Origin of the sequence: Microbacterium trichothecenolyticum (assembly GCF_000956465.1) — a bacterium.
Taxonomy (GTDB): domain Bacteria; phylum Actinomycetota; class Actinomycetes; order Actinomycetales; family Microbacteriaceae; genus Microbacterium; species Microbacterium trichothecenolyticum.
The window spans coordinates 57,090-114,760 of the sequence record NZ_JYJA01000036.1 but is presented as its reverse complement, the minus strand read 5'-3'; the positions used below and the strand labels follow the sequence as shown (position 1 = coordinate 114,760).

Below are 57,671 nucleotides of genomic sequence, written 5' to 3'. Positions count from 1 at the left end.
ACCGGCGCACGGCCGCCGGCGGCGGGGCCCTGCAGGGCGTCGTCGACGCGGCGGTACACGTGGGGGACCGCCGTGTAGAGCGTGTCGTCGAACACGGCCATGACCGCGCGCACCTCGTCGGTGGGGGCCGGCTTCTCGGGCCGCAGCGGCGCGGTGCGCCACAGCGTGTCGATCTCCTCGAGCATGCGGCGCTCGGCACGGCGCTCGTCCGCGCCGCCGCGCAGCGACGCGTCGTGCTCCTCGAGGAGGGTCGCGAGGCGGCGGATGCTGGTCGACACCGCGCGGCGACGAGCCTCGGTCGGGTGGGCGGTGAACACCGGGTGGAACCGCATGCCCTGGAGGCGTTTCAGGGCCGTGTCGTCGCCGACCTCGGCAGCGAGGCGCACGAACGCCGCGGCGACCGAGTCGGTCGCCTGCTCGCGGTCGGGGCGCCCGTCGCGCTCGCGCAGCACGCGAACGCGCTGGTGCTCCTCGGCGAGGTTCACGAGGTGGAAGTACGCGGTGAACGCCCGGGCGACCTCGTCGGCGCGGGCGATCGTGAACGAGTCGGCGATGGCGGCTGCGCGGGCGAAGGCCTCCGGTGTCTCGTCGGTGTACGCCTGGATCGTCGCCGTGCGCAGACGCTCCACGTCCTCGTACAGTCCCGGCGAACCGCTCTCGCGCAGCACCTGACCGAGAAGTGTCCCGAGCATGCGGACGTCGCCGCGCATCTGCTCGGGGATCGCCTGCTCCGCCTCGTACCGCCCGACGAGGTCGATCGCTTCGGTGTGGGTGAGTTCACGCATCTCTCCAGGCTAACGGCGCGGTGTTTCCCCGAAGTGACGGTCGACGCTGTGTGACGATCGGTCGGGGCGCCCCGCTCGGCGATGCCGCAAGTCGGCTCGCTACACTGACCGTGGAGCGCCGGGAAGTCTGGTCGGCACGTCCTCGTCGACCCGCGATCCCCTCCCGGAGGCCAGATGTCGCTTCTCCGCTCCGCTCGTTTCCCCGCGATCATCCTGCTCGTCGCGGCAGGTCTCGGCCTGTTCGTCGCCAACTCGGCGTGTGGCCCTGCCGTCGATGACGCGATGCACGCCCACCTCGGCATCCCGGGCGTGTTCGAGCTCAGCCTCTCCCACTGGATCAAGGACGGACTGCTCGCGGTCTTCTTCTTCGTCGTCGCGGTCGAGCTGCAGTACGAGCTCACCGCCGGCCAGCTCAACTCGGCGCGAAAGGCTCTGCAGCCCGCGATCGCGGCCGCCGGGGGCGTGCTGATCCCGATCGCGATCTATGCCGCGATGGCGTGGGGATCGGGCGCCACGGCGGGCTGGCCGATCCCGACCGCGACCGATATCGCGTTCGCGCTCGGAGTGCTTGCGGTGTTCGGCCGGGGGCTGCCGTCGGCGCTGCGGGTGTTCCTCCTCGCGCTCGCGATCCTCGACGACATCGTCGGGATCGTGTTCATCGCGGTGCTCTTCACGACCGGGGTGAACGTCGCCGCGCTCGTCGGAGCCGCGGTCGCGGTCGTCGCGTTCGGCATCCTGAGCAGACAGCTCGACACGCGCGCCCGCATGCCGCTCGCCGTCCTGCTCACCCTGCTCGCGATCGCCACCTGGGTGCTGGTGTACCTCTCGGGCGTGCACGCCACCATCGCGGGCGTGGCGCTCGGACTCGCGATGGCGCAGCGTCCGGCGCTGCGCGTGCGGCACGAGCTCGAGCCGTGGGTCAACGTCATCGTGCTCCCGGTGTTCGCGTTCTCGGCGGCGCTCGTGCCGATCCCGTCGGTGCCGCTGTCCGAGCTGTCGCCGGCGTTCTGGGGCGTGCTCGTCGCGCTGCCGGTCGGCAAGGTCGTCGGCATCTCGCTGTTCGGGTGGATCTCGCTGCGCATCGGGGGCCGGGGGAGCGCGCCGCCGCTCGCCTTCTCGGACCTGTTGGCTGCCGGCGCCCTCGGCGGCATCGGGTTCACGGTGTCGCTCCTGCTCTCCGAGCTCGCGTTCTCCGACGATGAGGCGTACCGCGACCAGGCGACGCTGGGTGTGCTCGCGGGTTCCGTGATTTCGCTCCTCCTGGCCGCAGGGCTCGTATCGTGGCGGGCATGGCACCATCGACGCCGGACGGCGGCAGCATCCGTGACGACGTGACCGAACCCCGCTCGCCGGGTGCGCCCGATCCGCTCCGCGAGGCGGCCGACGTCATGCGCGCGGTGCGCGACCGCTGCGTCTGGACGCAGCAGATCGACCACCGCGCCCTGGTGCCGTACCTCGTCGAGGAGAGCGCCGAGCTGATCGACGCGGTCGAGGACGGCTCACGTGAGGAGCTGCGCGAAGAGCTCGGCGACCTCCTGTGGCAGGTGCTGTTCCACTCCGAGATCGCCTCACGCGACGACGACGACCCCTTCGACATCGACGACGTCGCGCGGGGACTCACCGACAAGATGGTGCGGCGGCATCCGCATGTCTTCGGCGACGCCGTCGCGACGACGCCGGAGGAGGTGCTCATCCACTGGAACGCCGCGAAGGCCGCCGAGAAGCACCAGCGCCGCTCGGTCCTCGACGGCGTGAGCGAACGGATGCCGAGCCTCGCGCTCGCCCAGAAGCTCCTGTCGAAGGCGGCCCTCACCCCCGCAGCCTCGAGCGCGGCGGCCAGGTCAGCGGGAACCTCGACCTCGCGCTCGGCGGTGTCGAGATCGATGGTGGCGTCGACCTCGTCGCCGATCTCGACACCGAGCTCAGCACGCACGGCCTTCGAGAACCCGATGAGGTTGCGCCCGCCCATCACGCCGAGACGCACCCGCGCGGTGCGCCCGCCGATCCCGACGACGACAGCGGCGCGTTTGCCGCCGCCGAGCTCGGCGACCTGCTCGTCGGTCAGTTCGATGGCGGTGGCCGGGCCCATCGGCGCGAGCACGGTGTGGATCTGCAGCGTCATGGCCCCATCCTCGCGGGCGCGGGCGCCGCACGGGAACCCCGGACCGGCGGTTCTCCCCCGCGGGCTAGAGTTCGCCCGTGACCTCCCCCGCGCTCCAGCGCCGCCTCGGGCTCGGCGATGCCGTGTTCATCGGCCTCGGCTCGATGGTCGGCGCAGGCGTCTTCGCCGTGTGGGCGCCGGCAGCGGATGCCGCAGGCACCGGTCTGCTCATCGGCCTCGCAATCGCCGCCATCGTCGCGTTCGGCAACGCGACGTCGTCGGCGCAGCTGGCCGCCGCGTACCCGACGTCGGGGGGAACGTATGCGTACGGACGCGCGGAGCTCGGCCCCTGGTGGGGGTTCGTCGCGGGCTGGGGCTTCGTCATCGGCAAGATCGCGAGTTGCGCGGCGATGGCGCTCACCTTCGCCGCGTACGCCGCTCCCGCGGGGTGGGAGCGGCCCGTCGCCGTCGCTGCCGTGGGCCTGCTGACCGCCGTCAACTGGTTCGGCGTCACGCGCACCGCCGGCGCCGCGCGCGTGATCGTCGTGATCTCGCTCGGCGCGCTGGCCGCGGCCGTCACCGCCGGCTTCTCGGCGGGCTCCCCCCCGGACTGGTTCACGGCCGAGACGGTAGGGGCGGGCGGCGGCTACGGCATCCTGCAGTCCGCCGGTCTGCTGTTCTTCGCGTTCGCCGGATACGCGCGCATCGCCACGATGGGCGAGGAGGTGCGCGATCCGCGCCGTGTGATCCCGCGGGCGATCGTGATCGCGTTCCTCATCGCGCTCGCCGTGTACGCCGTCGTCGCCGTCGCAGTGCTGAGCACGCTCGGGCCGGACGCCGTCGCCTCGTCCACCGCACCGGTCGCCGACGCCGCTGCGCAGTCGGGCTGGGCGTGGATCGACGTCGTGGTGCGCATCGGCGCCGCGGCTGCCTCGCTCGGCGCGCTGCTCGCCCTCATCGCGGGAGTCAGCCGCACCGCGTTCGCGATGGCGCGCGAGCGGGATCTCCCGGGCTTCCTCGACGCGGTGCACCCGCGATGGCATGTGCCGCATCGCGCCGAACTCGCCGCGGCGGCGGCCGTCGTGCTGCTCGTGGCGCTCGTCGACCTCCGCGGCGCGATCGGCTTCTCCTCGTTCGGAGTGCTGCTGTACTACTTCGTCGCCAACGTCGCCGCCTTCCGCCAGCGCGGCGACGCGCGGCGCTACGCGGTCGCGCTGCAGATCATCGGCGGGATCGGCTGCCTCGTCCTCGCGGTCACGCTGCCGTGGCAGTCCGTCGTTGCGGGCGTCGTCGTCGTCGCGATCGGCGTCCTGTATCGGGCGCTCCGCCTCCGCGGGCTCAGGCGAGCGGCTTGACCTCGAGCGACGCCGGCGTGGTTCCCTGCGCCACCGTGGCGAACGCGGTGTAGCCGTCGGATGCCGCGCGCTCGAGAAGCGCCTTCAGGTTCTTGGTCCGCTGCTCCAGTCGCACGCGCGAGCCCTCGCGCACGAGCGCGGCCTTGAGCGCGAGGAGCTCCCCCTCGGGCACGTCGCGGTCGTGGACGAGGACGACGGCCGGGGCCGCAGCATCCGTCCGCTCCGACACCAGGTCGACGATGCGCTCGAAGCCGATCGAGAATCCGACGGCGGGGACGTCCTGCCCGAGGAAGCGGCCGATCATGCCGTCGTAGCGGCCACCGCCGCCGAGGGAGTAGTCGACCGAGGGGTGCGCAAGCTCGAAGATCGTGCCGGTGTAGTAGCCCATTCCACGCACCAGGAACGGATCGAAGACGAGCGGGATGTCGCCCTCGAGCTCGGTCGCCGAGCCGCGCGACGCGGCCACCGCCGCACCGATGCCGACCAGGTGCGCGACGATGTCGTCAGGCGCGCCGTCGGGCAGTGCCTTGCGGATCTGCCGCTCGCCGTACGGGTTGTACTCGAGGGTCGTCGGGCGGCGCAGGAACGCCGCGAACGCGTCGACCGCGCCGGCGGTCGCGCCGCGCTCGCGCAGCTCGGCGACGATGCCGTCGGGACCGAGCTTGTCGAGCTTGTCGATCGTGATGAGCACGCCGGGGCGCTCGTCGGACGTGAAGCCGAAGCTGTCGAGCATCCAGTCGAGGACGCGCCGGTCGTTGATGCGGATGCTGCCGCCCTCGAGCCCGAGCGCGTCAAGGGTGTCGAGCGTGGCCACCGCGAGCTCGGCCTCCGCGCGCGCGGACGCGTCGCCGATGATGTCGATGTCGCACTGCACGAACTGGCGGTAGCGGCCCTTCTGCGGGCGCTCGGCGCGCCAGACGGGCGCGATCTGGATGGAGCGGAACACCGACGGCAGCTGGCCGCGGTTGGTCGCGTAGAACCGGGCGAGCGGCACCGTGAGGTCGTACCGCAGGCCGAGGTCGGTGAGGGCCGCCGGGTCGCCGGCCGCGCCGCGGATCGCGTCGGCGTCGAGACCGCGCTTGAGCACGTTGTAGGCGAGCTTCTCGTTGTCGCCGCCGATGCCCGCGTGCAGCCGCGAGTACTCCTCCATGACGGGCGTCTCGATCTCGTCGAACCCGTGCGCGCGGTAGCGCTCGCGGATGACGGCGAGCACGCTCTCGCGACGGGCCTTTTCAGCGGGGAGGAAGTCGCGCATGCCGCGCGGCGGATTGACGGATGCCACGCACCTATCTTTCCAGGTCCTCCGGGGTGCCTTCGGCGGCACGGATGTCACGAGCGAGCCCGCGCAGGCGCTCGCGCAGCGCGCGCTCCGCATCCCACCCGTTGGCTCGGGCGATCTCGACGAGCGCGAGGAGCGCGTCCCCGAGCTCCGTCTCCGTCGCGGGTTCCCAGCGCCGACCACCGCGAGAATCCATCGGGGCGACGAGACCGCGGGGATCACCCAAGGTCTCAGCCTCCAGACGGATTCTCGCGGAGACCACGGGGAGGTCGACGCATGATCGGGCTCGGAACCTACGCCTACTTCTGGCAGCACTCCGACCGCGTGCCCGAGCCGCTCTCGCTCATCGGCGCGTTCGAGGCCACCAAGGAGCTCGGCGTCGACCTTTTCCAGATCTGCGACTACGCGCCGCTCGAGACCATGACCGGCGCAGAGCTCACCGATGCCGCGGCAGCCGCGCGCGACCTCGAGCTCACGATCGAGCTGGGCACCAAGGGCATCGAGCCGCACCGGCTGACCCGGTTCCTCGATCTCGCGAGCGCCTTCGACACCACGCTGGTGCGCAGCATGCTCTACTCCGCCGAGACCCGTCCCACCCTGGAGCAGGCCGAGGAGTGGCTCCGTGCCGTGCTCCCCTCGTTCGAAGCGGCCGGCGTCGACCTCGCGCTCGAGACGTACGAGCAGGTTGCCACGGCAGACCTGGTCAGCCTGGTCGCCCGCATCGACAGCGACCGCCTGGGCATCTGCCTCGACCCGGCGAACGTCGTCGCCCGCCTCGAGCGTCCGCGCGACTGCGTCGAGCAGACCGCCGCGCTCGTCAAGAACGTGCACGTCAAGGACTTCGCCTTCGCCCGCCAGCCGGGCTGGGTCGGCTTCACCTACGGGGGCGCGCCCATGGGCGAGGGCCTCCACGACTACCCCCACCTCCTCGAGACCGTCCGCCCGCGCGAGCGCGGGATCAACGAGATCGTCGAGCACTGGCTCTCGTGGCAGGGGGACGCCGAGACCACCGTCCGCACCGAGCGGGAATGGACCCGCCGAACCATCGAATATCTGAGGAGCACGACATGAGCACGACCACCACTGAGACGTACAAGATCGCCGTCGTCGGCGCCGGCGGGAAGATGGGCATGCGCGTGTCCAACAACCTCGTCAAGACCGACCACACGGTCTGGTACGTCGAGAACTCGCCCGCCGGCCGGCAGCGCACGATCGACGCGGGTCGTGAGCTGACGGATGCCGCCACCGCCGTCGCCGACGCCGACATCGTCGTCCTGGCCGTGCCCGACCTGGCCCTCGGTCCCGTCACCGCCGAGCTGGTGCCGCAACTGAAGTCGGGCGCGATCGTGCTGACGCTCGACCCGGCCGCCGCCTACGCCGGCCTGCTCACCACGCGCGAGGACGTCGTCCAGGCCGTGGCTCACCCGTGCCACCCGTCGGTGTTCCTCGAGCGCACCACCAAGGAGGAGTGGGCCGACACGTTCGGCGGCATCGCCGCGCCGCAGGACGCGATCGCCGCCGTCGAGAGCGACGACCCGGCCCACAAGGCCATCGTCGAGGCGACCGTCCGCGCGATCTACGCCCCCGTCATCGACGTGCACTTCGTGACCGTCAAGCAACTCGCCCAGCTCGAGCCGACCCTCGTCGAGACCGTCGCCTGCATGATCGGCGCGCTCCTGAACGAGGCCCTCGACGAGGCGATCAACACCATGGGCGTTCCCGAGGCGGCGGCACGCAGCATCCTCTACGGCCACACCCAGGTGGCGCTCGCCAACGGTCTGCGCGGCGACAACCCGTTCTCGGACGCGTGCCTCATCGCCATGGACTACGGCCGCGAGTCGATCATCAAGGACGACTGGAAGAAGATCTTCCGCGACGACGAGCTCGACAAGAACCTCGCGCGCATGCTGCACCTCGACCACATCGAGCGCTGATCCATGGGACAGCTCGAGGGCAAGACCGCGCTCGTCACGGGCGGGGCACTCGGCATCGGCCTGGCGGTCGCGACGCGATTCGCCCGTGAGGGCGCGCGGGTGATCCTCGCCGACCGCAACGGCGAGGGCGCGGCCGCGGCCGCCGCCGGGATCGGTGAGAACGCCCGCGCCGTCACGATGGACATCTCGAACGAGGACGCGGTCGCCGCGGCCTTCGCCGAGCTCGAGGCGGCCGGCTGGGCGCCCGACGTCGTGGTGGCCAACGCCGGCGTGCAGCTGTTCGGGCAGGACGCCCCGGCGGCCGACCTCGACCTGGACGTCTGGCGACGGACGATCGACATCAACCTGACCGGGACGTTCCTGACGGTCAAGCACGCGCTGCGCTCGATGGTGCCGCGCGGGGGCGGGTCGATCATCCTCACCGGCAGCCCGACGGCGGTCAACGGCGAGGGCAAGGACTTCACCGCCTACAGCGCGTCCAAGGCCGGCATGCACGGCCTCGGCCGCACGGTCGCCGCCGCGTACGCCGACAAGGGCATCCGCGTGAACACGGTGCAGCCGGCGTACACCGAGACGCCGCTGGTGGCCGCGATCAGCGAGGACCCCGAGTCCCGCGCCGCGATCATCAGCCGCATCCCGATCGGTCGCGCCGGCACCCCCGACGACGTCGCGGGCATCATGGTGTACCTCGCCAGTGACGACGGCGCCTTCGCGACCGGCGCGACCTTCCAGGTCGACGGCGGCATGACCTCGCTCTGACCTGAGTCCCCTCGGGTTCGGGGCGCATTTCGTCCGTTGGGGCGCATCCTCTGCGCCCCAACGGAGATTCTGCGCCCCAACCACGGGGGACGAGGGTCGAGGACCACGAACGTTGCGCAGGACTCACTGCGGAGGACGAGGATGGGACGATGACGCACCTGTGGAACGGCGAGCCGGCACGCGAGTGGCGCAGCGGCCCGTGGTCGCTCGAACTCCGTGACGACGAGCTCGCCGACATCGCGTACCACGGCCGCGTCGTGCTCCGCTCGGTGCGCGCGGTCGTGCGCGATCGCAACTGGGACACCGCCGGTCTCGTGGTCGACCGCATCGACTCGTCCGGCATCGCGCTGACGCTGCACGTGCGCTCCACCGGGCTCGGTTCCGACCTCCGCGGCATCGTCCGCGCCGAAGTGCGCGGCGCCGGGCGTCTGCGTGTGCTCGCCGACCTCGAGTCCGCCTCGGAGTTCGAGACCAACCGCACCGGCCTCGTCGTGCTCCACCCACCGGTGCTCGCAGGCTCCACGATGCACGTCCGCCATTCCGACGGCGAGGTGGTGCGCTCCCGGTTCCCGGCCGGCATCAGCCCTCATCAGCCGGCGTTCGACATCGCGGGCCTGTCCTGGACGCACGACGGCCTCGACGTCGACGTGCGCTTCGCGGGCGACGTCTTCGAGATGGAGGACCAGCGCAACTGGACGGATGCCTCGTACAAGACGTACAGCCGTCCCCTCGCGCTCCCCTTCCCGTACCGGCTCGCCGCCGGTGAGCGCGTCGTCCAGTCGGTCGACATCGCGGTGTCGGGAACGCCCGCCGCCGTGGTCGCCGACCCGGTGACCCGCATCCGGCTCGAGGAGGGGACCGCGCTGCCCTCGATCGGGGTGTCGGCGTCGACGGCCCCGGACCCCGCGCCGGACTTCGCCGCCATCGGCGAGACGGTGCTCGTCGAGCTCGACCTCGCGACCCGCAACTGGCGCGCCGCGTTGGACCGGGCCGCGGCATCCGGACTCCCTCTGGACGTGAGATTCGTCCTCGCGGACGCCGACCCGGCCGCCATCGACCGCGCGGTCCGCGCACTTCGGGGCCTGTCGGTCGCGCGCATCACCGCGTTCCCGCCGACGGGTCCCGCGCGGCATGTCTCGGACCTCGACGCGATCGGCGCACTGCGCCACGCCCTCGCCGAGGCCGGGATCGAGGCCGAGCTGGTCGGCGGCGCCCGCTCGCACTTCACCGAGCTCAACCGCGAGCACCATCGCCTTCCGCGTGGCCTCGATGGGATCGTGTTCAGCAGCACGCCGCTGTTCCACAGCCTGAGCACCGCCCAGCTGGTCGAGGCCCTCGGCATGCAGCGGGTCGCCGCAGGGCAGGCCGTGCGCCTCGCCGGCGGGCTGCCGGTGCACATCGGGCCGATCTCGCTGCGCCCCCACTTCAACGACGTGGCGACGACCTCGCCGCCGATGCCCGACCACGACGACCTGCGCGACGGCTACGGCTCGGCCCTGACGGACGCCGTCGACGCGCGCCAGGCGGCCCCGGAACTGGCCGCGTGGACCGTCGCCAGCGCCGCCGCCTTCGCGGTCCCCGGCGTCGCGACCCTCGCGTACTTCGAGGAGTGGGGCCCGCGCGGGCTGCGCACGGTCGACGGCACCACCCTCCCCGTCTTCGACGCCGTCGCTGCTCTCGCGGCGCTCGCGGGCGAGCCCGGCCTCCGCGGCGACTCCCCCGACGGCCTGGTGTGGGCGCTCGGCGCCCGCACCGCCGGCGGCGACGTGGCGCTGGTCGCCAACCTCGACCGCCGCTCGCGCACGGTCGAGGTCGAGCTCCCGGGCGGCGAGTCCCGCACCGCCGACGTCGCACCCGGCACCTTCACCCGCCTCTGACTTCCGCATCTGCCCACCCCGCCGGCGCCGAGTCGGCCGCACGTGCCGCTTCCGGCGTACGGTCCCCCGCATCGGGCCGGCCCGGCCTGAGCGCTGGTCAGGCCTCGCGCCAGACGCGGACGTCCCACGGCGCGAGCGTCACCTCGGCGGCCGCCGCGAACACTGCGTCGTCGAGGACGGATGCTGCGGCCCGGTCGAGCACGACGGCACGGGGCTCGGGCGACCAGTTGTGCACGACCCAGACGCGCCCGCGCCCTCCCGTCAGGGAGTGCGCCGTGACGGAGCTCGGCCGCGCCGCCAGGATCCCGCCAGGAGAACCCGCTGCAGCGGCGATCACCTCGGCGAGCGTCGCGCGGTCCAGGAGCGAGCCCACCACGGTGATCGAGCCCGCGCCGACGTCCCGCCGCGTCACTGCCGCCCAACGCCCGAACAGCTCGTGCCGGTACCCGAGCACGACCTCGGCGCCGTCGGGCTCGAGCCCGTCGATCCAGCCGTGGGCGCTTCCGACGACCTCGCCGTCGCGGACGACGTCTACCGGCGCGGCGAGCGCAGCGAACTCCCGGTAGCCCGCTCCCGCCACGGCACCCACGATGGCCGGCGCGAGCGCCGCGCGCATGCGGCCCTCATCGTCGCCGTACCCCGTCCGCGGCCCCAGCACGAGTCGGCCGCCGAGACGCGCGTACTCCGCGAGGGTCTCCAGGGTCGGATCGGATGCCGCGACCAGGCCCGCGACCACGAGCACCGGGTGGCGCCGCACGAGCTCGTCGGCTTCGGGCAGCTGACGCTCGTCCACGTACCCGACCTGCAGCCCGGCATCGATCGCGGCGCGGCCGAAGGCGCCCACGATCCGCGCGTACGACCCGCGGTCCCCTTCGGACCCGGCCGCGAGGGGCGGCTCGAACCCCATCATCCACTCGCTGTCGTGCGCGTACACGAGACCGAGATCGGCGTCGGGCGCAGCATCCGTCAGCCATTCCGCTGCCGCGGCGAACTGCCGGCCGATCACCGAGACCTCCGCGTGGATGCGGCCAGGTTCGAGATCGTGCCCGAGGATGCCGCCCCAGTGCACCTCGGCGCCCGAGTGCAGCGTGTGCCAGTGCCAGTACGACACGAGGCGCGCACCGCGCGCGACCAGGAGCCAGGCCGCCTGGGCGAGCTGCCCGTCGTACGGCGGGCGCGTCAGCCACGCCGGACCGATGGACGCGGCACCCGTCTCGGTGACGAGGAACGGCCCCTGTTTCGTGGCGCGCATGCGGTCGGCCATGAGCACGAACTGCGGGACGTCGTCGGCGTACCACTGGCCGCCGGCGCCCTCTCGGTCGAGGTCGAGCGCGTCCTGCGCGAGGTAGTAGGCGTTGCCGCTGGCGATGTCGAGCTGCGCGCCGACCGCGACGTCGTCCATCGCGGGGCGCTGGTACGCGACGCAGGTCGTCAGGAAGGTGTCTTCGTGGACGAGCTCGCGGACGATGCCGGCCTGCCACCCGATGAAGTCCGCCGTGAGCTCCGCCTGGAACCGGCGCCAGGCGAGATCGTAGGCCGGGGTGGTGTTGCCGGCCGGCGCCCACAGCTCGTCCCAGTCGGCGATGCGGTGCGACCAGTACGTCAGTCCCCACTCCCGGTTGAGGGTCTCGACGTCGCCGTAGCGCTCCGCGACCCACTCGCGGAAGCGCTGCACGACGTCGTCGTTGTGGATGAGGTGGAGGCCCGCCTCATTGTCGAGCTGCACGCCGGTCACTGCGGGATGCCGCCCGTGGCGGCCGATCACGGCGCGGATCACCCGCTCGGCGTAGCCGCGGAAGAGCTCCGACGTGTAGTCGACCTCCTGCCGCCCGCCCCACGGCACCGGCGAACCGTCGCGGCGCACGACCGCGAGCTCCGGATGTGCGCGCGCCAGCCACGGCGGCACCGCGTAGGTCGGGGTGCCGAGGATGACCCCGATCCCGTGCCGCGTCGCGGCGTCGAGGATCGGCGTCATCCACTCCAGGTCGAATTCGCCGTCGCGCGGCTCCCACGTGGACCAGACCGACTCGCCGACGCGGATGCACGTGATCCCGGCATCCGCCATCAGCCGGAGGTCGGTCTCGAGCCGGTCCGGATCGGGCAGGTACTCGTTGTAGTACGCCGTGCCGAGCCGCGGGCCGCCCCGCCACGCGCGGAGGCGATCGACGGGTGCCACGGCTCAGCCCCCGATCCGCGTGATGCGCAGCGCGAGCGCCTCGCCTTCGGGCAGCTCGACGGGAGCGGATGCGCGGTCGTACGCGTCGTTGCGCTGCACGTCGTCCAGCGTGAAGGTCCGGCCGACCGGGGTCACCGTCATGTTCCACGTGTCGATGACGTCGACCTGGAACCGGTCGCCGGGCTCCGGCCGCTCGCCGGGCACGCCGATCGGCAGGCGGAAGTCCCACGTCGCCGGTGCCGAGGCACCGAGGTACTGCACGTAGAGGCACCGGGGGATGCCGGCGACGTACGCCGGGTCGTCCCACTTGTCGATCGGGTCGAGGCCCGCGCCATCGATCTCCTCGAGGACCGTGCGCAGGAAGCCGAGCCGAGCCGGCGACTCGCCGCGGAGCGGGCCGCCCTCGACCATGTGGAGGCTTCCCGACTCGGTCGCGAAGCTCTCGCCGTGCGAGGCGTAGGTGCCGGCGACCGTGGCGATCCAGAACTGGTGCACGAGCTGCTCGGCGTCGAGGTGGCCCCAGCGGTCGGGGATGTCGCCCTCGTACTTGATCTCGTCGAGGACGACCGGCTTGCCGTACACGTCGCGGTACAGGTTCGCGCGGCCGAACTCGGTGGTGACCGACCCGTTCTGGATCGAGGCGTGCGTGACCCACGGCTGGTTGTTGTCGTAGAGCTCGATCCAGTTGTGGATGGAGCGGAGGTGGTCGTGAGGATCGATCTCGGCGAGGAGGGCGCCGGTGCGATCCCAGCGGTCGTCCGGGCGCTCGAGCTGGTCGAACTCGTTGCACAGCGACCACCACACGTGGGGATGGGCGGCGAGCCGCGCGACCAGGTACCGCAGGTAGATCGCATCCTCCTGCTCGGTCAGCTCGTTCAGCCCGAACTGGCCGCGGTCGTACGCGTTGTAGATGAGCACGTCGGCCTGGATGCCGCGCTCCCCGAGCACCTCGACGGCGCGGTCGAGGCGCTGGAAGAACTCCGGCACGGGCTTCGTGACATCCCAGCGTCCGTCGGTCTTCTCGAACGGCATCAGGGTCGGGACGTGCTCGATGTACCCGCCGCCCTGCGGGAACACCATGAAGCGGAACTTGTTGAAGCCCGCCTCGGCGATCGCGTCGACGGTCGACGAGAACAGCGGCTCGTCCTGGTGGAGCCAGTTGTACGCGGTCGCGCCGACCGGCCGGAACGGCGTGCCGTCGGCGTGCGCGAAGTGGAAGCGATGCGCCACCCGCACCGGCCCGTGATCGCCGCCGCGCACCACCTCGAACGTGCCCGACCGGCCGGAGAGCGCAGCATCCGTGCTCTCGCTCGTCCACGACCACTCCCCCTCGAGGTCGGGGGCGAACCGTGCGCGGTAAGCGGTGCCGCCATCCCAGAAGCCGGGGACCACGCGCTCGGCTCCGGATGCCCCGTGCCGCGCGTACACGGTGACGGGCGTGCGGTCCGCGGGGATCACGCCGGTGCCGGTGAAGGTCAGCTCGATGGGGCGGTACAGCTCAGACTGGGGAGCGCGCAGCGCTGGGGACACGGGGATTCTCCTTCGATGTCGTATCCGTGTGAGGTGCAGGGGTTCAGTGCGCGCGGCGTGAGCTCTCGCGCACGATCAGCTCGGGCTCGTAGACGCGCTGCGCCGCGGTGCCGTCGGCGCGCGGGCTCGCCCCGTGCTCGATCGACTCGAACAGCAGGTCGACCGCGGCCGCACCGAAGTCGTCGTGGCGCGCGCGGACGCTGGTGAGCGGGATGAGGGATGCCTCGGCGAACTCGTTGTCGTCGTAGCCGACGAGTGCCACCTCACCGGGCACCGCGACCCCTCCGGCGACGAGCGCCTGCAGCAGTCCGAGGGCGAGGACGTCGTTGGCGGCGAACACGCCGTCCGGGCGCTCGGCCGCGGAGCGCGCCGCCAGGGCCGCCCCGACCGCGCGTCCGACGGCGATCGACCGCTCGGCGACCTCGATGACCTCGGGAGCGTCGACGGATGCTGCCGCCGCCGCACTGCGCACACCCTCGAGGCGGTCTGCCACCTGCTGCACGGGCAGCGGGCCGCCGACGAAGGCGAGGCGGCGGCATCCGTTCGCGATGAGGTGCTCGCCCGCCTGCCGGCCGCCCGAGACGTCGTCGATCGACACCGACGGCTGCAGCTCGTCGCGCGCTCGTCGGCCGACGAGGACCGAGGGCGTGCCGCGATCGCGCATCGCTGCGAGCCGCGCCTCGATCGGCTGGAACGACGACACCAGGATGCCGCGGACCTGCCGCTGCTCGAAGGCCTCGAGGTACGCGTCCTCGCGCTCGCGGTCGCCGTGGGAGTGGGCGAAGAACACCGTCATGCCGAGCCGCTCGGCGCGGTACTCGACCTCCTGGGCGATCTCGCTGAAGTGGGGGTTGCTCACGTCGGGTGAGAGGTAGCCGATGAGGCTGCTCACCCCCAGCCGCAGCTGGCGGCCTGCGCTGGAAGGCACGAAGCCGAGCTCGTCGATCGCCTCGGCGATGCGGCGCGCCCGCTCGGCCGACACGCGGTCGGGGTGGTTGAGATAGGCCGAGACCGTCCCCACCGCGACGCCGGCGCGGGCGGCCACCTGGCGGATACCGGGGCGCGACATGTCAGCGCCAGTCGTGCTCGGCGACGAATCCGAGGCGATCGCGGATCTTGCGGGTCGACATGAGCGATTCGAACTCGCCGAGGTCGGAGGCGACAGGGGTGCCGGGGAACCAGCGGGCGGCGACCTCGCGGGACGGCTGCGCGTTGCCGGACTCCGGTGCCGCGACGTTGTACACCTCGAACCCGGGCTCGGCGGCCTCCAGCGCGAGGGCGACCGCGAGCGCCCCGTCGCGCGCATCGACCCACGAGCCGACGAGGTCGCGGCGGTAGCCGGGCTCGGCGGCCCGCTCGAACGTCGCGTACTCGTCGGACCCGACCACATTGGTGAAGCGCAGGGCGGTGATCGAGGTCCCGGGCGTCCACCCCACGAGCTGGGCGGCGATCGCCTCCTCCGCCACCTTGCCGAGGCCGTAGGTGTTGTTGGCGCTCGTGTAGGTCTCGTCGACGGGGAGCGACGGCGGCGCCTCGTCGAAGGGGAAGCCCATCGCCGTGATGCTCGAGGCCAGCACGATCGTGCGGATGCCGGCGCGATGCGCGGCGAAGAGCGCGTTGAACGACACGGTGACGTTGTTGTGGAAGGTCGCGGCATCGGGTACTACCCCGTTCACCGGGATCGCGGCGAGATGCACGAGGGCGTCGAGCCCGTCGTGGCGCGCGGTCACCGAGAGGAACGCGTCGAGCGTCTGCCCGAAGTCGGTGAGGTCGACGCGCGTGAAGCCGGGGCCCGGCGTCCCCGCGAGATCGAAGCCCGACACGACGTGGCCGTCGGCGCGCAGCCGCTCCACCGTGGCCCGCCCGAGCTTTCCTCCGCTGCCGGTGACGCCGATCCGCATGTCGTACCTCCGTGTACTCGCACCGCGACCGCAGCTTGAAACGTTTCGAATTCGGTGCGACACTCACTGTACACGTTGAAACCGAAACGTTTCAGTTCTCTCGGAAGGGACCCCGATGTCCGTCATCGTCGACGCACCCCGCATCGAACACCATCGCGAACCGCTCGGCATCGGAGAGCGGATGCCGCGCCTCTCGTGGCGCGTCGCCTCAGCCCCGTCGGGCTGGCGCCAGGCGTCGTACTCGGTCGAGGTCGATCGTGGCGGCGAGGTCACGACCTACGTCATCGACTCCGGTGAGCAGGTGCTCGTGGCGTGGCCCGCCGAACCGCTGCGCTCGCGGGAGATCGTCTCGGTGCGGATCTCCGTTCGAGGTGAGGACGGCGCGTGGTCTGCAGCATCCGCCCCCACCTCGCTCGAGGCCGGGCTCCTCGAGCACTCGGACTGGGTCGCGCGGCCCGTGGGGGCGACCCGCAACGAGAACCCGATGTCGGACCAGCGGCGCCCCTCGCTCGTGCGCCGCGGCTTCGACGTGCGGGAGGGACTGGTGCGCGCCCGCCTCTACGCGACGGCGCACGGCGTGTACGAGGCCGAGCTCAACGGCCGACGCGTCGGCGACGACACGCTCTCCCCGGGCTGGACGGTGTACGGCAAGCGCCTGCGCTACTACACGTACGACGTGACGGACCTCGTGGGGCGAGGCGCCAATGCGATCGGCGCGTGGCTCGGCGACGGCTGGTACCGGGGGCGCCTCGGCTGGCGTGGCGGCTTCCGCAACCTGTACGGCGACGACCAGTCGTTCCTCGGCCAGCTCGAGCTCACGTACGCCGACGGATCCCGCGAGATCGTCGCGACCGACCACTCCTGGCGTTCGGCGCCGAGCCCGATCCTCTCCAGCGGCATCTACGACGGCGAGGACTACGACGCCCGCGAGGAGCTGACCGGCTGGTCGGCCCCCGGCTACGACGACTCGGCGTGGGAGGGCGTGCAGGAGCGCCACCGCGACCCCGCGACCCTCGTCGCCCCGACCGCTCCCCCGGTGCGCTCCACCGAGGAGGTCCACCCGATCGCGGTGCTCACCGGGCCCAGTGGCTCGCGCATCCTCGACTTCGGCCAGAACCTCGTCGGCCGCGTGCGGATCCGCGTCTCGGGCGAGGCCGGCACCACGGTGAGCCTGCGCACCGCGGAGGTCATGCAGGACGGCGAGATCTACACGCGACCGCTCCGCGCCGCGCGATCGACCGACAACTACACGCTCGCAGGCGGCGAGGTCGAGCAGTGGGAGCCCCGCTTCACCTTCCACGGCTTCCGCTACGTCGAGGTCACCGGCTGGCCCGGCGACCTCGACGCCGATGCCGCGTCCGGCGCCCTCGTCGCCCGCGTCTACCACACGGACCTCGAGCGCACCGGCTGGTTCGAGTCCTCGGATCCGGCGCTGAACCGCCTCCATGAGAATGTGCGCTGGGGCATGCGCGGGAACTTCGTCGACATCCCCACCGACTGCCCGCAGCGCGACGAGCGGATCGGCTGGACCGGCGACATCCAGGTGTTCGGGCCGACGGCATCCACGCTCTACGACGTGTCGGGCATGCTGTCGGGGTGGCTGCAGGACCTCGCGATCGAGCAGCTGCCCGACGGCACCGTGCCCTGGTACGTGCCGGTGATCCCCGCCGACAAGGCGTGGACGCCGATGCGTCCGGGAGCCGCGTGGGGCGACGTGGCGACGCTTCTCCCGTGGACCCTCTACGACCGGTTCGGCGACGTGGGCGTGCTCGAGGCGCAATGGGACAGCGCCCACCGCTGGGTGGACCTGCTCGAGCGACTCGCGGGGCCCTCGCGGCTGTGGGACACGGGCTTCCAGCTCGGCGACTGGCTCGACCCGGCCGCTCCGCCGGACGACCCCGCCGACGCCCTCACCGACCGCTACCTCGTCGCGACCGCGTACTTCGCGAAGTCGGCGCGCACGGTGGCGCGCATGGCCGAGGTACTCGGCCTCGCCGACGAGCGGGCGCACTACGACGCGCTCGCCGACGAAGTGGTCGCCGCCTTCGAGGCCGCGTACGTGAACGCCGACGGCACCATGACCAGCGACGCGCAGACGGCCTACGCGCTCGGCCTGCAGTTCGACCTGATCACCGATCCGGTCAAGCGGGATGCCGCGGCCACACGCCTCGCCGACCTCGTGCACGCCGCGGGCAACCGCATCGCGACAGGCTTCGTCGGCACGCCGCTCGTCTCCGACGCCCTGAGCTCGGGCGGTCAGGTGCCGGCCGCCTACGACCTCCTGCTCGAGCGCGAGTGCCCGTCGTGGCTCTACCAAGTGGAGCAGGGCGCGACCACGGTGTGGGAGCGGTGGGACTCGCTGCTGCCGGACGGCACGGTCAACCCGGGGCAGATGACGTCGTTCAACCACTACGCGCTCGGCGCCGTCGCCGACTGGATGCACCGCGTCATCGGCGGGCTCGCACCCGACGCCCCCGGCTACCGCCGCATCCGCTTCGCGCCGCGCCCCGGCGGCGGGCTGACGTCGGCCTCGGCGCGCCAGCTCACGGCGTACGGCGAAGCGGCGATCTCGTGGCGCATCGAGGACGGGGAACTGCACGTCGAGGCGACGGTCCCCGTCGGCACCGAGGCGGTGCTCGACCTCGTCGGCGCCGACGAGGAGACGCTCGCTCCGGGCTCGCACACCCGCGTGGTGCCCCTGCCGGCGGGCGTCGCTCCGGTGAGCGCCGCGCTCCCCGCCTGACCCTCGCCGCCCCGCCCCTGGGGCACTCGGGCAGCCAAGTCACGCCGGTGCGCCGCACCCACGCCCGGCGTCTTGGCGATTCGCGCGCGGCGAGCGGACGAACGGGGCGCGATTTCGGATGCTGCGGCCCGCGGCATCCGAAATCCCCGGTCGCTGTGTGAATCAGCATGCCGCTCGCACTGGCGTTCTGCCCGGAGAGTGAATATCCTTTCGTTAGCGAATCCGAATACACACCTGGATCGCCACGATCGGAGACGCCGTGCCCCTGACGCCCTACACCCGGCCCGCGGACGGGCAGGTGCGCCTGCTCACGAAGGTCGCCCGCATGTACCACGAGCGCGGGGTGCGCCAGGCCGACATCGCGGCCGCGCTCAATATCTCACAGGCGAAGGTCTCGCGTCTGCTCAAGCGGGCCGAATCCGTGGGCATCGTGCGCACCATCGTCACCGTCGCCCCCGGCGTCTACGCCGAGCTCGAAGAGCAGCTCGAGGAGAAGTACGGCCTCGCCGAAGCCGTCATCGTCGACGTCGACCCCGAGGCCGACGAGGGCGAGCTCCTGGCCTCCCTCGGGGCAGGGGCCGCCGCGTACCTCGAAGCCACCCTCTCGGGCGCCGACCGGATCGGCGTCTCGTCGTGGAGCCAGACGATCCTCGCGATGGTCGACCGCATGCGCCCGTTCACGGTGCGCGGCGCGACCGAGGTGGTGCAGCTGCTCGGCGGCGTCGGCGCCCCCGAGGCCCAGAGCCACTCGAACCGGCTGCTCGGCGAACTGGCACGCACGCTCGGCGCGGAGCCCGTCTACGTGCAGGCTCCGGGGGTCGTCGGCGACCCGGCGATCCGCGACAGCCTGCTGCAGGACCCCTCGATGCAGGAGGTCGCGCGCCACTGGAACGAGCTCACGATGGCGATCATGGGCATCGGCAGCATCGAGCCGTCCGACGCCCTCGCCGCCAGCGGCAACGCCTTCGCCGCCGAAGAGCGCCAGGCGCTGCTCGATCAGGGCGCCGTCGGCGACATCTGCCACCGCATCTTCCGCGCGGACGGCTCGCTCGTGCGCGGCGCGCTCGACGACCGCATCATCGCGATCACCGTCGACGGCCTCCGGCGCATCCCGCGCCGCGTCGGCATCGCCGGCGGCGAGCGCAAGCTCGAGGCGATCCACGGCGCCCTGGCCGGGGACTGGGTCACGACGCTCGTGACCGACCTGCGCTCGGCCGAGGCCCTCGCGGAGCGCTGACCGACCGGGCTCCGCTCGCTGCGCCACCCATTCCTCGCGCGGTGTCGCTCCCGGGCCTTCCTCCCGCGCGACGCCCCGCTCAGCGACTGCGGCGACGCGGGTCAGCGCACCTGGAGCGACTCCGCCAGGCGCTCGACGCCCAGGCGCGGGCTCGTGAGCACCGGAACAGCGACAGAGACGGCCTCGGCGGCGGAGGCCATGGATGCCTGGGCCAGCACGATCACGTCGGCCTCAGCGGCGCCCCGCTCGATGGCGGCGGCGACGAGGCGATCGTGGGTCGGGCGGTCGCCGCCCGCCACGGCCGCGAACGCGCCTTCGATGACCTCGCTCGTGAACTCCGGGTCGACGCCGGCGAGCGCCGCGCGCTCCTCGAGCAGTCCCAGGGTCGGGCGGCACGTGGTCGCCAGGGTCGCGAGGACGCGGATGCGGCGACCGCTCCGGACCGCAGCATCCGCCATCGCCTCATCCACGCGGAGGACGGGCACGCCTGCCGCCGCGGCGGCGGGCGCGGCGAGCTCGGAGATCGACGAGCACGTGAACATCACGGCATCCGCTCCCCCGGCCACCGCTGCGCGCACGAGGTCGTCGATCCGCTCGGGCACCGAGTCCACGCGCGCCTCATCTGCGAGATCAGCCACGATGCGGTCGTCGAGATAGTTCACGACGGTCGCGCCGGGGAGGAACTCCGCCGCCAGCGCGCCGAACGGCGCGATGTTGACGGCTCCGGTGTGGAGGAACGCGATGCGCGGCGCGGAGGAGCTCATGCACCCAGCCTTTCAGCTTCTCAGCCCTTGAGGGCGCCGCCGGACATGCCGGCCATGATCTTCTTGTTGAGCGTGAGGAACAGGATCAGCAGCACCACGATGTTGATGCTGACGGCAGCGAACAGCGGGCCGTACTGCGTCGACCCGTACTCGTCGCTCAGGCTCAACAGGCCCACCTGGATCGTCGCGAGTTCGGGACGGGTGGTGAAGGTCAGGGCGATCAGCAGATCGTTCCACACGCTGAAGAACTGCACGAGGCCGATCGTGAGGATCGCGTTCTTCATCATCGGGACGCCGATCACGAAGAACGATCGCAGCGGGCCCGAGCCGTCGACGGTCGCGGCCTCGAAGATCTCGCGCGGCACCGACCGGAAGTACGTCGCCATGAGGAACGTCGTCAGCGGGAGCCCCATCACGGTGTACGTGATGATCAGCGGCCACAGCGTGTCGGTGATGCCGATGCGGAAGTACGTGATGAACAGCGGCACCAGGATCATCTGACCGGGCACCATGATGCCCGCGAGGATGTAGAGCAGGACGCCGTTGCGGCCCTTCCAGATCATCACCTCGAGCGCGTACCCGGCGGCGACGCCGATGAAGACGATGAAGATGACCGACGGGATCGTCACCAGCACGCTGTTGAGCCAGTTGCGCGCGACGTTGCCGTTGGTGAGGGCGGTGACGTAGTTGTCGAAGTTCCACGTCTCGGGAAGCGACAGCGCGGGGTTCGAGAGGAACTCGGACTGCGTCTTGAACGAGCCGAGCACCATCCAGACCTGCGGGTACAGCACCACGACCATCAGGACTGCGACGAGGATCCAGACGGGCAGGCGGCGGATCGCCTTCACCGCGGTGCGCTTGGCGCGGCCCGGACCGGGCCGCCGGACCGTCGGGGTCGCGACGGTCAACGCGGGCTTCTCGGTGTGCGTCAGAGTCATCTCAGACCTCCGCCTTGCGGCGCGACGATCGGAAGATCGCCAGGGTGAACACCAGGCAGAGCGCGGTGAGGAGGACGGCGATCGTCGAGCCGTAGCCGTACTCGGCGTACTCGAACGCGGTGCGGTACATGTACAGCGTCATCGGCGCGGTCGACGTGCCGGGTCCGCCGCCGTTGAGGGCGAGCAGGCTGTCGAAGACCTTGAGCGTCGCGTTGAGGCTGAAGATGATCGACGACAGGAGGATCGGCAGCGACAGCGGGACGACGATGTGGCGAACGAGCTTCAGGCCGTTGGCGCCGTCGAGACGGGCGGACTCGATGACCTCCTCGGGGATGTCGAGGAGTCCCGCGTAGAGGAGGACGGCGTAGAAGCCCATCGAGCTCCACAGCGTCATGATGATCGCCAGGGTCATCGTCCCCACGGTGGAGGCCAGCACCTCGACGCTCTCGCCGCCGAAGAAGTTGATGATGTCGTTGACCGGTCCCTGGTTCTCGCCGACGGCGACGAAGCTGCGGAACAGCAGCGCCACGGCGACCGTCGGGAGCACGGTCGGGAAGAACACGAACGTCCGCACGAGGGTCGATCCCTTGCGCAGGACGAAGACGTAGAGGAGGGCCAGGCCATAGCCGAGCGCGACCTGGCCGATCGTGGCGACGATCGCGAAGAACACGCTCACCCACATCGACTGCAGCGCGTTCGGATCGGTGAAGAAGGTGGCGAAGTTCTGAAGGCCCACCCACTCGAACCCGCGCAGCGAGTTGCCCTCGAAGAACGAGAGGCCGAGGGACCAGCCGACCGGCACCACCTTGAGCAGGGTATAGAGCACCAGGGCCGGTGCCAGCAGGATGAAGATCGTCTTCCGATCTCCGAAGATCGAGTTCATCTGCGAACTGCTTTCTCTGTCGAAGAGCCGGCTCCCCGGGCGAGCGCCCGGGGAGCCGGTACGGGGTCTCAGCCGTTGGCGTCGATGCTCGCCTGGAGCTGGCTCATGTAGTCCTCGGCGGTCATCTGGCCGGTCGTCAGCAGCGTCGCGTTGGTCGAGGCGAGCGAGTTGCTCTTCGAGTCCATCAGCGCCTCGAACCACAGTACGGTCTGGTCGATGTCCGCGATGCGCTCCTGGATCTCAGCGGTGTTCGCCGAGATGTCGGTCACGTCGCCGTTGACCTTGAAGCCCGAGATGACGCCCGCGTCCTGCAGCGCCTGCTGGCCGTAGTTCTCGGCGATGCAGCTGACCCAGTCGACGACCTTCGGGCCGAACTGCTCGGCGTTGATGATCATCGGCGCGCCGGCGTTCGCGGCGTACTGGTCGATCGAGCCCTTGCCGCCGTCGACCTCGGGGAAGGGCATGAAGCCGACGTTCTCGCCGCCGATCTGGTTGCGCTCGGGGTCGTTGATCGCGCTGAGCAGCCAGGATCCGTCGTAGGTCATCGCGGCCTTGCCGGTGAGGAACATGTTCGAGGACGTGTCGCCGTCGCGCGTCGAGAAGCCCTCGCCGAAGTAGCCGGCCTCGGCGTAGTCCGCGAGCGCCTGCGCGCCGGCGACGTACTCCGGCTCGGTCAGCTTGGCATCGCCGTCACGGACGGCCGCCATGGCGTCGGGGCCGACGTTGCGGAAGATGTACATGCCCATGATGCGCGTGAGGGGCCAGCCGGCGGCGCCCGCTTCGGTCATCGGGGTGATGCCGGCATCCTGCAGTGTCGCGGAGGCGTCGAGGAGGTCGTCCCAGGTCTGGGGCTCCTCGATGCCGTTGTCGGCGAAGATCTCCTTGTTGTAGAAGATGCCCTCGACGTTGTACTGGTAGGGCATCGAGTACATGCCGCCGTAGACCTGCTCGACGGTGGACGCCGCCGCGGGGAGCACGTTGTCCCATGCGCCGGATCCCTCGAGCGCGGCCTTGAGGTCGCCGACCAGTCCGGCCGCGTTGAGGTCCCCGTCGGGGCGGATGAGCGCGGTGCCCGCGATGGTGTGGGTCGGCAGCGCCCCCTGGCTGGCGAGCAGCGTCACCTTCTGGACGGTGTCGGCCTGGGCCACCTTCTGGTGCTCGAGCGGCAGGGCCTCGTTCTCGGCCTTGCAGGCGCCCTCGGAGAGAGCGGTGAGCTGCTCCTCCAGCACCGGGTTCTCGTTCGCCGTCATGACGGTGAAGGTCTCGGGATCGGTGCCGCCGGCACCGGCGCCGCCGCCGTCCGACGATCCGGTGTCGGGGGTGCCGCTTCCGGCACAGGCGGCCAGCGGCAGCACCGCGGCGAGTGCGATTCCCAGCGCCGCGATGCGGCGGCGGTTGCTGCGGGTGTTCATAGCGTCCTCCTTGACGACGACCATGCGGGTGAAAGGTACGACCACGACAGTAGGCACGATTTCGGTGTGTGTCAACAGTCAGTACTGAAATTCTATTCACTTTGAGACGATTCAGGCGCTAGACTGCATTTCCATGCAGCAATGCGAGAAGTTGCAGTAGTACCTCCTCTCACTCGGATCAGCCCCGTCTTGCCGCGACGCCGCCACGAGCACGAGACTGAACGCCACTCGGAAGGAACGACGATGACCGCCACCACCGCGACCAGGGCCCACGCCCGGCTGCGACCCCTCGGCGCCGACAGCGCGCGCTGGGCGAGCGGCTTCTGGGGACACGTCCACGATCGGACGCGTGATGTCACCATCCCCCAGATCTGGTCCTCCCTGAGCGATCCCGCCATCAGCGCGGGGCTCACGAACTTCCGCATCGCCGCCGGCCTCGAATCCGGCGCCCACGCAGGACCGCCGTTCATGGACGGCGACTTCTACAAGTGGCTCGAGGCGGCCATCGCACGCCTCGAGACGGACCCCGACCCCGAGCTCGCCGCCCGGATCGAAGAGATCGCGCGGCTGATCGCCGCGGTCCAGCGTGAAGACGGCTACCTCCACACGCCCACCCTCATCTCGACGCGCAACCACGAGGACGTCCTGGCCCTCGCCGACCGGTTCAACTTCGAGACGTACAACCTCGGCCACCTCATCACGACCGGCGTGCGCCACTACGAGGTGACGGGGTCGACCACTCTGCTGGACGCCGCCCGCAAGGCCGCGGCCTTCCTCGAGGACCTCGCGACCGACAAGCCGCTCGAGCTCGCCCGCAGCGCCATCTGCCCGTCGCACTACATGGCGGTCATCGACCTCTACCGCGCCACCGGCGACGAGCAGTACCTGCGTCTGTCGGAGGCGTTCATCCGCGTCCGCGACGACTTCGAGGGCGGTGACGACAACCAGGACCGCGTTCCCGTGCGCGAGCAGAAGGTCGTGGCCGGTCACGCGGTGCGCGCCAACTACCTCTATGCGGGCCTCGCCGACCTCGTGGCCGAGACCGGCGACGCCGAGCTGGAGGGGGTGCTGGAGAACCTGTGGCGCGACGTCGTCGACACGAAGCTCTACATCACCGGCGGTGCGGGAGCACTCTACGACGGCGCCTCCCCCGACGGCTCGCCGTGGCAGGACCAGATCAGCCGCGTGCACCAGGCCTACGGCCGCGCGTATCAGCTCCCCCACACGACCGCGCACAACGAGTCATGCGCGAACATCGGGCTGATCCTGTGGGGCGAGCGGATGCTGGCGCTCACGGGCGACGCGACCTACGCCGACGTCATCGAGCAGGTGGCCTTCAACAGCCTGCTGTCGAGCATCAGCCTCGCGGGCTCGGAGTACTTCTACACCAACGCGCTGCGGCAGGTGCGAGACCTCCCGTACCCGCTCCGGCGGCCGGGCGACACCGCGATCCACCCGGTGCCGCCGCCCCCGCCGTCGGACGAGCGGCTGCGCGAGCCGTACCTCAGCTGCTTCTGCTGCCCGCCCAACATCGCGCGCACGCTCGCCCGGTTCCACGAGCGCGCGGCGTCGATCGGCGACGAGGGCCTGTTCGTCCACCTGTACGGGGGCAGCGCGCTGGACGTCACGACCGACGACGGGAGCCGACTCGCCCTCCGCGAGGAGAGCGACTACCCGTGGAGCGAGCGGATCGCCTTCACCGTCACGGATGCCGCGGGCACCGGCATCCCGCTTCACCTGCGTGTTCCGGGCTGGTCGTCGGGAGCGACGCTCACCGTGAACGGCGAGGCGGTCGCCGCGAGCGAGCCGGGCACCTACACCCGCATCGAACGCGAGTGGCAGCCGGGCGACGTCGTGGAGCTGACGCTGCCGATGCCGGTGCGGGTGCTGCGCGCCCACCGCCTCGCCGAGGAGGCGACCAACCAGGTCGCCGTACGCCGCGGACCGGTCGTGTACTGCGTCGAGACCGCCGATCTTCCCGAGGGCGTCGTGCTCGAGCAGGTCGCGCTCCGGCGAGGCACCGCGCTGGCGCCGGCCGAGGCCGAGGTCGCGGGCCACCGTGTGATCGCGCTCGACACGGAGGCGGTCATCCTTCCCGGGTCGGACGAGGATGCCCTCTACGACGACCTCGCAGACACCGCGCTCGCAACGGCTCCTGTGCGATTGATCCCCTACTTCGCGTGGGGCAATCGCGGTGCCGGCGAGATGTCGGTCTGGCTCCCCTTGGCCTGGTGAGGCGCATGTCCTCGTCATCCTTCACGTCCCAGCACGTCGTCGCGACGTACATCATCGAGACCTCGCTGCCGCTTCGGCGGGCCGCCGAGGTGCTCGCCGGCGAGCAATCCACCGGGACGTTCGTCCGCGTCGAGCGTGAGTCCGACGACCTGCGCGCGCGCTTCGCCGCCCAGGTCGAGTCCATCGACGAGGTGCCCCTCACCGGCGCCTCGCCCCTGCCGGGAGCAGTCGGCGACCCCGCACTGCGGCGGCGCGCGCGACTGCGCCTGCGGTTCCCGCTCGACAACTTCGGCCCGTCGCTTCCGAACCTGCTCGCCGCCGTCGCGGGCAACCTGTTCGAGATCAAGGAGCTGGCGGCGATCCGCCTGGTCGACCTCGAGCTGCCGCCGGCGTTCGCCGAGCGCTACCCCGGTCCCGCGTTCGGCGTCGAGGGCACGCGCGGGCTGGTGGGCCGCCCCGAGGGCGCGCTCATCGGCACGATCGTCAAGCCCAGCATCGGCCTGTCCCCGGACGACCTCGCCGAGGTCGTCGGTCAGCTCGCCGAGTCGGGCATCGACTTCATCAAGGACGACGAGCTGCAGGGCAACGGGCCGAGCGCGCCGCTGGCGGCCAGGGTCGCGGCGGTCATGCCGGTGCTCGAGCGCTACGCCGACCGCACCGGCCGAAAGCCGATGTACGCGTTCAACATCACGGACGACATCGGGCGGCTGGAGGCCAACCACGACCTCGTCGTGGCCGCCGGCGGCACGTGCGTGATGGCGTGCATCAACCTGATCGGCCTGCCTGGCCTCGAGTTCCTCCGCAGCCACAGCAGCGTGCCGATCCACGGACACCGCGCGATGTTCGGCTCGTTCGGGCGCTCCGAGCAGGTGGGGATAGGGTTCCGAGCGTGGCAGAAGCTCGCGCGCCTCGCCGGCGCCGACCACCTGCACACGAACGGCATCAGCAACAAGTTCTACGAGACGGACGAACAGGTGCTCGACTCCATCGCCGCGGTGCGTGAGCCGCTGCTGGGGCTCACGCCCACACTCCCCGTGCTGTCGTCGGGCCAGTGGGGCGGGCTCGCGCACGCCACCTACGCCGCGGTCGGCACGACCGACCTCCTCGTGCTCGCCGGCGGCGGCATCCACGGTCATCCCGACGGCGCGGCCGCCGGCGTCGCGAGCATGCGCGACGCGTGGGCGTCGGCCGCTCGCGGCGAGAGCATCGACGACGCATACGAGAGCTCTTCCGCCCTCCGCCGGGCCGCCGAGCTCTTCGGTCCGGTCCGTGCCTAGAGCCGTCCGCGGCGCCGCCCTGTTCTACGGCGACGACTTCACCGGCAGCGTCGACGCGCTGCTGCAGTTCGCGCGGCGCGGCTGGACGGGACGGCTCTTCACGGGACTCCCGGATGCTGCCGCCCTGCGCCGCGCGGCGGACGAAGTGGACGTGGTCGGCGTGGCCGGAATCTCGCGTTCGCTCGCGCCCGACGAGATGGACGCCGAGCTGGGGCCGGTGCTCGCCGCGTTCGCCGAGCTCGAGCCGGCGATCGTGCAGTACAAGGCGTGCTCCACGGCGGACTCCGCGCCGCAGGTGGGCAGTCTCGGCCGCGTCGTCGAGCTCGGGCGCGAGACGTTCGGCGAGCGCCCCGTGCCGATGCTGTTCGCCCAGCCCGACTTCGGGCGGTACACGCTGTTCGGCCAGCACTTCGCCGCCGAGCGGGGCACGGTGTACCGGCTCGACCGGCAGCCGACGATGTCGCACCACCCCTCGACGCCGATGACCGAGGCCGACCTCGCGGTCCACATCGGCCGCCAGACGGACCTGCCCGTCGGCTCGATCCCCCTTGTGGCCTTCGACGATCTCGAAGCGCTGCTGCGCAGCGCCGCCGAGGCGGCGATGGTGCTCGACGCCCTCACCGACGAACATCTCGTGGCCGTCGGCGAGGCTGTCGCGGCGCTGCCCGCACCGGTGTTCGCCATCGGCTCGGGCGGTCTGTCCCACGGCATCGCTGCAGCGAACCCGCGTGGCGGCCCAGCCGTACCGGCATCGACCCCCTCGGCGGGGCCGGTGCTCGTCGTGTCGGGCAGCCGTTCGGCGCAGACGCGCCGGCAGGCGGATGCCGCGGCCGCCGCGGGCTGGCTGGTTCAGCCGCTGCCGCTCGACGGGCCCGGGCGGGAGGCCGTCGAGCCCGACGTGATCGCCGCGCTGCGCGCCGGACGCGGCGTCGTGCTCACGTCGGACGACGCCGACGCGACCTCGACCGGCGCCCGCCCCGTGCTCGAGGCGATCGCCGAGGCGGCGGCATCCGTCATCTCCGCCGTCGCCCGCGACGAAGCGGCGCGCCGCGTGATCGTGTGCGGCGGTGACACGTCCAGTCGCGTCACGCGCCTGCTCGGCGTGGAGTCGCTCTCGATCGCCGCGAACCCGTGGGGCAATGTCGTGCTGCTGCGGGCGCACGCCGCGGACCCCGCCATCGACGGGCTCGAGCTGCTGCTCAAAGGCGGGCAGGTGGGCGCCGACGCCCTGTTCATCGACGTCGCCGCGCTCGCCTGACGGTAGGTTGGGTCGCCGTGACCCGCTTCTCCGTCGTCCCGTCGTCGTACGTCTATCTCCGCCGAGGCAGGGCGGTGCTGCTGCAGCTGCGGCAGAACACCGGCTACATGGACGGATGCTGGGCCGCCGGCGCCGCGGGCCACGTCGAGCGCGGCGAGACCGCCGTCGACGCCGCGATCCGCGAGGTGCGCGAGGAGCTCGGGCTGTCGCTCGCGCCCGCCTCGCTGACGCCGGTCGCTGTCATGCAGCGCACCGCCGGCACCGACGACCCGATCGAGCAGCGCGTCGACTGGTTCTTCGTGTGCGACGAGTGGGAGGGCGAGCCCGAGATCCTCGAGCCCCGCAAGTGCGCAGAGCTCGCCTGGTTCGATCTCGACGCCCTCCCCGACCGCTTACCTGCCTACGAGCGCGAGGCGCTGGGCGCACTCCGCGCCGGCGCGGGCGCGACCCTGCTCGCACACGGGTTCTGACGCGACGCGCGAGAATCGGAGATCCCGCGAGTTTCGGATGCGGAGGCCCCGGATCCGTCCTATTCTCGCCAGGTCCCCGCGGTTCGCGCGGTGTGCGCCGGCGGAGGATTCAGCGAGCCTCGAGGCGCACGCTCCACGATGTGCGCTCGCGCGGGATGCGGTACTTCTCCGGAAGAGCAGGGCCGACGGATGCTGAGCCCACACCCTGCTGCGCGTGATCGATGTTGAGCCACACCCGACCCGAATCGACGAGGTCGTGCAGCTTGACGGCACGATCGAGGTCGTGCGACGTCCACCGGCGGGCGGTGAAGTCGAACTCAGGACGACCCTCGACCCGCAGGGTCGGGATGCCGGGAGCCGCGACCTCGAGCCACCGCGTCTGCACGTGGTTGCCGTTCTCCTGCGGCACCGGGTACGGCACCTGGAGGTCGTCGATCGACCGGCTGTACCGCCCGATGCGCGAGGCCTCGAACGAGTCGACGTACGTCTCGCCCGGGCCCCGACCGAACCACGTCACGCGCTCGGCGGCACCGGGAAGGCCGAACAGCAGGCCGAGACGCGGGACGAGGATGTCGCGGTGCATGTACGGGGTGTCGGTCCACGGCCCGACGAAGTCGGCGTCGACATCGAGCACGACGCCGTCGCCGTCGGGGGTCCATGTCATCGTCCAGGCGACGCCGTGCGGATGCGTGCGCGGCGCCGTGCGCCCGCTCGCCCGGAGCCGTCCGTCGACCACGTCGATCTCGTCGACGCGGTGCAGCAGCCGGTGCAGCATCGTCTTGCGCCACACGCCCGCGATGTTGTTGATCTCGCCCTGGCCGTGGTCGTTCTCGGTGGGCGCGCGGTACAGGTCGAGCACCGGGCCGTCGAGGTCGAGGTCGCCGAGCCGCACCAGGCGGCCCGTCGTCGCATCGAACGTGGCCGATCCGAGCCGGATCCCGCCGGCGGTTCGCGAGACATCCCGGGGCTGCGGGGAAACCACAGCACGCACGGTGTCTCGATCGGTCTGCGGTCTCCCGGCCTCGGCGTCTGCGTCCGCGGCCGCGGGCGCGGCCACCCCCTGCCCCCACGCGACGACGTGGCCGGCCGGAGCCCAGAGCTCGTCTGCGGCGAGCGCCGCCCCGACCGTGAGCACGGTGTCGCGGGTGACCGACGCGAGCGCGGTGGCGGCAGCATCCGGAATCGGGACCGCCACGGAATCCCCCGGCGCGAGCACGGGAACGGACAGCAGTCCGCTCGCGGCGACCTCGCCGTCAGCCTCGACGGACCACGGGAATGTCAGGTCGGCCGTGTCGGCGCTGTGGCGGTCGTTCACGATGCGCACCGCGTCGTCGCTCACCGTGATCCCGATGGTCTCATGCGCCTTCGCGAGCTCGACGAGGCCCGGGGTCGGCGTGCGGTCGCTGAACACCAGCCCGTGCAGGCTGAACCGGCCGCCGCGTGGCTCGTCGTCGACGTCGTCGCCGTGCATGACGAACGGCGCGCCGTCGTCGGTCACGGCGTTGAAGCCGTGGTCGATCCACTCCCACACGAACGCGCCGCAGAGGCGGTCGTGGGCGCGGATGATGCGCCAGTAATCCTGCAGCGACCCCGGGCCGTTGCCCTGCGCGTGCGCGTACTCGACGAGGAGGAACGGCAGGCCGCGCCGGCGCTCCTCGTCGGCTTCGGTCACACCCTCCGGCAGCGGCGCGACCCCGCCCGATTCGTCGAACACCATGCCGTGCATGCTCAGCCGCCCGCCTCGGGGCTCCGCGTGACGGCCGATCTCGTCGAGCAGCTCGAGCGACGGATACATGAGCGAGTAGAAGTCCGAGTCGCGGTAGCTCGGATCGCGCTCGTAGAGAACGGCGCGCGACGGGTCGCGTTCGTCGAGCCAGCGGCGCATCTCTGCGAAGCCGTCACCGGTCATGCTCTCGTTGGCGAGCGACCAGACGACGATGCTCGGGTGGTTCTTGTGCGGCTCGACCGTGCGGACGAGGCGGTCCATGACCGCGTCGCGCCACTCCGGCAGCGCCGGCGGGTTGTGCGCCCACCCCTCGTAGATGAATCCGTGCGTCTCGAGGTCGACCTCGACGATCACCCACAGCCCGTACTCGTCGCACAGGCGAAGGAACTCCGGATGCGGCGGGTAGTGGCTGGTGCGCACGGCGTCGATGTTGGCGCGCTTCATGAGCACGATGTCCTGGGTCATGGTGTCGCGGTCGAGCGTGCGCCCGGTGTCGGGGTGATGCTCGTGGCGATTGACGCCGCGGAACGTGACGGGCCGCCCGTTCACCGTGAACACGCCGTCGACGATCTCCACGTGCCGGAACCCGACGGCGAGCTCGACCGTCTCGCCGCTCGCGCGCAGTGCGCCGCGATACAGACGCGGCCGCTCCGCGCTCCACGGCTCGACGGCGACCGTCACGGTCTGGCCCGCGGGGACACGGATGCCGAGCTCGGGGATCTCGACGACCGCCTCGGTGGAGGCGTCCACCCGCAGCGTGCCCAGGCCCGTCACGGCGTCGTAGTCGGCGTGGACGAAGTGGTCGTCGATCGCCCCCGCGGGACGCGCGAGCAGCTCGACGTCGCGGAAGATCCCGGGGAGCCACCACATGTCCTGGTCCTCGAGGTACGTCCCCGCCGACCAGCGGTGCACGCGCACGCACAGCACGTTGCGGCCGGCGCGCACCGGCGCCTCGAACTCGAACGGCAGCCGGCTGCCCGTGGACCAGCCGAGCTCCTCGCCGTTCAGCCACACCTTCGCGCACGAGTCGACGCCGCCGAAACGCAGCACCGCCTCCCCGAAGCCGGCCTCCACATCGAAGACCAGCCGATAGTCGCCTGTGGGGTTCTCGGTCGGCATGCGCGGCGGATCGAGCGGGATCGGATAGGCCGTGTTCGTGTAGAGCGGCCCCTCCCCGGTGCCGAGCATGCGGCGCGCGGGGCCGCCGGAGAGCGGCGTGAACTCCTCGAGCACCCAGTGCGACGGCACCGGCATCGCGTCCCAGGCGGCGTCGTCGAAGTCTGCGGCCAGAAAGGCCTCGCCCGTCCCGGCCGCCGTGGGCGAGAGCCGGAAGCGCCACGACCCGTTGAGGCTCTGCACCCGGGCGTCGCCGACGGCGTGGGCTCGCGGCATCCGTCGCCCTGCTCCCGGTGAGGTGCTCTCCCAGTACGGGCCGGTGGAGAAGACAGCCGGCGATCCGCTAGTCTGCATGTCCATAGGAGCTTGCATATCCATTCTCTCTTGAATGCGATTGCAGTCTAGCTCAGCGAGGAGTTCCCATGGCAAGAAGCGCCGCCGCCGCGACCCTGCCGCCCGCCGCTGTTGCGGAGGGGGTCACGCACGTCGTGGCCGAGGCATCCCGCCTCAAGACCCGCGCCATCGACCGCGTCGCGTACGCGAGCGACGCCTCCCACTTCCTGCTCACGCCCGAGGCGGTGCTCGTCGCCGCCGACGCGGCCGAGGTCGGCCGTGTGATGCGCGAAGCCGGCCGCAGCGGGTCGCGGCTGACGTTCCGTTCAGGAGGCACGAGCCTCTCGGGCCAGGCCAGCACCGACGGACTCCTCGTGGACGTGCGGCAGCGATTCCGCCGCATCGACGTGCTCGACGGCGGCCGCCGCGTGCGCGTGCAGCCGGGCGCGACGGTGCGGCAGGTCAACGCCCGGCTCGCCCGGCACGGTTTCCGGCTCGGCCCCGACCCGGCGAGCGAGCTCGCCTGCACGATCGGCGGCGTCGTCAACAACAACTCCAGCGGCATGGCCTGCGGCATCACCGAGAACACGTACGAGACGCTCGACTCGCTCGTGTTCGTGCTGCCGTCGGGCACGGTCGTCGACTCGGGCGCGCCCGACGCCGACGCGGCGCTGCGGGCCGCCGAGCCCGATCTGGTCGACGGCCTGGCGCGGCTTCGCGAACGGGTGGTGTCGAACCCGCGGTCGGTCGAGATCATCCGCCGGCAGTTCGCGATGAAGAACACGATGGGGTACGCGGTCAACGCGTTCCTGGACTTCGACACCCCGGCGCAGCTGCTCGCACACCTCGTGGTCGGCAGCGAGGGGACACTGGCGTTCGTCGCGGAGGCGACCTACCGAACAGTGCCGATCCTGCCGCGCATGGCGACGGCGCTGACCGTCTTCCCCGATCTCGCGGCCGCGACACGCGCCCTCCCCGCACTCGTCGCGACGGGTGCGGCGACGCTCGAGCTCATGGATGCGACGTCGCTGCGGGTCGGGCAGTCGCTCGCCGGAGCTCCGCGCGAGATCACGGGGCTCACGGTGCGCGACCAGGCCGCGCTCCTCGTCGAGTTCCACGCGCACGACGACGACGAGCTCTCGGAGCTCGTCGCGCGGGGCGCGCAGGCCCTCGCCACGCAGCCGCTCGAGGCGGCAGCATCCTTCTCGTCCGATGCGGTGGCGCGCGCCGCCGCATGGAAGCTGCGCAAGGGCCTCTACGCGTCGGTCGCCGGCGCCCGCCCGAGCGGCACGACGGCGCTGCTCGAAGACGTCGTCGTGCCCGTCGACCGCCTCGCGCCGACGTGCGCGACCCTGCAGGCGCTGTTCGAGCGGTACGCCTACGACGACAGCGTGATCTTCGGGCACGCCAAGGACGGCAACATCCACTTCATGCTGACGGACCGCTTCGAGTCGGCCGATCAGCTCGCCCGCTACCGTGCGTTCACCGAGGACATGGTCGAGCTCGTGCTCGACGCCGGCGGCAACCTCAAGGCGGAGCACGGCACCGGCCGCGTCATGGCGCCGTACGTGCGGCGGCAGTACGGCGACGAGCTCTACGACGTCATGCGCGAACTCAAACGGCTGTGCGACCCGGCCGGCATCCTCAATCCGGGCGTCATCATCGACGACGACCCCGAGGCGCATCTGCGCAACATCAAGCTCGCGGACCCGATCGAGCCGGAGGCCGACCGCTGCGTCGAATGCGGCTACTGCGAGCCGGTGTGCCCGAGCCGCGACCTCACCCTCACGCCGCGCCAGCGGATCGTCACGCGCCGCGCGATCGCCCGGGCCGAGGCGTCCGGCGATCACGCACTCGTGCGCGAGCTGGAACGCGACTACGACTACGCGGGCGTGGACACGTGCGCCGTCGACGGCATGTGCCAGACCGCGTGCCCTGTCCTGATCAACACGGGCACCCTCGTGAAGCGCCTGCGCCGCGAGGAGGCCGGCCCGGTGGCGAACGCCGCGTGGAAGGGCGCCGCGCACGCGTGGTCAGGGGCGACCCGGGTCGCGAGCCTCGGCCTCACGGTGGCCGACCGCCTCCCGGCGCCCGTCGTCACCCTCGCCACCGACATCGGCCGCGCCGTGCTCGGTGCCGACACGGTGCCGCGCTACTCGGACGATCTCCCCCGAGGCGGACACGCGCGCTCGCGCCTCGGGACGACCGTCGGCACCGGTGACGAAGCACCTGTCGCCGTCTTCCTTCCCGCCTGCGTGAACGCGATGTTCGGGCCCGCCGGCGACGGCGTCGGGGTGACCGAGGCGTTCCGCCGGCTCGCCGAACGTGCGGGCGTCCGGCTCGCGGTGCCCGACGGCGTCGACGCGCTGTGCTGCAGCACCCCCTGGACCTCGAAGGGACATGCGGGCGGGCGCGAGGTCATGGCCCGCCGGGTGGCCGCATCGATCTCGGACGCGACGCGCGGCGGCGAGCTCACGATCGTGACGGATGCCTCGAGCTGCACCGAGGGGTTCCTCCACCTGCTCGCCGATGCCGGCGTCGACGCCCGTGTCGAAGACGCCGTCGCCTTCGCCGAACGCGTGCTGCTTCCGCGCCTGGACGAGGTGGCGCCGCTCGTCGGCTCTCTGGCGCTGCACCCCACGTGCTCGTCGACCCAGCTCGGTCTGGACCCCGCCCTGCGCCGCGTCGCCGAAGCCGTCGCCACGGAGGTGATCGTGCCGGACGCGTGGTCGTGCTGCGGCTTCGCCGGGGACCGCGGGATGCTGCATCCCGAGCTCACCGCGTCCGCCACGGCTTCCGAGGCCGCCGAGGTCCGGGCCCTGGGCGCCGACGCGCACGCATCGTGCAACCGCACGTGCGAGCTGGGCATGACGCGCGCGACGGGAGCCGACTACCGCCACGTGCTCGAGCTGCTCGAGGAGGCGACCCGGCCGTAACCCGGTCCGGCCGAGAGGCCGACCCGCCCCGCTCCGGGAGGGGAGGGGGAAGAAGAGGGAGGAAGGGAGTGCGGGGGCGCTGGCACGCGCCGGGAAGAGTGCAGCGGGAACGAGGGGGGACTTCGGGGCCGGTCAGCCGGCCGTGGACTCCCGCACGACGAGCTCGGGCTGGAAGCGCACGGTGCGCGGATGGTCGCCGCCGGGCTCTTCGAGATCCTTGAGGAGCAGGTCGACGGCGGTGTACCCGATGAGGTGGGCCGGCTGGCGGATCGAGCTCAGCGGCACGACGGTCGCCGACGCGAAGTCGATGTCGTCGTAGCCGATCAGCGCGATGTCACGCGGCACCTGCACGTCGGCCATCAGCGTGAACGCCTGCAGCGCCCCGACGGCGAGCAGGTCGTTCGCGGCGAACACGGCATCCGGCCGGTCGGCCGCGGCGCGTCCGCGGAGGAGCTCCCCGGCCTCGCGCCCCTGCAGCACCGACAGCGCCGACATCTCGACGACCTCCAGGGTCGCTCCGTCCACCTCGGCGACGGCGCGACGCGCGCCCTCGAGCCGGTCCGCCACCTGGCGGATCGTGCGAGGACCGCCGATGAACGCGATGCGCCGGCGCCCGGTCGACAGCAGGTGCGAGACCGCGAGGTAGCCGCCCTCGACGTCGTCGACCGACACCGATCCGAACGCCTGCTCGGAGTCCTCGTGGTCGACGAGCACCACCGGGACCCCGCCGGCGTGCAGCCGGGCGAGTCCGGCGAGGTCGCCGTCGACGGGCGTGACGAGCACGCCGTTCACCCGCTGCTCGCGGAAGAGATCGAGGTAGGCGTCCTCGCGGTCGGAGCGCTCGTCGCTGTTGCCGAGCAGCACGCTCATCCCCGCCTCGGCGGCGCGGTCCTCCGCACCTCGGGCGACCTCGGCGAAGAACGGGTTGCCGGCGTCCAGCACGATCAGCGCGATGCTGCGGCTGCGACCGGCTCTGAGCTGCCGGGCGGCGTCGTTGCGGACGAACCCCAGCTCCTCGATCGCCTGCGTCACACGCTCGACGGTCGCGGGCGACACCTTCTCGGGTCGATTGAGCACGTTCGAGACCGTGCCGACGGAAACGGATGCCGCAGCCGCGACATCGCGCACGCTCACCACCATGACGCCCCCAGGAGTTCCTTCCGCTGTCCGTGAGTGTAGGGCACTGCCGGGGAAGCGGTCGCCCGCTCCCCCGGGTGCGCGCCGACGCCCGGGGGTCTGGGGCGAGGCCCCAGCAGGCGCGGCCGCTCAGGCATCCGCAGTCGCCCCCTCGCGCTCTGCCGAGAGTTCGGCCAGGCGCGCGGCGATCTCCTGCTGCGTCTCCGGGCCGGCGTGCATGAACAGCGCCTCCCCGAGTTCGCGGGCATCCGACCACTTCGTGTGGGTGCGGAAGCCGTGCGCGGCCTCGGGGCTCGACGCCTCGAGCACCTGGCCGATGGCCTCGTAGGCCTCGAGGTCGTCGATGACGGCGGCGAGGGTCGAGTCCAGACCGATCCGCGAGGCGGCGGCCGCCGGCGCGGTGTCGGCGACCTCCCACTCGTGGGCTCCCGAGCCGACCTCGAGCTCACGCCCGTCGGGCAGCACGACGACGGCGGTCGTGTTCGGCGGCACGGTCGCCTCGACGCGGACGACGCCGTCCTGGCGCGACCACCCTGCACGCGCGGTGCCGTACGGCGTCAGGTGCTCGGCCCACGCGTGGTCGAATTCGGCGAGCGGGCGCGGCTGGATGCGGATCCGCTCGTATCCCGGCGCATCGGGCGCGAGGCCCGCGACGACGCGATGCAGCCAGTCGCCGACGGCGCCGAGCGCGTAGTGGTTGAACGACGTCATCTCGCCCGGGTTGATCGATCCGTCGGGGAGCATCGAGTCCCACCGCTCCCAGATGGTGGTCGCGCCCATCGTCACCGGGTAGAGCCACGACGGGTTCTCGGTCTGCACAAGCAGGCGCCGCGCGGTCTCGAGGTTGCCGGTGCGGGTGAGGGCGTCCTGGATGATGGGCGTGCCGACGAAGCCGGTGCTGATGCGGTAGCCCGACAGTCGCGTGAGCTCGGCCAGCCGTGCGCCGAGCACCTCCTGCTGGTCGGCGGGGACGATGTCGAAGACGATCGCCATCGCGTACGCGGTCTGCGCGTCCGACATCATGCGCCCGGCGGGCGTCACGTACTCCGCCAGGAACGCGGCGCGCACCTCCTCCGCGATCTGCGCGTACTCCCGGGCCTCGTCGTCCTTTCCGAGGAGCGCGGCGGCGCGGGCCACGGCGTCGGCCGACCGGAAGAGGTACGCCGACGCCACGATGTCGGCATCCGTCTTCGCATTCGCGGGCAGGTGCGGCGGCGCGTCCGGGTCGAGCCAGTCGCCGAACTGGAACATCCCCTCCCACAGCCGGCGGGGGCCGGCCAGACGGATGAGCACGTCCGCCCAGCCCTTCATGCTCGGGTACTGGCGCTCGACGGTGGCGACGTCGGCGTAGCGCTCGTGGAGCACCCACGGCACGATCGTGGCGGCATCGCCCCACGCTGCGGCGGGACGGGCGACCCCGAGCGCGTTCGGCACGACGAACGGCACCACGCCGTCGACCTGCTCGAGCGCGAGGTCCCGCAGCCACGAGTCGAGGAAGCCGCGCACGTCATAGAGGAACGAGGCCGTCGGCGCGAACACCTGGATGTCACCCGTCCACCCCAGGCGCTCGTCGCGCTGCGGGCAGTCGGTCGGGAGGTACAGGAAGTTGCCGCGCAGGCCCCAGAGGATGTTCTCGTGCAGCTGGTTGACGAGGGGATGGGATGCCTCGAACCAGCCCGTGCGCTCCATGTCGCTGTGGATGACGACCGCGGTGACGGCGGAGGGGTCGAACTCGCCCGGCCATCCGTCGACCTCGGCGTAGCGGAAGCCGTGGAAGGTGAACTCCGGCTCCCATTCCTCTGCACCGCCGCCCGCGAGCGTGTAGTGGTCGGTCGCGGCGGCGGCGCGCAGCGGCCGCGTGCCGAGCTCGCCGTGCTCGAGCACTTCCGCGTGCCGCAGCGTGATCACGGCGCCCGCAGGACCCGACACCCGGATCCGGAGGCGGCCGACCAGGTTCTGGCCGAAGTCGAGGACCGTCTTGCCGCTCGGGGTGGTGATGACCTCGCGGACCGCCAGGTCTTCGATACGACGCACGAACGGCGACACCCGGGCCTCGGGCGTGCGCAGAGCCTCGAGCTCGGCGACGGGCGCCCAACCGCCGGCGGCGTAGCCCGCTTGAGCGAAGCCACGACCTTCTCGGTCGACGAGGGCGAGACGGGCGTCGTAGTCCTCGCCCGCGTACAGCCCGCTGGCCGTGATCGGTCCGCTGGACGCCTGCCACGAGGCATCCGTGACGATCCATCGTCGCGACCCGTCGGCGTACTCGATGAGCAGCTGACCCGCGAAGCGGGGCTGGTCGGCGTAGAGGGGACGCGCGTTCTCACGGAAACCGAAGCTCTCCGTCGCCCACGCGCCGGCCAGGCGCACGCCGATGGCGTTGCGGCCCTCCGCGAGCAGACGCGTCACGTCGGTGGTCTCGTGGATGGTGCGGTGCGCGTACGGCGTCCAGCCCGGCTTCATCACCTGGTCGTCGACGTCGACGCCGTCGATCGCCACCTGGTACACGCCGAGCGCCGTCGCGTAGAGCGTGGCGCGCGCGACCGGACCCGTCACGTCGAACTCGGTGCGCAGGTACGCGGGCTGCGCGTTCTCGGCGGGCTCGGCGAGGCCGATCGTCACGGCCTGCCACTCCCCCTCCGCCAGGAACCCGGCGACGATGCGCCGGGGCTCGCTCCAGTCGCCCGCGGCGCCGTCGACGCCGGTGACCCGCACGCGCAGCGAGACCTCCTCGCGCGCGGCGAGCGGCGGGAACGGCCACGCGATCCGCGTGGAGGCACGGCCGTCGACGCGGTGCGACGACACCTCGCCGGCACGCGTGACCTCGACCTCGGCGCCCGACTGCAGCCAGCCGGGGGTGTCGGTCTCCGTGCGCCAGCCGATCTCGGGGGTCGGCGAGGCGACGACGTCGCTGCGGTACGGCGCGTCGATGACGATGTGGGGAACGGGGCCGCTCATGGCACTCCTTGCGGGTCTGGTGTGTGGGGGCTTCGGTGGTCTGGTGACGGATGGCGCGATCAGGCCGGGACGACCGCGCCGGGGGTCGCGACGGCGGGCGCGGTGACCGCGATGCGGTGCGTGCCGTGGCCGAGCTCGGTGGGGGCGGGAGCACCGTCGAGGGTCACGGCGGAACCGGCCGTCACCGGCAGGTCGAGCACCGCGCGCGATCCGAACGGCACCTCGAGGGTGGCCTCGAAGACGTCGCCGTCGACGCGCCAGTCGATCGCGAGGCGCCCCTGCGGGGTCTGGATCGACGCCGAGGCGTGCTCGAGCCCCACGGCCGGGCGCGGAGCCACGTGCACGGTGCGGTACCCGGGGTCGTCGGCATCCGGGGCGAGGCCCGCCACGGTGCGGTAGACCCAGTCGATCATCGCGCCGTACGCGTAGTGGTTGAACGAGAGCATGCCGGTCTCGTCCTCGGAGGCGTCCTCGGTGGGCAGGGCGTCCATCGCACCGGAGTGGATGCTGCCGTCGGGAAGGATGGCATCCCAGCGCTCCCACACCGTCGTCGCGCCGCGGTCCACCTGGTACAGCCACGACGGCGCGTCCCGGCGGAGCAGCATGAGGTATGCCTCGTCGAGGTGGCCCGACCGCGACAGCGCGAACAGCACGAGGGGCGTGCCGAGGAAGCCCGTCGCGATGCGGCCGTTCTCGCGGCGCACGTTCGCGGCGAGGGCATCGGCGATCTCCGCGCGTCGCTCGGCAGGAGCCAGGGCGAACTCGAGGGCGATCGCCGCGCCGCTCTGGGTGAGGATCGCCTCCTCACCCCAGCGCTCGAAGGTCGCGGCACCGACGCGGTCGGCGAGGGCCTCGTAGTCGGCGGCGCTGCCGGCGTCACCGAGGATGCGCTCGGCGCGGGCGAGCAGCCGTGCCGACCACGAGTAGAACGCGTTCGAGACGAAGTCGCTCGAGACCTTCGCCTCCCACGGCCGCTCGCCGGGGGCGTCGGGGTCGAGCCAGTCGCCGAACTGGAAGTCGCCGCCCGGCAGCACCACGCCGTCGCCGGCGCGGCGACGCAGGTGCTCCACCCAGCGCCGCATGCTGCTGCGCTGACGATCGAGCACCTCCGTGGAGCCGTACGACTCGTAGACGGAGAGCGGCACGATGGTGGCGGCATCCGCCCATCCGGCCCGGCCCATGTTCTCGGTCGGCACACCGCCCATCAGCATGTCCTGCGGCCGGATGATGTCGGGCACGACCGCCGGCACACCGCCGGAGTCGGTCTGGTCGATCTCGAGATCGCGCAGCCACGACATCCAGAACGACTCGGTGTCCATCAGGGTGTTCGCCGTCGCGGCGAACGCCTGGGCGTCGCCGGTCCAGCCGAGGCGCTCGTCGCGCTGCGGGCAGTCGGTCGGCACCGACACGAAGTTGTCGCGCTGGGACCAGAAGACGTTCGAGTGGAACCGGTCGAGCGCCTCGTGCGACGACGAGAACGTGCTGCGCGGCGCGAGGTCGCTCGAGATCGCGACCGCCGTCGCCGAGACGACCTCGGCGCCCTCGACATCGGCGTAGCGGAAGCCGTGGAACGTGAAGGCGGGCTCGAGCGTGTGCTCGCCGTCGCGGTCGAGCGTGTAGACGTCGGTGGCCTTGGCCGACCGCAGCGCCTTGACATGCAGGTCGCCCGACGGTTCGAGCACCTCGGCGTGGCGCACCGTGACGACATCGCCCGCGCGGCCGCGCACGACAAGGCGCACCCAGCCCGAGAGGTTCTGGCCGCCGTCCAGCCGCGTGCGCCCGGCGTGCGAGGTCGGCGTCATCGGCAGCTCGGCCACGACCCGCACCGGCGGCGCGGAGCGCGGCTCGAAGCGCGCGGCGTCGATGTCGACGACGGATGCCGCGACCCAGTCCTCCCCGGCGAATCCGAGCTCATGCACCGCGGGGTCGTCCAGACGCAGATCGGTCACCGTGCCGTCGTAGATGCTGGCGCTGCGGAGCGGTCCGAACCCGGTCCGCCACGAGGCATCGGTCTTCGCCACGACCTCGCCGTCGGCCTCGATCTGCGCGAGCGCGCCGGTGCGGTCGCCGTAGATCGCCTGTCGCCGGGCGAAGCCGAAGCTGCCGCGGTACCACCCGTCGGCGACGGCGAGGACGATGACGTTCGCGCCCTCGCGGAGGAGCGCCGTGACATCGAGGGTGTCGATGACGATGCGCTCCTGGTACGACGTCCAGCCCGGGGTCAGCAGGGCGTCGGTCGCGCGGACGCCGTTGATCCATGCGTCGACGAGCCCGAGGGCGGTCAGGCGCAGCCGGGCCGCGCGGGGCACGCGATCGAGCGAGAACTCGGTGCGCAGGAGCGGGACCGGCCCGTCGGCAGCAGTGTCGGCGCCGATGACGGATGCCTCGAGCCCGGGGCCGTCGACGCCGGCTTCGACGACGAGCGGCTCGCTCCAGTCGCTCCACCCGGTCGACGTCGCGACCCGCACCGCGAAGGCGCGCCGCTCGCGGGGGGCGAGCTCGACCGGGACCACGATGCCGACCGTTCGGGAGTCGGCGACCGGCTCCGCTGGAGTGGGCTCGGCGCCTTCGGCCCCCTCGGCCAGCTGGTAGCCGACGAGGCGGGCATCGGGATCGTCGCTCTCGGCGCGCCAGCTCAGACGCAGCCCGGTACGCGGGACGCCGAGCAGTCCGCGGCCGTGCTGGCAGCGCAGCCCCACGACCCGAACGGCGGTGTCGACTGCGGTGGGAGAGGGAAGAGCCGTCATGGCTGTGTCCTTTCGGGGGTCGGCCGCGTCGCCGACCCGCTCGACAATCGTGAAACGATTCATGGTTCTTGTCAATCGAAGTGTAGACCGTTACACGATCGTGACGGATCAGTTCGGATCCCACTGTTGACCCCGCCCGCGAACGGACGTACCTTACGAGGGTTGAATGGTTTCAATGCCACCCGGGCAGCGACTCTCTCAACGCAGCACCAGGGAATCCGGCAGCGTGGGCGGACCATCCGCTCGGCTTTACAAGGAGGTAAAGATGAAGAGCTCTTCCACCCGGAGAGTGCTCCTCGCGAGTGCAGGCATCGTGGCACTCGCCGTGCCGCTGGCCGCGTGCAGCGGCGGCGGCGGTTCCAACGACGGCAAGGTGGAGATCAGCTATCTCACCCAGAGCGACGACGCCAACACCAACCAGGCGAAGGCGCTCATCGCGGCCTTCGAGAAGGCCAACCCCGACATCACCGTCAAGCTCGAGACGCAGCCCGGCGGGACCGAGGGCGACAACCTCATGAAGACGAAGCTGTCGACGGACTCGATGAACGACGTCTTCCACTACAACTCGGGCTCGCTGCTGCAGGCACTGAACCCCGACCAGACGCTCGTGAACCTCAGCGACCAGGACTGGGTCGACGGGCTCACCGACGACTTCAAGGCCGTCGTCTCGACCGACAACGGCCTGTACGGCGCCCCCTGGGGCACGTCGTTCGCCGGCGCGGTGCTCTACAACAAGAAGGTCTACGAGCAGCTCGGCCTCGAGGTGCCCACGACATGGGACGAGTTCATCGCCAACAGCGAGAAGATCAAGGCCGAGGGCGGCGGCGTCGCCCCGATCCTGCAGTCGTTCGGTGACACCTGGACCAGCCAGCTGTTCGTGCTCGGAGATTTCGCGAACGTGTCGGCGGTCAACCCCGACTGGGCCGAGGAGTACACCGCCAACGACCCGAAGGCGAAGTACGTCGAGGAGCCGGCGCTGGCTGGTTTCACGCACGGCCAGGAGGTGTTCGACAAGGGCCTGCTGAACGAGGACTTCGCCTCGATGACCAACGCCCAGGCGATGGGCGCGCTGGCGACCGGCGCCGGCGCGCAGTACCCGATGCTCTCGGCGACGATCTCGGCGGTGCAGCAGGACTACCCCGAGAACGTCAACGACATCGGCGTGTTCGCCCTGCCGGCGGCCGACGCGGCCGACACCTCGATCACCATGTGGCAGCCGAACGCGATCTACATCGCCAAGACGACCGAGGGCGACAAGCTCGACGCCGCCAAGAAGTTCGTCGCGTTCGCCAACTCCGACGAGGGCTGCCAGGTGCAGAACGAAGGCGGCTCGATCGCAGGGCCGTACGTCACCAGCGCGTGCACCCTGCCCAGCGACGTGCCTGACCTGGTGAACGACATCCAGGCCTACTTCGACTCCGGCAAGACCGGCTCGGCGCTCGAGTTCCTGTCGCCCATCAAGGGACCGAACCTCGAGAACATCACGGTCGCCGTCGGATCCGGCATCACCGGTGCCGAGGACGGCGCGGCGCAGTACGACGAGGACGTGAAGAAGCAGGCGCAGCAGCTCGGGCTCGAGGGCTGGTGACCCGACCCGGGATCCACTGAGATCAGGTAGCACAGGGGCCGGCGGCGGCACGCCGCCGGCCCCTCTTCACACCGGACCTTCACAAAGGAGTGATCAATGACGACCGCAGTAGCGCCGACCGGAGCGGCCCCGCCGGCCACCCGGCCGGGCAAGACAGATCCGAAGCGCAAGGGCATCCGCAGCCCCTACCCCAGCTGGTTCTACATCCCGGCGGCCGTGCTGTTCATCGTGTTCTTCGCGGTGCCCACGTTCGCCTCGTTCTACTTCTCGCTGACGCGCTGGACGCTCTTCGACGTCCAGTTCATCGGCTTCGACAACTTCGTGCAGTTCTTCCAGGAGCCCCAGCTGGTGCAGGGCTTCATCAACACCTTCATCTACGGCTTCGTCACCTCGGCAGCGAAGGTCGTCCTCGGCCTGGCGCTCGCCCTGCTGCTGACGGGCCCGACCCTGGGCCGCGGCTACCTGCGCGCCGTCGTCTTCTTCCCGGTGCTGGTCTCGACGATCGGCGTCGGCCTCACCTTCAAGGCACTGCTCGACCCGTTCCACGGCGTCGTGAACAACGTGCTCGGCTTCTTCAACCTGCCCGAACCCGGCTGGTACACCGACCCGAACCTGGCGCTGCTGACCGTCGCCGGGGTGGACATCTGGAAGGGCGTCGGGATCGCGACGCTGATCTTCATGGCCGGCATCGTCGCCATCCCGCACGAGTACTTCGAGGCTGCCCGCATGGACGGCGCCGGCGCGTGGTCGGTGTTCCGCAACATCACCCTGCCGCTGGTCCGCCCCGCCACCGCGACCGTCATCATCCTGTCGCTCATCGGCGGTCTCCGAGAGTTCGCCATGATCTGGGCGATGACCAAGGGCGGCCCCGGGTTCTCCAGCGACGTGATCGCGTCCGTCATCTACAAGCAGTACCAGGCCGGCTTCTTCGGCCTGTCCACCGCCGGCAACGTCATCCTCTTCCTCGTGGTCACCGCGATCATGGTGCCGGTGTCGTGGTTGCTGAACAGAAGGGAGGCGGAGCTGTGACCGTCACCGAGACCCTCACCACCGCCGACGCGCGCAAGCTCCGCGGCGGCCGCGCCCCGAAGGGCGATCGACGCCCGATGACGGTGCGTCGCTGGATGCGGAAGTACCTCGTCGGGATCATCGCGATCATCGTGTCGATCGTGGTCTTCCTCGTGCCCTTCATCTTCGTGTTCCTGCAGGCCTCGAAGAGCTCGCAGGAGGCGGGGCTGATCCAGTTCAGCTTGCCCACCGAGTGGCAGTTCTGGCCGAACTTCCTCGAGACCGTGCAGAAGAACGACTACCAGGTGCTGTGGGCGTTCCTCTGGACCACCGTCATCACGGTGTTCAGTTGCGCGATCATGGTCGTGTTCGCCGCGATGGTGGGCTACGTGCTGCAACGCAAACGCTCGCGGCTGAACCCGGTGATCAACTTCTTCGTGCTCGCTGCGCTCATCGTGCCGCCGGCCGTCGTCCCCACCATCTGGGTGCTCCAGGGTGTCGGGCTGTTCAAGACGATCCCCGGCATGGTCCTGATCGAAGCGACCTTCGGACTCGCGTTCTGCGTCCTGCTGTTCCGCGCGTTCGTCGCCACCATCCCCAAGGAGCTCGACGAGGCCGCCATCATCGACGGCGCAGGACCCATGCGACTGTTCTTCGGCGTCGTGCTCCCCCTGCTGAAGCCCGTGATCGTCACCGTCATCGTGGTGCAGGCGGTGTTCGTCTACGGCGACTTCCAGAACCCGCTGTACTTCCTGCCCGGCAACGACTACCCCACGGTCCAGCTCGGCCTGTACAACTTCCAGAGCCAGACCGTCAGCCAGTTCAACCTGCTGTTCATGTACATCCTGCTGACGACCATCCCGCCGCTCATCATGTACATCTTCTTCAACCGGCAGATCGTCGCGGGCATGACCAGCGGAGCGATCAAGGGGTGATGGACGGTGGCTTCACCAGAACTCCGCGGGCACGGTGCCCCGGAGCCAGGCGAGTTCGTTGTCGCGGATGAACGTCGACAGCGCCTCGTCCGGGGTGAGGCCACCGCCGACCCAATCGTCGAGGATGCGGATGAGCTCGGCGCCGGACTCGGCGTCCGGGTCGTCCACGACCCGACTCCACACCTCGACGAACCCCGCAGGCGTGGGAACGGATCGCACCAGCCTCGAGACGTACTTTGGGCCGGGAAGCATCACCCGGTCCGCCGCGAGTGCCGCGCGCGCGGCAGCCAGCGCCAGGTGGAGTCCGGCGTGGCGGCGGAGGAATCCGTCGCCGCGCTCGACCGCCTGGCGCAGGAAGTAGCCGCCGTACAGGTGGGCCTGCGCGACGAACGAGCGAACGCGTGCGTCCCACACCTCGTCCGGAAGCTCGACGATGCGGGCGATCGTCTCGTCGAGCCCCGGGAGCACGGTCCAGGCCAGCCGGGCGCCGAGGAAGGATGCCCGCGTCGGGTCGTCGGCCTCGTCGACGGCGGTGGCGAGATACGACGGGCTCACGAGCTTGATGTCGATATACGAGCCGGGGTAGTCCAGATCCTGACGCTCGATCCAGGCGTAGCGACCCTGCGCCGTCTCGGCGGCGAAGCGGTCGTCGTCGACGACGAGGTACACATCGACGTCGGAGCCCTCGCGCTCCCGGCCCTGCGCGACCGATCCCACCAGCACCACGCCCAGCACCCCGGGCTGTTCGCGCACGGAGTCCACGTACGCGGTCAGTGCCCGCTCCTGATGCTCCACTCGTGCTCCCTCGCCTCGAATCCGCTCCCACGCTATCGACACCGCGGTGCGCAGCGCGTACGATTCCGAGGAAAACGCTCTCCCGCTTGCGGACAGCACCCGGAGCGTCTATCGTTGAAACGATTCATCGACGGCGGCTCTCCGCCGCAACCCCCGCCCATCCGAGGAGCGAGCCACCCATGACGAGCGCGACCGCGACGAAGCGCGTCTGCTTCCAACTGACGGTGCGACCCGAACTGCTGGACGAGTACATCGCCCGCCACACCCCGGTGTGGCCAGAGATGCTCGCCGAGATCGCCGCCTCGGGTCGCCGCAACTATTCGCTCTTCCTCGGCGAGGGCGGACGCCTGATCGGCTACTACGAGACCGACGACGACGAGGCCGCACAGGCCTACCTCGCGGGCTCCGACGTCGCCGCGCGCTGGGAGGCCGAGATGGGCCGCTTCTTCGTCGGCCTCGAGGGTCGGCCCGACCAGGCGGCCACCCCGCTGACCGAGATCTTCAACCTGCACGACCAACTCGCCGCCGCCCGGGGCACGGCGACCGACACCACCGAAGAAGGCACCGCATCATGACGACGCTGTCACCCGACATCCAGTCCGCGCTCGAAGGCCAGGGCATCGAGCTGCCCAGCTGGGCGTTCGGCAACTCCGGCACGCGCTTCCGCGTGTTCACGACTCCCGGCACCCCGCGCGACCCGTACGAGAAGATCGCGGATGCCGCGCAGGTCAACGCCTACACGAAGCTCGCGCCGAGCGTGGCCCTGCACATCCCGTGGGACAAGGTCGACGACTACTCCGACCTTCGCCGTCATGCCGAAGACCTCGGCGTGAGCCTCGGCACCATCAACTCCAACACCTTCCAGGACGAGGACTACAAGTTCGGGGCGCTCACGCACCACGACGACCGCATCCGCAACAAGGCGATCGACCACCACCTCGAGTGCATCGACATCATGGATGCCACCGGCTCGCGCGACCTCAAGATCTGGCTCGCCGAGGGCTCGAACTACCCGGGGCAGGCCGACATCCGTGCCCGCCAGGACCGCCTGCAGGACTCGCTGCAGAAGATCTACGACCGGCTGTCGGACGAGCAGCGCCTCGTGCTCGAGTACAAGTTCTTCGAGCCGGCGTTCTACCACACCGACGTTCCGGACTGGGGCACCTCCTACGCCCAGGTCGCGAGCCTCGGCGACAAGGCGATGGTCTGCCTCGACACCGGCCACCACGCGCCCGGCACCAACATCGAGTTCATCGTGATGCAGCTGCTGCGCCTCGGAAAGCTCGGCTCGTTCGACTTCAACTCGCGCTTCTACGCCGACGACGACCTCATCGTGGGCGCGGCCGACCCGTTCCAGCTGTTCCGCATCATCTTCGAGGTGGTGCGCGGCGGGGGCCTCAACAACCCCGACGTGGCGTTCATGCTCGACCAGTGCCACAACGTCGAGGACAAGATCCCCGGGCAGATCCGCTCGGTGCTCAACGTCCAGGAGATGACCGCCCGGGCGCTCCTCGTCGACCGCGACGCCCTCGCCGCCGCGCAGCAGGCGAACGACGTGCTCGCCGCGAACGCCGTCTTCATGGACGCGTTCTACACCGACGTCCGGCCGGCGCTCGCCGAGTGGCGCGAGTCGCGCGGACTCGCGGCCGACCCGATGGCGGCGTACGCGGCATCCGGTTACCAGCAGCAGATCGCGGCCGACCGCGTCGGCGGCACGCAGGCCGGCTGGGGCGCGTAACCCGCCGACTGCGCCCACTGGGGCTTCGCCCCGGCCCCCCGGCCGCTGACGCGGACCAGACCCACCGGGGGCGTGGGATGCCGATCCCCGCGCCCCCGGTGCACCACCAGATCGGCAGCTCCGCAGTCAGAAACTGCGAAGCCGCACGATCGGAAGCCGCAGAAAGTGACTGCGGAACAACGATGTGAAGGACCGACATGAGCGAGCCCTACTCCGCCGGCGACGGACTGGTGCGCGTCTACCCCGCGCGAGAGCCGAACGGCACCGGTCTCGTCTGGGCGCACGGCGGCGGGTTCGCCGGCGGCGACCTCGACATGCCCGAGTCCGACTGGGTCGCGCGGCAGCTGTCGGCGCGGGGCACGACGGTCGTGTCGGTCGACTACCGCCTCGCACCGGCTCAGGAGCAGTGGGATGCCGCGGGTCGCGCGCGCAGCGGCCACCACTACCCCGCGGCATCCGACGACATGCTCGCGGCGTGGTCGTGGACCGTCCAGCGCGCCGACCGCCTCCGGGTCGACCGGGGCCGCCTCGCGATCGGCGGCACGAGCGCCGGCGGCAACCTCGCCGCAGGCGCCGCGCTGCGACTGATCGAGCGACGCGCGCCGCTTCCCGCGCTCGTGCTGCTCGCCTACCCGACGCTGCTCGCCGTGCAGCCCGCACCGGGTGCCGCGCTGCGTGCCGCGCTCGACGCCCAGCCCGAGGCCGATCGCTTCGGCCCCGCTGCGGTGCTCGGGATGTACGAGAACTATCTCGGCGGCCCGGTCGACCGTGCGCCCCTCGGCGCGATCCCCGGACTCGCCCGACCCGTCGACCTGGTGCAGTTCCCACCCACCTTCATGGTCAACGGCGACGTCGACGAGCTCCGGGTCTCGGGTGAGGCGTTCGCCGCGTCGCTGCGCGCCGCCGGGCGCCCGGTGGAGGTCGTGACCGAGCCGGGCACCGACCACGGCCATCTGAACCGTCCGCACGAGCCCGCGGCATCCGTCACCATCGCGCGTCTTGCCGCCCGCCTCGCCGCCCTCCCGCTCCACACGCCCGCTCCCGCCCCGCCCACCTCCCGCACTCTCCCCGCGACTCGCCACGACACGCCGGTGGCCTGACCTGCCGCTCGGCGTGTCTCGGCGACTCGAAGACACAGACCACACACGAAGGAACGCATCATGACCAACCCGGCCGTCACGGACCTGATCACGCGGTCGAACCGCCTCGGCGCCGACCCGAAGAACACGAACTACGCCGGCGGAAACACGTCCGCCAAGGGCACCGAGACCGATCCGGTCACCGGTGAGCCCGTCGAGCTGCTGTGGGTCAAGGGCTCGGGCGGCGACCTCGGAACGCTGAAGGAGTCCGGCCTCGCAGTGCTGCGCCTGGACCGCTTCCGCTCGCTCGTGAACGTCTACCCGGGTGTAGACCGCGAGGACGAGATGGTCGCCGCGTTCGACTACTGCCTGCACGGCAAGGGCGGCGCCGCCCCCTCGATCGACACCGCGATGCACGGCCTCGTCGACGCGAACCACGTTGACCACCTGCACCCCGACTCGGGCATCGCGATCGCGACCGCCGCGGACGGCGAGGAGCTGACCGCGAAGATCTTCGGCGACAAGGTCGTGTGGGTGCCGTGGCGTCGCCCGGGCTTCCAGCTGGGCCTCGATATCGCCGCGATCAAGGACAGGAACCCGCAGGCGATCGGCACGATCCTGGGCGGCCACGGCATCACCGCGTGGGGAGACACGTCGGAGGAGGCCGAGCAGAACTCGCTCTGGATCATCGAGACCGCCGCCGCCTACATCGCCGAACACGGCGAGGCCGAACCCTTCGGCGGCGTCCGCGCCGGCTTCGAGGCGCTGCCGGAGGTCGAGCGCCGGGCGAAGGCCGCCGCGCTCGCCGCGACGATCCGCGGGCTCGCGTCGACCGACAAGCCGATGGTCGGGCACTTCACCGACGCCGCGGTCGTCACCGACTTCCTCGCGTCCGAGCGCGCCCCCGAGCTCGCCGCGCTGGGCACCAGCTGCCCCGACCACTTCCTGCGCACCAAGGTCAAGCCGCTCATCCTCGATCTGCCGGCCGACGCCTCGATCGAGGAGAGCATCGCGCGCCTCCACGAGCTGCACGAGGCCTACCGCGCCGACTACCAGGCCTACTACGACGCGCACGCCACGGCCGACAGCCCGGCGATCCGCGGCGCCGACCCGCTCATCGTCCTCATCCCGGGTGTCGGCATGTTCTCGTACGGCGCGAACAAGCAGACCGCCCGCGTCGCCGGTGAGTTCTACATCAACGCGATCAACGTGATGCGCGGCGCCGAGTCGCTCTCGACCTACACCCCGATCTCCGACGCCGAGAAGTTCCGCATCGAATACTGGGCGCTCGAAGAGGCGAAGCTCCAGCGCATGCCGAAGCCCAAGACCCACCAGGGCCGTATCGCACTCGTCACGGGCGCGGCATCCGGAATCGGCAAGGCCATCGCGACCCGCCTCGCCGCCGAGGGCGCGTGCGTCGTCGTCGCCGACCTCGATCTCGAGAAGGCGCAGGCCGCCGCGGCAGAGCTCGGGAACACGGATGTCGCCATCGGCGTCGCCGCGAACGTCGCCGACGCCGACGCGATCCAGGCCGCCTTCGACGCGGCCGTGCTCGCGTTCGGCGGCGTCGACCTCGTCGTCAACAACGCCGGCCTGTCGCTGTCGAAGCCGCTGCTGGAGACCACCGAGAAGGACTGGGACCTGCAGCACGACGTCATGGCGAAGGGCTCGTTCCTCGTCTCGAAGGCCGCCGCGAAGATCCTCATCGAGCAGAAGCTCGGCGGCGACGTCATCTACATCTCGTCGAAGAACTCCGTCTTCGCCGGCCCGAACAACATCGCGTACTCGGCGACCAAGGCCGACCAGGCCCACCAGGTGCGCCTGCTCGCGGTCGAGCTCGGCGAGCACGGCGTGCGCGTCAACGGCATCAACCCCGACGGCGTCGTGCGCGGCTCGGGCATCTTCGCCGCCGGCTGGGGCGCCAACCGCGCCGCGACCTACGGCGTCAAGGAAGAGGACCTCGGCCAGTTCTACGCGAACCGCACCATCCTCAAGCGCGAGGTCGTGCCCGAGAACGTCGCCGACGCGGTGTACGTCCTCACCGGCCCGGAGCTCAGCCGCACCACCGGCCTGCACATCCCCGTCGACTCCGGCGTCGCCGCCGCGTTCCTGCGATGACAGAGGCCACCGGCGGGGTCGTCGCGGCCGTCGACCTCGGCGCGACCAGCGGTCGCGTGATGCTCGGCTACGTGGACGACGGGATGCTGCGCCTCGAGCAGGTGTCGCGATTCCCCAACGGTCCTGTGCCCGGGGCCGACGGCGAGCTGCACTGGGACTTCACGACGTTGTACCGGCACATCGTGGAGGGCCTCACCGAGGCGCTTCGTCGAGAGCCAGGCATCGCGAGCATCGGCATCGACTCGTGGGCCGTCGACTACGGTCTGGTGAACGGGCAGGAGCTGCTCGGCGAGCCGTTCCACTACCGCGACGAGCGCACCGCGCGGGGCGTCGAGCTGGTGCACGCGCGCGTGCCGTTCGGCGAGCTCTACCGCCGCAACGGGCTGCAGTTCCTGCCGTTCAACACGCTCTATCAGTACGCGGTCGAGCCGGGGCTGCGAGACGCGAGCTCTGCGCTGCTCGTTCCCGACCTCGTCGCGTTCCTGCTGACCGGTGCGCGTGTCGCCGAGCGCACGAATGCGTCGACGACCGGCCTTGTCGACGTCCGCACGGGCGAGTGGGACCTCGAACTCGCGGCGCGGCTCGGGATCGAGACATCCGTCCTCCCTCCCCTGGTCGATCCCGGCGTGGTGCTGGGCACCCTGCACGGAGAGGCGCGCGAGCGCGTGGGCGCGCCGCTCGAGGTGGTCGCGGTCGGCTCCCACGACACGGCGTCGGCCGTCGTCGCTGTGCCGCTCAGCACCCCCGACGCGGCGTACATCTCGTGCGGCACGTGGGGTCTCGTCGGCGTCGAGCTCGACGGACCCGTCGTCAGCGACGCGGCCCGCGAGGCGAACTTCACGAACGAGGGTGGTGTGGACGGGCGCGTGCGCTTCCTCCACAACGTGACGGGCCTCTGGCTGCTGAGCGAGGCGGTGCGCACGTGGGAGGCCGAGGACGGCGCGGCGATCGATCTTCCGGCTCTGCTGGATGCTGCGGCATCCGTCTCCGGCGACGTCCCCCTGTTCGACGCCAACGACCCGCGCCTGTCCGCTCCGGGCGACATGCCCGCCCGCATCGCGGCGGTGCTCGGCGAGGCCGGCGCACCCGCACCCGCGACGCGCGAGGCGTTCGCCCGGACGATCGTCGAGAGCATCGCGCAGGCCTTCGCCGACGCGGTCGCGACCGCCGGCAGGCTCACCGACCGCGACATCGACGTGATCCACATCGTCGGCGGCGGCGCCCTCAACAGGCTGCTGTGCCAGGCGACGGCCGACCGGTCGGGCCTTCCTGTGCTCGCAGGACCGGTCGAGGCGACGGCCCTCGGCAATGTGCTCGTCCAGGCGCGCGCGCACGGCTGGTTCGGCCCCGACGCGACCCTCGAGGACCTGCGGCGCGTGGTCGCGGCATCCGTGTCTCCCGACCGGTACGAGCCGCGCCCGTGACCGGCTACGCAGCAGCGTTCGACTGGGCGCGACGGCACGTGGAGGCGGAACGCCTGCCCAGCGCGGTGTTGGGCATCGCGACCGCCGACGGAGTCGTCGCGCTCGACGCGTTCGGCGCGACGGACGGACGGGCTGCACAGGTCGAGGATCCGTACTGGCTGTTCTCGGTCACCAAGGTGCTCACCGGCCTCACCGCGGCACGCGCGATCGAGCGCGGTCTGCTCACGACCGAGACCCCCCTCAGTGCGGCGCTTGCCGAGTTCGGAGCGGGCCGCGACGACGTCGTGCGCCTGCGCCACCTCGCGAGCCACACCTCCGGCATCCGCGAACCCACGCTCGACCCCGCCGAGGGGCTGCGCGCCGCACTGCTCGCGCCGGGCCGCGACTTCGCCGCCGGCACGGCCTCGCGCTACTCGACGGTGGCGTTCGACGGCATCGCCGAGCTCGTGCGCCACACCACCGGACGCACGTGGGATGCCGACGTCACGGAGTGGGCTGCCGCGCTCGGCGCGACCGGGTTCACGCTGGACCCGGCCGTCGAGCCGCACACGGTCGTCGATGCAGAGCGTCTGGGCCTGGACATGCGGGGTTTCGCGAGCCACCGCAACCCCGGCGCGGGCATGATCGGCACGGCGGGCGATCTCCTCGCGCTCGGATCGGCGCTGCTGCGCATCGGGCAGGGCGAGGCCGGCAGCGTCGTGCAGCCGGCGACTCTGGCGATGATGTGCCGTCCTCTCACCCGAGACATCCCGCGTCTCGAGCCGTATCCCGCCGAGCGTGGCCAGGACTGGGGCTTCACCTTCAACCTCCGCACGCGCGCTCCGGGACTCATCGACCGAGACGTCTACGGCCACGCGGGCTGGGCGGGCACGGAGTTCTGGGTGCACCCGGCGGCGGGCGTCGCCTGGGTGCTGCTGACGAACCAGGCCGAGCGGCCGGGCGTCGACGCCGACGAGCTCGACAACGCGGTCGTCGCCGCGCGCTGAACCCCCTCAGCCCGAGGGGGCGCGCGTGGACGTTCGGACCTTGAGCTCGATCTCGAAGATCTCGTGCATCGGCTCGGTGCGGCCGGCGATGCGTTCCAGCAGCATCTCGACAGCACGGGCGCCCATGGCCTCACCCGGTTGGTGCACGGTGGTGAGGCCGAGCCCCGGATGCGAGGCCATCGGGACGTCGTCGTAGCCGACGACGGCCAGCGGCACACCCGCCTCGCTCGCCGCGCGCATCGCGCCGAACGCGAGCTCGTCGTGGGCGGCGAAGACGGCAGTGGCGGTGGTCCCGTCGGCGAGCATGCGGCGCACGACCTCCGCCGATGGCCCCTCGCCCTCGTCGGTGCGCCAGACCATGGCGCGCTCCCCGAGCCCTGCGGCGTCCATCGCCGCCTCGTACTCGCGCAGACGCACCCCGTGCGGGAACGGCTCGAACGCGCCGGACTCGTGCAGAGTGAGGTGCGCGATCCGGCGGTGGCCGAGGTCGAACAGGTGCTGCATCGCCGCACGGGCTCCCGCGGCGTCGTCGCCGGCGACGACGTCGTACCGATCGGAGGTGTCGTGGCGCCCGAACATGACGACGGGGACGGAACCGGAGATCCGCTCCAGCCCCGCCTCGTCGACGCGCGGTGACACCGCGATCACGCCGTCCACCTGACGGTCCACCAGCGCCTCGAGCGCCCGCAGCCCCTCGCGCGATCCGGCTTCGGCGGGAGCGATGATGAGCTGGTACGGCGTTCCTTCGAGGGCGCTCGTCGCACCCCGCGCGATCCGCGCGAAGAAGTGGTTGGCCAGATCCGGAAGCTCGATCCCGAGTGTGTAGGTGCGCCCGCGCATCGCCCGTGCCGCGATCCGCGGACGGTAGTTCAGCTCTGCCATCGCGGCCGTCACGCGCTCGCGCATCCCGTCGCTCACACCGTAGGCGTTGCGCAGCACCTTCGACACGGCGGCGCGAGAGACGCCGGCCGCCCGCGCGACGTCTTCGATCGTCGCGTGGCGCGGCGGTGGGGCACCCGTCATGCTTCTCCTCGTCGATGCAGGTCTGCAGGGCAAACGTACCCCGGTGCGCCGGGAAAGCGTCGTCCGCCCCGCGGCGGCGCCACGGGGCGGACGGGTGGTCCGGGGGCGGCCCATGCAGTGCCGCCCCCGGTGTCTCAGCGCAGGTCCTTGCGGTTCACCTGGACGACCTCGCTGATGTTCCCGCTGTGGTCGGTGACGCGGAACGAGACGGTGCTCTTCGCGTCGACCTGCAGCGGACCCGTGTACGGGGCCCATGCCGAGGCATCCTGCTTGTTCTTCTGGGTCGAGTACTCGATCAGGGCGACGCCGCTCAGCTCGTCGGTCGCTGCGACGACGACCTTCTGGCTGCCGTTGAGCGTGATCGACGCGATCTTCGGTGCGACACGGTCGACGAACACGTCCTGCGTGAGCGGCAGGTCACGCGACGACGATCCGACGGCGAAGCTGTACTCGCCGTCCAGCACGGTCCACTCGTCGGCGTCCACGTCCCAGATGGAGAAGGGCTGGTTGCTCGCCGTCGAGTCGACGACGACCTCGACCCGGGTGCTCGCACCCGCCGCGAGTTCGACGCGGTCGAAGCCGACGAGCCGCTTGCCCGGCTCCTCTGCCGCCTCGGGCAGCGTCAGGTAGACCTGCGGGATCTCCGCCCCGGCGCGGGCGCCGGTGTTGGTCACCGTGAACGACACCTTCGACAGCACGTCGCCGGTCGCCGGGTCGTCCACGTGGTCGACCGCCAGGTCGCTGTACGCGAACGAGGTGTACGACAGGCCGTGTCCGAACTCGAACAGCGGCTCGATGCCCTGGGCGTCGTACCACTTGTAGCCGACCTGGAGGCCCTCGGTGTAGTTCACCTGGCGCGCCTCCGTCGACCCAGCGGGCCGGGTCGTCGATCCGTTGGAGAAGATGCCGGGGTAGCGTGCCGGGTCGCTTCCGGTCGGCGTGTCGGCCACCGACTTCGGGAAGGTCATCGGCAGCTTGCCCGACGGGTTGACATCACCCCACAGGAGCGCCGCGAGGGCGGGGCCCATCTGCTCACCGGCGAACCAGTTGCTGAACACCGCGTCGACGTCGTCGATCCACGGCATCTCGACCGCGGTTCCGCTGTTGAGAACGACGACGGTGTCGTCGTTCGCAGCGGCGACGGCCTGCACGAGCGCGTCACCGTTCGAGTCGAGGTGCAGGTCCGCCGTGTCGGCGAACTCGCCCGTGCGGATGTAGCCGAAGACGATGGCGACGTCCGCTTGGGCAGCGGTCACGGCGACCGAGGCGAGGTCGGCGCCGTTGTTGTACACGACGCTTCCGCCTGCGGCTTGGACGCGCTGCGTGATCGCCGTGAGCGGATCGACGACGTTGGCGCAGTTGAGCACGCCGCCCGCGCCGAATCCGCCGGCCGAGCATGCCTGCGCGGAGCTGATGCCATTGGTCGGCGTCTTCGAGGCGGTCGGACCGACGACCGCGACCGTGAGCGGTCCGTCACCGAGGGGCAGGATGCCGTCGTCGTTCTTCAGCAGCACCGCACTCTCCTCGGCGAGCTCGCGCGCCAGAGCGCGGGAGTCGTCCGTCGCGGTGACGGGCTTCGAGGTCGCGGGGAGCGGGTGGTCGAACAGCCCCTCCTTGATGTAGGTGCGCACGACCCGGAACGCGGCCTCGTCGATGCGCTCCTGGGTGACCTCGCCCGCGGCGAGGGCCGCGTCCAGGCGCACCGGCGTGAACCAGATCGGCCGGTTGAGCTCCTGATCGAGGCCCGCCATCAGCGAGGGCCCGGTCGAGTGAACCGAGCCGAAGTCGCTCATGACGTAGCCGTCGAAGCCCATCTTGTCGCGCAGGCTCGTCGTGAGGGTGTCGTTCTCGCACGACCAGACGCCGTTGATCTGGTTGTACGAGCACATCAGGCTGTCGGGGTCGCTCTCCTTGATCGCGATCTCGTACGGCAGGTCGTACACCTGGCGGAACGTGCGCTCGTCGATGTTCGAGGAGCTGTTGTTACGGTCGAGCTCCTGCTCGTTCGCAACGTAGTGCTTGAGGTTCGCGATGACCGGCTTGTCGGGGCTGCTGCCATCCTCGATGCCGCGGACGTTCGCGGCGCCCATGAGGCCGGACAGCAGCGCATCCTCGCCGAAGTACTCCGCGTTGCGGCCCGAGAGCGGGGTGCGGCCGCTGGCGACACCGGGGCCGAGGATCACGTTGCTGCGGTTGTCGAACGCCTCGTTCGCGTGGATCGCGCCTTTCTGCTCGTTGAGCTCGAGGTTCCAGGAGGCAGCGATGGCGATGGGCCCCGGCCATGCGGTGGTGCCGGCTTTGCCGTGCGCACCTTCGGCGCCGTTGGAGTAGATCACGGTCGGCGTGCACTCCACCTGCACGGGGTAGACGACGCCGCCCGACCACGTCGTCTGCTGCGGGCTGTTCGCGGGCTGCTCCACGAGCCAGCGGTACTTCTGGTGCTGCGAGCTGGCGGCCAGCAGCGCCTCAGCCCGCTGGTCGGCGGACTTCGAGGCGTCCATCCAGGGGACGGTGGTGCAGTCGGCGGCCGCAGCGGGTGCCGCCAGGGCGACCGTTCCGCCGGCGGCGATCAGTGCGGCGCCGAGCAGAAGCGCCGTCGTACGTCTGCGGGCGCGCGGATTTCGCGCGAGCTTGGTGGATCCAGAAGACATCATCGTGCTTTCCTCTCCCTTGAGGTCGATCCGTAGATCGCTCTACGTTTTGTAGACCGCTCTACGGTGACACGTTTCATCATCGAACGTCAAGGAAACTTTCAGCAGATTCAGAAGTCGCGTCGTGGAGTCCGTCAAGCCCCGGCCGGCGGCATCCGTCCCGCGCTAGCGTGACCGGCATGGACGAACGGCGAACCGACGACCAGGCCCCCGAAGGCGACAGCCCGCTGGGCGGAGACGACACCACCGAGGAACAACTCGAGGCCGACAACCCCGTCGAAGAGGAGACGCTCCAGACTCTGGACCCCGACAACCCTCCCGCCTGAGCGAGACAAGGTCTGGATCGGCGTCAGATCGCTAGATAAGCTAGCTATATGACGCCGAGTTCGAGACGCCGCTGGGCGGGGCTGGTATTCATCAGCGTCGCCGTCGCGCTCATCATCGTCGACTCCACCATCGTCA

At 71.2% G+C, this 57,671-nt stretch carries 42 protein-coding genes and 2 pseudogenes (2 of these 44 cut by a window edge); 25 read left to right on the top strand and 19 right to left on the bottom strand.

Going from position 1 to position 57,671, the window contains the following annotated elements; all coding sequences use genetic code 11:
* Positions 1-785: the beginning of a phosphoenolpyruvate carboxylase gene (locus RS82_RS12205; protein WP_045299793.1), read on the bottom strand. The gene continues 1,888 nt to the left of window position 1, outside the view; 785 of the gene's 2,673 nt are visible here — the first part of the coding sequence; the start codon lies at positions 783-785; its stop codon lies off the left edge, out of view.
* A 174-nt stretch (positions 786-959) separates the two neighbouring features.
* On the opposite strand from RS82_RS12205, the gene nhaA reads away from it, so the two are divergent.
* Together nhaA and RS82_RS21095 are read left to right on the top strand one after the other, a co-directional pair.
* Complete coding sequence (gene nhaA / locus RS82_RS12200) at positions 960-2,120, top strand: Na+/H+ antiporter NhaA (RefSeq protein WP_045299791.1); 1,161 nt, start codon at positions 960-962, stop codon at positions 2,118-2,120.
* A pseudogene (locus tag RS82_RS21095) lies at positions 2,075-2,614 on the top strand (MazG nucleotide pyrophosphohydrolase domain-containing protein); the annotation flags it as partial. The gene nhaA and the pseudogene RS82_RS21095, both read left to right, overlap by 46 nt.
* A gap of 113 nt (positions 2,615-2,727) precedes the next feature.
* Here RS82_RS21095 and RS82_RS21840 read toward each other — a convergent pair.
* Positions 2,728-2,874 (bottom strand): annotated as a pseudogene (locus RS82_RS21840) (DUF1905 domain-containing protein); the annotation flags it as partial.
* Positions 2,875-2,984: 110 nt separating this feature from the next.
* Here RS82_RS21840 and RS82_RS12195 point away from each other — a divergent pair.
* Positions 2,985-4,241, top strand: coding sequence for an APC family permease (locus RS82_RS12195; RefSeq protein ID WP_045299789.1), 1,257 nt, complete (start codon positions 2,985-2,987; stop codon positions 4,239-4,241).
* On the opposite strand, the gene hisS is transcribed toward RS82_RS12195, so the two are convergent.
* Positions 4,225-5,496 carry a histidine--tRNA ligase gene (hisS, locus tag RS82_RS12190; protein ID WP_045299788.1) on the bottom strand — a complete coding sequence of 424 codons (1,272 nt, stop codon included), beginning with the start codon at positions 5,494-5,496 and terminating at the stop codon, positions 4,225-4,227. The two genes, RS82_RS12195 and hisS, sit on opposite strands and share 17 nt — an antisense overlap.
* A 31-nt stretch (positions 5,497-5,527) precedes the next feature.
* Positions 5,528-5,746: a hypothetical protein gene (locus RS82_RS21085; RefSeq protein ID WP_342666938.1), complete on the bottom strand. Its 219-nt coding sequence runs from the start codon at positions 5,744-5,746 to the stop codon at positions 5,528-5,530.
* A 50-nt stretch (positions 5,747-5,796) separates the two neighbouring features.
* On the opposite strand from RS82_RS21085, the gene RS82_RS12180 reads away from it, so the two are divergent.
* From RS82_RS12180 to RS82_RS12165, 4 genes are all read left to right on the top strand, one after another.
* Entirely contained in the window at positions 5,797-6,591 is a 795-nt protein-coding gene (locus RS82_RS12180) for a sugar phosphate isomerase/epimerase family protein (RefSeq protein ID WP_045299784.1), read from the top strand.
* Positions 6,588-7,454 carry a phosphogluconate dehydrogenase C-terminal domain-containing protein gene (locus tag RS82_RS12175; RefSeq protein ID WP_045299782.1) on the top strand — a complete coding sequence of 289 codons (867 nt, stop codon included), beginning with the start codon at positions 6,588-6,590 and terminating at the stop codon, positions 7,452-7,454. The genes RS82_RS12180 and RS82_RS12175 overlap by 4 nt, the downstream gene beginning before the upstream one ends.
* A gap of 3 nt (positions 7,455-7,457) precedes the next feature.
* Positions 7,458-8,213 carry an SDR family NAD(P)-dependent oxidoreductase gene (locus RS82_RS12170; RefSeq protein WP_045299780.1) on the top strand — a complete coding sequence of 252 codons (756 nt, stop codon included), beginning with the start codon at positions 7,458-7,460 and terminating at the stop codon, positions 8,211-8,213.
* Positions 8,214-8,362: 149 nt separating this feature from the next.
* A complete protein-coding gene (locus tag RS82_RS12165; RefSeq protein ID WP_045299778.1) occupies positions 8,363-10,090 on the top strand; it encodes a D-apionate lactonase family protein in 1,728 nt (575 codons plus the stop codon).
* A gap of 97 nt (positions 10,091-10,187) precedes the next feature.
* Here RS82_RS12165 and RS82_RS12160 read toward each other — a convergent pair whose 3' ends face one another.
* From RS82_RS12160 to RS82_RS12145, 4 genes are read right to left on the bottom strand one after another with little or no spacing between them, the layout of a single operon-like run.
* Positions 10,188-12,266: a beta-galactosidase gene (locus RS82_RS12160; protein WP_045299776.1), complete on the bottom strand. Its 2,079-nt coding sequence runs from the start codon at positions 12,264-12,266 to the stop codon at positions 10,188-10,190.
* A 3-nt stretch (positions 12,267-12,269) separates the two neighbouring features.
* Positions 12,270-13,796: an apiosidase-like domain-containing protein gene (locus RS82_RS12155; protein WP_245619598.1), complete on the bottom strand. Its 1,527-nt coding sequence runs from the start codon at positions 13,794-13,796 to the stop codon at positions 12,270-12,272.
* A 43-nt stretch (positions 13,797-13,839) separates the two neighbouring features.
* Positions 13,840-14,865: a LacI family DNA-binding transcriptional regulator gene (locus RS82_RS12150; RefSeq protein WP_045299774.1), complete on the bottom strand. Its 1,026-nt coding sequence runs from the start codon at positions 14,863-14,865 to the stop codon at positions 13,840-13,842.
* Between the two features lies 1 nt (position 14,866).
* Complete coding sequence (locus tag RS82_RS12145) at positions 14,867-15,697, bottom strand: NAD-dependent epimerase/dehydratase family protein (RefSeq protein ID WP_045299773.1); 831 nt, start codon at positions 15,695-15,697, stop codon at positions 14,867-14,869.
* A gap of 115 nt (positions 15,698-15,812) precedes the next feature.
* On the opposite strand from RS82_RS12145, the gene RS82_RS12140 reads away from it, so the two are divergent.
* Positions 15,813-18,440, top strand: a complete 2,628-nt coding sequence (locus tag RS82_RS12140) for an alpha-L-rhamnosidase (protein ID WP_045299772.1) — start codon at positions 15,813-15,815, stop codon at positions 18,438-18,440.
* 259 nt (positions 18,441-18,699) lie between these two features.
* Positions 18,700-19,677, top strand: a complete 978-nt coding sequence (locus tag RS82_RS12135) for a sugar-binding transcriptional regulator (RefSeq protein WP_084695618.1) — start codon at positions 18,700-18,702, stop codon at positions 19,675-19,677.
* A gap of 101 nt (positions 19,678-19,778) precedes the next feature.
* Here RS82_RS12135 and RS82_RS12130 read toward each other — a convergent pair whose 3' ends face one another.
* From RS82_RS12130 to RS82_RS12115, 4 genes are all read right to left on the bottom strand, one after another.
* Entirely contained in the window at positions 19,779-20,441 is a 663-nt protein-coding gene (locus tag RS82_RS12130) for an aspartate/glutamate racemase family protein (protein WP_045299771.1), read from the bottom strand.
* Positions 20,442-20,461: 20 nt separating this feature from the next.
* On the bottom strand, positions 20,462-21,379 hold the full coding sequence (locus RS82_RS12125) for a carbohydrate ABC transporter permease (RefSeq protein WP_045299770.1): 918 nt from the start codon (positions 21,377-21,379) through the stop codon (positions 20,462-20,464).
* 1 nt (position 21,380) lies between these two features.
* A complete protein-coding gene (locus RS82_RS12120) occupies positions 21,381-22,262 on the bottom strand; it encodes a carbohydrate ABC transporter permease (RefSeq protein WP_045299769.1) in 882 nt (293 codons plus the stop codon).
* Positions 22,263-22,330: 68 nt separating this feature from the next.
* Positions 22,331-23,674, bottom strand: coding sequence for an ABC transporter substrate-binding protein (locus RS82_RS12115; RefSeq protein ID WP_045299767.1), 1,344 nt, complete (start codon positions 23,672-23,674; stop codon positions 22,331-22,333).
* A 243-nt stretch (positions 23,675-23,917) separates the two neighbouring features.
* On the opposite strand from RS82_RS12115, the gene RS82_RS12110 reads away from it, so the two are divergent.
* Genes RS82_RS12110 through RS82_RS12095 form a run of 4 tightly spaced genes read left to right on the top strand, consistent with a single transcriptional unit; the run spans position 23,918 to position 28,914 of the window.
* Entirely contained in the window at positions 23,918-25,909 is a 1,992-nt protein-coding gene (locus RS82_RS12110) for a glycoside hydrolase family 127 protein (RefSeq protein ID WP_045299766.1), read from the top strand.
* 5 nt (positions 25,910-25,914) lie between these two features.
* Positions 25,915-27,186, top strand: coding sequence for a RuBisCO large subunit C-terminal-like domain-containing protein (locus RS82_RS12105; RefSeq protein ID WP_045299764.1), 1,272 nt, complete (start codon positions 25,915-25,917; stop codon positions 27,184-27,186).
* Positions 27,179-28,444 (top strand): four-carbon acid sugar kinase family protein, encoded by a 1,266-nt coding sequence (locus tag RS82_RS12100; protein ID WP_045299762.1) that lies wholly within the window; start codon positions 27,179-27,181, stop codon positions 28,442-28,444. Before RS82_RS12105 ends, RS82_RS12100 begins: the two co-directional genes overlap by 8 nt.
* Before the next feature lie 17 nt (positions 28,445-28,461).
* Positions 28,462-28,914 (top strand): NUDIX hydrolase, encoded by a 453-nt coding sequence (locus tag RS82_RS12095; protein WP_084695617.1) that lies wholly within the window; start codon positions 28,462-28,464, stop codon positions 28,912-28,914.
* A 109-nt stretch (positions 28,915-29,023) separates the two neighbouring features.
* Here the strand turns inward: RS82_RS12095 and RS82_RS12090 are convergent, their stop codons facing one another.
* Positions 29,024-32,116: a glycoside hydrolase family 2 TIM barrel-domain containing protein gene (locus RS82_RS12090; RefSeq protein WP_084695616.1), complete on the bottom strand. Its 3,093-nt coding sequence runs from the start codon at positions 32,114-32,116 to the stop codon at positions 29,024-29,026.
* 62 nt (positions 32,117-32,178) lie between these two features.
* Here RS82_RS12090 and RS82_RS12085 point away from each other — a divergent pair, with 62 nt between their 5' ends.
* Positions 32,179-35,025, top strand: a complete 2,847-nt coding sequence (locus RS82_RS12085; protein ID WP_084695615.1) for an FAD-binding and (Fe-S)-binding domain-containing protein — start codon at positions 32,179-32,181, stop codon at positions 35,023-35,025.
* 132 nt (positions 35,026-35,157) lie between these two features.
* Here the strand turns inward: RS82_RS12085 and RS82_RS12080 are convergent, their stop codons facing one another.
* The 3 genes from RS82_RS12080 to RS82_RS12070 all read right to left on the bottom strand — a co-directional run bounded on the left by RS82_RS12080 (position 35,158) and on the right by RS82_RS12070 (position 41,864).
* Entirely contained in the window at positions 35,158-36,165 is a 1,008-nt protein-coding gene (locus tag RS82_RS12080; protein ID WP_045299760.1) for a LacI family DNA-binding transcriptional regulator, read from the bottom strand.
* Positions 36,166-36,291: 126 nt separating this feature from the next.
* The gene (locus RS82_RS12075; RefSeq protein ID WP_045299758.1) at positions 36,292-39,117 is read right to left on the bottom strand and encodes a family 78 glycoside hydrolase catalytic domain; all 2,826 of its coding nucleotides are present in this window, start codon (positions 39,115-39,117) and stop codon (positions 36,292-36,294) included.
* A 59-nt stretch (positions 39,118-39,176) separates the two neighbouring features.
* The gene (locus RS82_RS12070) at positions 39,177-41,864 is read right to left on the bottom strand and encodes an alpha-L-rhamnosidase (RefSeq protein WP_045300046.1); all 2,688 of its coding nucleotides are present in this window, start codon (positions 41,862-41,864) and stop codon (positions 39,177-39,179) included.
* A gap of 265 nt (positions 41,865-42,129) precedes the next feature.
* On the opposite strand from RS82_RS12070, the gene RS82_RS12065 reads away from it, so the two are divergent.
* The 3 genes from RS82_RS12065 to RS82_RS12055 all read left to right on the top strand — a co-directional run bounded on the left by RS82_RS12065 (position 42,130) and on the right by RS82_RS12055 (position 45,395).
* Entirely contained in the window at positions 42,130-43,452 is a 1,323-nt protein-coding gene (locus RS82_RS12065; protein WP_052676818.1) for an ABC transporter substrate-binding protein, read from the top strand.
* Positions 43,453-43,548: 96 nt separating this feature from the next.
* Positions 43,549-44,481 (top strand): carbohydrate ABC transporter permease, encoded by a 933-nt coding sequence (locus RS82_RS12060; RefSeq protein WP_045299755.1) that lies wholly within the window; start codon positions 43,549-43,551, stop codon positions 44,479-44,481.
* Entirely contained in the window at positions 44,478-45,395 is a 918-nt protein-coding gene (locus tag RS82_RS12055; RefSeq protein ID WP_396653142.1) for a carbohydrate ABC transporter permease, read from the top strand. Before RS82_RS12060 ends, RS82_RS12055 begins: the two co-directional genes overlap by 4 nt.
* Before the next feature lie 12 nt (positions 45,396-45,407).
* Here the strand turns inward: RS82_RS12055 and RS82_RS12050 are convergent, their stop codons facing one another.
* Positions 45,408-46,190: a nucleotidyltransferase domain-containing protein gene (locus RS82_RS12050; protein ID WP_045299754.1), complete on the bottom strand. Its 783-nt coding sequence runs from the start codon at positions 46,188-46,190 to the stop codon at positions 45,408-45,410.
* 179 nt (positions 46,191-46,369) lie between these two features.
* Between RS82_RS12050 and RS82_RS12045 the strand changes: the two genes are divergently transcribed.
* From RS82_RS12045 to RS82_RS12020, 6 genes are all read left to right on the top strand, one after another.
* Positions 46,370-46,765, top strand: a complete 396-nt coding sequence (locus RS82_RS12045) for an L-rhamnose mutarotase (RefSeq protein WP_045299752.1) — start codon at positions 46,370-46,372, stop codon at positions 46,763-46,765.
* Positions 46,762-47,928, top strand: coding sequence for an L-rhamnose isomerase (gene rhaI, locus RS82_RS12040; protein ID WP_045299750.1), 1,167 nt, complete (start codon positions 46,762-46,764; stop codon positions 47,926-47,928). The genes RS82_RS12045 and rhaI overlap by 4 nt, the downstream gene beginning before the upstream one ends.
* A 197-nt stretch (positions 47,929-48,125) precedes the next feature.
* Positions 48,126-49,028 carry an alpha/beta hydrolase fold domain-containing protein gene (locus RS82_RS12035; RefSeq protein ID WP_045299748.1) on the top strand — a complete coding sequence of 301 codons (903 nt, stop codon included), beginning with the start codon at positions 48,126-48,128 and terminating at the stop codon, positions 49,026-49,028.
* Positions 49,029-49,088: 60 nt separating this feature from the next.
* A complete protein-coding gene (locus RS82_RS12030) occupies positions 49,089-51,125 on the top strand; it encodes a bifunctional rhamnulose-1-phosphate aldolase/short-chain dehydrogenase (protein ID WP_045299746.1) in 2,037 nt (678 codons plus the stop codon).
* On the top strand, positions 51,122-52,549 hold the full coding sequence (locus RS82_RS12025) for a rhamnulokinase (protein WP_045299744.1): 1,428 nt from the start codon (positions 51,122-51,124) through the stop codon (positions 52,547-52,549). Before RS82_RS12030 ends, RS82_RS12025 begins: the two co-directional genes overlap by 4 nt.
* Positions 52,546-53,535 carry a serine hydrolase domain-containing protein gene (locus tag RS82_RS12020; protein WP_045299742.1) on the top strand — a complete coding sequence of 330 codons (990 nt, stop codon included), beginning with the start codon at positions 52,546-52,548 and terminating at the stop codon, positions 53,533-53,535. Before RS82_RS12025 ends, RS82_RS12020 begins: the two co-directional genes overlap by 4 nt.
* A gap of 6 nt (positions 53,536-53,541) precedes the next feature.
* Here the strand turns inward: RS82_RS12020 and RS82_RS12015 are convergent, their stop codons facing one another.
* Positions 53,542-54,558: a LacI family DNA-binding transcriptional regulator gene (locus tag RS82_RS12015; RefSeq protein WP_045299740.1), complete on the bottom strand. Its 1,017-nt coding sequence runs from the start codon at positions 54,556-54,558 to the stop codon at positions 53,542-53,544.
* A gap of 134 nt (positions 54,559-54,692) precedes the next feature.
* Positions 54,693-57,212: a beta-glucosidase family protein gene (locus tag RS82_RS12010; protein WP_052676817.1), complete on the bottom strand. Its 2,520-nt coding sequence runs from the start codon at positions 57,210-57,212 to the stop codon at positions 54,693-54,695.
* 176 nt (positions 57,213-57,388) lie between these two features.
* Here RS82_RS12010 and RS82_RS21535 point away from each other — a divergent pair, with 176 nt between their 5' ends.
* Positions 57,389-57,535 (top strand): hypothetical protein, encoded by a 147-nt coding sequence (locus RS82_RS21535; protein ID WP_169748698.1) that lies wholly within the window; start codon positions 57,389-57,391, stop codon positions 57,533-57,535.
* A 48-nt stretch (positions 57,536-57,583) separates the two neighbouring features.
* On the top strand, positions 57,584-57,671 hold the beginning of the coding sequence (locus tag RS82_RS12005) for an MFS transporter (protein WP_045299738.1). 1,520 nt of this gene lie beyond the right edge of the window; the window shows 88 of its 1,608 coding nt (coding positions 1-88); its start codon is at positions 57,584-57,586; its stop codon lies off the right edge, out of view.

What these genes read in the sequence shown, in the direction of transcription:
- RS82_RS12075 (WP_045299758.1), bottom strand. Translation starts at nt 39,117, where the DNA reads ATGAGCGGCCCCGTTCCCCACATCGTCATCGACGCGCCGTACCGCAGC.
- RS82_RS12180 (WP_045299784.1), top strand. Translation starts at nt 5,797, where the DNA reads ATGATCGGGCTCGGAACCTACGCCTACTTCTGGCAGCACTCCGACCGC.
- RS82_RS12015 (WP_045299740.1), bottom strand. Translation starts at nt 54,558, where the DNA reads ATGACGGGTGCCCCACCGCCGCGCCACGCGACGATCGAAGACGTCGCG.
- RS82_RS12090 (WP_084695616.1), bottom strand. Translation starts at nt 32,116, where the DNA reads ATGGACATGCAGACTAGCGGATCGCCGGCTGTCTTCTCCACCGGCCCG.
- RS82_RS12080 (WP_045299760.1), bottom strand. Translation starts at nt 36,165, where the DNA reads ATGGTGGTGAGCGTGCGCGATGTCGCGGCTGCGGCATCCGTTTCCGTC.
- RS82_RS12150 (WP_045299774.1), bottom strand. Translation starts at nt 14,865, where the DNA reads ATGTCGCGCCCCGGTATCCGCCAGGTGGCCGCCCGCGCCGGCGTCGCG.
- RS82_RS12145 (WP_045299773.1), bottom strand. Translation starts at nt 15,697, where the DNA reads ATGCGGATCGGCGTCACCGGCAGCGGAGGAAAGCTCGGGCGGGCCACG.
- RS82_RS12130 (WP_045299771.1), bottom strand. Translation starts at nt 20,441, where the DNA reads ATGAGCTCCTCCGCGCCGCGCATCGCGTTCCTCCACACCGGAGCCGTC.
- RS82_RS12070 (WP_045300046.1), bottom strand. Translation starts at nt 41,864, where the DNA reads ATGACGGCTCTTCCCTCTCCCACCGCAGTCGACACCGCCGTTCGGGTC.
- RS82_RS12170 (WP_045299780.1), top strand. Translation starts at nt 7,458, where the DNA reads ATGGGACAGCTCGAGGGCAAGACCGCGCTCGTCACGGGCGGGGCACTC.
- RS82_RS12025 (WP_045299744.1), top strand. Translation starts at nt 51,122, where the DNA reads ATGACAGAGGCCACCGGCGGGGTCGTCGCGGCCGTCGACCTCGGCGCG.
- nhaA (WP_045299791.1), top strand. Translation starts at nt 960, where the DNA reads ATGTCGCTTCTCCGCTCCGCTCGTTTCCCCGCGATCATCCTGCTCGTC.
- rhaI (WP_045299750.1), top strand. Translation starts at nt 46,762, where the DNA reads ATGACGACGCTGTCACCCGACATCCAGTCCGCGCTCGAAGGCCAGGGC.
- RS82_RS12010 (WP_052676817.1), bottom strand. Translation starts at nt 57,212, where the DNA reads ATGATGTCTTCTGGATCCACCAAGCTCGCGCGAAATCCGCGCGCCCGC.
- RS82_RS12140 (WP_045299772.1), top strand. Translation starts at nt 15,813, where the DNA reads ATGTCCGTCATCGTCGACGCACCCCGCATCGAACACCATCGCGAACCG.
- RS82_RS12165 (WP_045299778.1), top strand. Translation starts at nt 8,363, where the DNA reads ATGACGCACCTGTGGAACGGCGAGCCGGCACGCGAGTGGCGCAGCGGC.
- RS82_RS12085 (WP_084695615.1), top strand. Translation starts at nt 32,179, where the DNA reads ATGGCAAGAAGCGCCGCCGCCGCGACCCTGCCGCCCGCCGCTGTTGCG.
- RS82_RS21535 (WP_169748698.1), top strand. Translation starts at nt 57,389, where the DNA reads ATGGACGAACGGCGAACCGACGACCAGGCCCCCGAAGGCGACAGCCCG.
- RS82_RS12115 (WP_045299767.1), bottom strand. Translation starts at nt 23,674, where the DNA reads ATGAACACCCGCAGCAACCGCCGCCGCATCGCGGCGCTGGGAATCGCA.
- RS82_RS12035 (WP_045299748.1), top strand. Translation starts at nt 48,126, where the DNA reads ATGAGCGAGCCCTACTCCGCCGGCGACGGACTGGTGCGCGTCTACCCC.
- RS82_RS12125 (WP_045299770.1), bottom strand. Translation starts at nt 21,379, where the DNA reads ATGACTCTGACGCACACCGAGAAGCCCGCGTTGACCGTCGCGACCCCG.
- RS82_RS12045 (WP_045299752.1), top strand. Translation starts at nt 46,370, where the DNA reads ATGACGAGCGCGACCGCGACGAAGCGCGTCTGCTTCCAACTGACGGTG.
- RS82_RS12060 (WP_045299755.1), top strand. Translation starts at nt 43,549, where the DNA reads ATGACGACCGCAGTAGCGCCGACCGGAGCGGCCCCGCCGGCCACCCGG.
- RS82_RS12065 (WP_052676818.1), top strand. Translation starts at nt 42,130, where the DNA reads ATGAAGAGCTCTTCCACCCGGAGAGTGCTCCTCGCGAGTGCAGGCATC.
- RS82_RS12120 (WP_045299769.1), bottom strand. Translation starts at nt 22,262, where the DNA reads ATGAACTCGATCTTCGGAGATCGGAAGACGATCTTCATCCTGCTGGCA.
- hisS (WP_045299788.1), bottom strand. Translation starts at nt 5,496, where the DNA reads ATGCGCGACTTCCTCCCCGCTGAAAAGGCCCGTCGCGAGAGCGTGCTC.
- RS82_RS12110 (WP_045299766.1), top strand. Translation starts at nt 23,918, where the DNA reads ATGACCGCCACCACCGCGACCAGGGCCCACGCCCGGCTGCGACCCCTC.
- RS82_RS12175 (WP_045299782.1), top strand. Translation starts at nt 6,588, where the DNA reads ATGAGCACGACCACCACTGAGACGTACAAGATCGCCGTCGTCGGCGCC.
- RS82_RS12105 (WP_045299764.1), top strand. Translation starts at nt 25,915, where the DNA reads ATGTCCTCGTCATCCTTCACGTCCCAGCACGTCGTCGCGACGTACATC.
- RS82_RS12030 (WP_045299746.1), top strand. Translation starts at nt 49,089, where the DNA reads ATGACCAACCCGGCCGTCACGGACCTGATCACGCGGTCGAACCGCCTC.